The sequence below is a fragment of the Prosthecobacter algae genome (assembly GCF_039542385.1).
In the GTDB taxonomy this organism is placed as follows: Bacteria; Verrucomicrobiota; Verrucomicrobiia; order Verrucomicrobiales; family Verrucomicrobiaceae; genus Prosthecobacter; species Prosthecobacter algae.
Map to the genome: position 1 here is coordinate 57672 of NZ_BAABIA010000012.1, position 57671 is coordinate 115342.

48 protein-coding genes (2 of these 48 cut by a window edge) are annotated in these 57671 nt (G+C 59.1%); 13 read left to right on the plus strand and 35 right to left on the minus strand.

Translation table 11 applies throughout. The features are described 5' to 3' along the window. From ABEB25_RS22530 to ABEB25_RS22545, 4 genes are all read right to left on the minus strand, one after another. Positions 1 to 1205, minus strand: the 5' portion of a protein-coding gene (locus ABEB25_RS22530) for a phenylacetate--CoA ligase family protein (RefSeq protein WP_345738708.1). 61 nt of this gene lie to the left of the window's left edge; the window shows 1205 of its 1266 coding nt (coding positions 1-1205); it begins with the start codon at positions 1203 to 1205; the stop codon falls past the left edge of the window. Between the two features lie 68 nt (positions 1206 to 1273). Continuing rightward, positions 1274 to 2182, minus strand: a complete 909-nt coding sequence (locus tag ABEB25_RS22535) for an ROK family protein (protein ID WP_345738709.1) — start codon at positions 2180 to 2182, stop codon at positions 1274 to 1276. Positions 2183 to 2189: 7 nt separating this feature from the next. Then, positions 2190 to 2987 (minus strand): SDR family NAD(P)-dependent oxidoreductase, encoded by a 798-nt coding sequence (locus ABEB25_RS22540; protein WP_345738710.1) that lies wholly within the window; start codon positions 2985 to 2987, stop codon positions 2190 to 2192. 184 nt (positions 2988 to 3171) lie between these two features. Beyond that, positions 3172 to 4578 carry a DUF1501 domain-containing protein gene (locus tag ABEB25_RS22545; protein WP_345738711.1) on the minus strand — a complete coding sequence of 469 codons (1407 nt, stop codon included), beginning with the start codon at positions 4576 to 4578 and terminating at the stop codon, positions 3172 to 3174. A 105-nt stretch (positions 4579 to 4683) separates the two neighbouring features. Between ABEB25_RS22545 and ABEB25_RS22550 the strand changes: the two genes are divergently transcribed. The 6 genes from ABEB25_RS22550 (at position 4684) to ABEB25_RS22575 (ending at position 10347) form a co-directional block, all read left to right on the plus strand. Next, positions 4684 to 4917, plus strand: a complete 234-nt coding sequence (locus tag ABEB25_RS22550) for a hypothetical protein (protein WP_345738712.1) — start codon at positions 4684 to 4686, stop codon at positions 4915 to 4917. After that, positions 4917 to 5231, plus strand: a complete 315-nt coding sequence (locus ABEB25_RS22555) for a putative toxin-antitoxin system toxin component, PIN family (protein ID WP_345738713.1) — start codon at positions 4917 to 4919, stop codon at positions 5229 to 5231. The genes ABEB25_RS22550 and ABEB25_RS22555 overlap by 1 nt, the downstream gene beginning before the upstream one ends. Before the next feature lie 182 nt (positions 5232 to 5413). Next, positions 5414 to 6154, plus strand: coding sequence for a L,D-transpeptidase family protein (locus ABEB25_RS22560; protein WP_345738714.1), 741 nt, complete (start codon positions 5414 to 5416; stop codon positions 6152 to 6154). An 82-nt stretch (positions 6155 to 6236) separates the two neighbouring features. Then, a complete protein-coding gene (dprA, locus tag ABEB25_RS22565; protein ID WP_345738715.1) occupies positions 6237 to 7337 on the plus strand; it encodes a DNA-processing protein DprA in 1101 nt (366 codons plus the stop codon). Between the two features lie 70 nt (positions 7338 to 7407). Further along, a complete protein-coding gene (locus ABEB25_RS22570) occupies positions 7408 to 8694 on the plus strand; it encodes a glycosyltransferase family 4 protein (RefSeq protein WP_345738716.1) in 1287 nt (428 codons plus the stop codon). Between the two features lie 210 nt (positions 8695 to 8904). Beyond that, positions 8905 to 10347 carry an NfeD family protein gene (locus tag ABEB25_RS22575; protein WP_345738717.1) on the plus strand — a complete coding sequence of 481 codons (1443 nt, stop codon included), beginning with the start codon at positions 8905 to 8907 and terminating at the stop codon, positions 10345 to 10347. Between the two features lie 23 nt (positions 10348 to 10370). On the opposite strand, the gene ABEB25_RS22580 is transcribed toward ABEB25_RS22575, so the two are convergent. Next, positions 10371 to 11066 (minus strand): SGNH/GDSL hydrolase family protein, encoded by a 696-nt coding sequence (locus ABEB25_RS22580; protein WP_345738718.1) that lies wholly within the window; start codon positions 11064 to 11066, stop codon positions 10371 to 10373. A 69-nt stretch (positions 11067 to 11135) separates the two neighbouring features. Here ABEB25_RS22580 and ABEB25_RS22585 point away from each other — a divergent pair, with 69 nt between their 5' ends. Continuing rightward, a complete protein-coding gene (locus ABEB25_RS22585; RefSeq protein ID WP_345738719.1) occupies positions 11136 to 12629 on the plus strand; it encodes a hypothetical protein in 1494 nt (497 codons plus the stop codon). A gap of 407 nt (positions 12630 to 13036) precedes the next feature. Here the strand turns inward: ABEB25_RS22585 and ABEB25_RS22590 are convergent, their stop codons facing one another. The 29 genes from ABEB25_RS22590 to ABEB25_RS22730 form a co-directional block, all read right to left on the minus strand. Further along, positions 13037 to 14662: a hypothetical protein gene (locus tag ABEB25_RS22590; RefSeq protein WP_345738720.1), complete on the minus strand. Its 1626-nt coding sequence runs from the start codon at positions 14660 to 14662 to the stop codon at positions 13037 to 13039. Positions 14663 to 14740: 78 nt separating this feature from the next. Beyond that, the gene (mpl, locus tag ABEB25_RS22595) at positions 14741 to 16120 is read right to left on the minus strand and encodes a UDP-N-acetylmuramate:L-alanyl-gamma-D-glutamyl-meso-diaminopimelate ligase (RefSeq protein ID WP_345738721.1); all 1380 of its coding nucleotides are present in this window, start codon (positions 16118 to 16120) and stop codon (positions 14741 to 14743) included. A 132-nt stretch (positions 16121 to 16252) separates the two neighbouring features. After that, positions 16253 to 19801: a GAF domain-containing protein gene (locus ABEB25_RS22600; protein ID WP_345738722.1), complete on the minus strand. Its 3549-nt coding sequence runs from the start codon at positions 19799 to 19801 to the stop codon at positions 16253 to 16255. A 2-nt stretch (positions 19802 to 19803) separates the two neighbouring features. After that, on the minus strand, positions 19804 to 20850 hold the full coding sequence (locus tag ABEB25_RS22605; RefSeq protein WP_345738723.1) for a GAF domain-containing protein: 1047 nt from the start codon (positions 20848 to 20850) through the stop codon (positions 19804 to 19806). Beyond that, on the minus strand, positions 20847 to 21290 hold the full coding sequence (locus tag ABEB25_RS22610) for a response regulator (RefSeq protein WP_345738724.1): 444 nt from the start codon (positions 21288 to 21290) through the stop codon (positions 20847 to 20849). The genes ABEB25_RS22605 and ABEB25_RS22610 overlap by 4 nt, the downstream gene beginning before the upstream one ends. A 24-nt stretch (positions 21291 to 21314) precedes the next feature. Next, positions 21315 to 23237, minus strand: a complete 1923-nt coding sequence (locus ABEB25_RS22615) for an ATP-binding protein (RefSeq protein ID WP_345738725.1) — start codon at positions 23235 to 23237, stop codon at positions 21315 to 21317. Positions 23238 to 23397: 160 nt separating this feature from the next. After that, positions 23398 to 25140 (minus strand): response regulator, encoded by a 1743-nt coding sequence (locus tag ABEB25_RS22620; RefSeq protein WP_345738726.1) that lies wholly within the window; start codon positions 25138 to 25140, stop codon positions 23398 to 23400. A gap of 146 nt (positions 25141 to 25286) precedes the next feature. Beyond that, positions 25287 to 27254 (minus strand): alpha-1,4-glucan--maltose-1-phosphate maltosyltransferase, encoded by a 1968-nt coding sequence (locus tag ABEB25_RS22625; protein ID WP_345738727.1) that lies wholly within the window; start codon positions 27252 to 27254, stop codon positions 25287 to 25289. A 134-nt stretch (positions 27255 to 27388) separates the two neighbouring features. Next, a complete protein-coding gene (gene murG, locus ABEB25_RS22630) occupies positions 27389 to 28498 on the minus strand; it encodes an undecaprenyldiphospho-muramoylpentapeptide beta-N-acetylglucosaminyltransferase (protein WP_345738728.1) in 1110 nt (369 codons plus the stop codon). A 6-nt stretch (positions 28499 to 28504) separates the two neighbouring features. After that, positions 28505 to 29680, minus strand: a complete 1176-nt coding sequence (locus tag ABEB25_RS22635; protein WP_345738729.1) for an FtsW/RodA/SpoVE family cell cycle protein — start codon at positions 29678 to 29680, stop codon at positions 28505 to 28507. A 70-nt stretch (positions 29681 to 29750) separates the two neighbouring features. After that, positions 29751 to 30860, minus strand: a complete 1110-nt coding sequence (locus ABEB25_RS22640) for a LysM peptidoglycan-binding domain-containing protein (RefSeq protein WP_345738730.1) — start codon at positions 30858 to 30860, stop codon at positions 29751 to 29753. Positions 30861 to 30886: 26 nt separating this feature from the next. After that, on the minus strand, positions 30887 to 32218 hold the full coding sequence (murD, locus tag ABEB25_RS22645; RefSeq protein WP_345738731.1) for a UDP-N-acetylmuramoyl-L-alanine--D-glutamate ligase: 1332 nt from the start codon (positions 32216 to 32218) through the stop codon (positions 30887 to 30889). 81 nt (positions 32219 to 32299) lie between these two features. Continuing rightward, positions 32300 to 33445, minus strand: coding sequence for a phospho-N-acetylmuramoyl-pentapeptide-transferase (gene mraY / locus ABEB25_RS22650; protein WP_345738732.1), 1146 nt, complete (start codon positions 33443 to 33445; stop codon positions 32300 to 32302). Continuing rightward, positions 33442 to 34812, minus strand: coding sequence for a UDP-N-acetylmuramoyl-tripeptide--D-alanyl-D-alanine ligase (locus ABEB25_RS22655; RefSeq protein ID WP_345738733.1), 1371 nt, complete (start codon positions 34810 to 34812; stop codon positions 33442 to 33444). The genes mraY and ABEB25_RS22655 overlap by 4 nt, the downstream gene beginning before the upstream one ends. Position 34813: 1 nt before the next feature. Beyond that, entirely contained in the window at positions 34814 to 36361 is a 1548-nt protein-coding gene (locus ABEB25_RS22660) for a UDP-N-acetylmuramoyl-L-alanyl-D-glutamate--2,6-diaminopimelate ligase (protein WP_345738734.1), read from the minus strand. Then, on the minus strand, positions 36358 to 38250 hold the full coding sequence (locus ABEB25_RS22665; protein ID WP_345738735.1) for a peptidoglycan D,D-transpeptidase FtsI family protein: 1893 nt from the start codon (positions 38248 to 38250) through the stop codon (positions 36358 to 36360). Before ABEB25_RS22665 ends, ABEB25_RS22660 begins: the two co-directional genes overlap by 4 nt. Next, a complete protein-coding gene (locus tag ABEB25_RS22670; protein WP_345738736.1) occupies positions 38247 to 38603 on the minus strand; it encodes a hypothetical protein in 357 nt (118 codons plus the stop codon). Before ABEB25_RS22670 ends, ABEB25_RS22665 begins: the two co-directional genes overlap by 4 nt. After that, positions 38600 to 39622, minus strand: a complete 1023-nt coding sequence (gene rsmH, locus ABEB25_RS22675; protein ID WP_345738737.1) for a 16S rRNA (cytosine(1402)-N(4))-methyltransferase RsmH — start codon at positions 39620 to 39622, stop codon at positions 38600 to 38602. The genes ABEB25_RS22670 and rsmH overlap by 4 nt, the downstream gene beginning before the upstream one ends. Positions 39623 to 40057: 435 nt before the next feature. After that, entirely contained in the window at positions 40058 to 41128 is a 1071-nt protein-coding gene (locus tag ABEB25_RS22680) for a TFIIB-type zinc ribbon-containing protein (RefSeq protein WP_345738738.1), read from the minus strand. A 55-nt stretch (positions 41129 to 41183) separates the two neighbouring features. Beyond that, complete coding sequence (locus tag ABEB25_RS22685) at positions 41184 to 42455, minus strand: putative Na+/H+ antiporter (RefSeq protein WP_345738739.1); 1272 nt, start codon at positions 42453 to 42455, stop codon at positions 41184 to 41186. Between the two features lie 124 nt (positions 42456 to 42579). Further along, entirely contained in the window at positions 42580 to 42948 is a 369-nt protein-coding gene (locus ABEB25_RS22690) for a DUF1428 domain-containing protein (RefSeq protein ID WP_345738740.1), read from the minus strand. 44 nt (positions 42949 to 42992) lie between these two features. Continuing rightward, entirely contained in the window at positions 42993 to 43397 is a 405-nt protein-coding gene (locus ABEB25_RS22695; RefSeq protein WP_345738741.1) for a hypothetical protein, read from the minus strand. A gap of 45 nt (positions 43398 to 43442) precedes the next feature. Next, the gene (locus ABEB25_RS22700; protein WP_345738742.1) at positions 43443 to 43853 is read right to left on the minus strand and encodes a VOC family protein; all 411 of its coding nucleotides are present in this window, start codon (positions 43851 to 43853) and stop codon (positions 43443 to 43445) included. Positions 43854 to 43931: 78 nt separating this feature from the next. After that, positions 43932 to 44513: an SRPBCC domain-containing protein gene (locus ABEB25_RS22705; RefSeq protein ID WP_345738743.1), complete on the minus strand. Its 582-nt coding sequence runs from the start codon at positions 44511 to 44513 to the stop codon at positions 43932 to 43934. A 90-nt stretch (positions 44514 to 44603) separates the two neighbouring features. Then, entirely contained in the window at positions 44604 to 45041 is a 438-nt protein-coding gene (locus ABEB25_RS22710; RefSeq protein WP_345738745.1) for a VOC family protein, read from the minus strand. Positions 45042 to 45124: 83 nt separating this feature from the next. Beyond that, the gene (locus ABEB25_RS22715; protein ID WP_345738746.1) at positions 45125 to 45664 is read right to left on the minus strand and encodes an SRPBCC family protein; all 540 of its coding nucleotides are present in this window, start codon (positions 45662 to 45664) and stop codon (positions 45125 to 45127) included. 41 nt (positions 45665 to 45705) lie between these two features. Then, a complete protein-coding gene (locus ABEB25_RS22720; RefSeq protein WP_345738747.1) occupies positions 45706 to 46998 on the minus strand; it encodes an RNA polymerase sigma factor in 1293 nt (430 codons plus the stop codon). Positions 46999 to 47009: 11 nt separating this feature from the next. Next, a complete protein-coding gene (locus ABEB25_RS22725; RefSeq protein ID WP_345738748.1) occupies positions 47010 to 47417 on the minus strand; it encodes a YciI family protein in 408 nt (135 codons plus the stop codon). Between the two features lie 27 nt (positions 47418 to 47444). Beyond that, on the minus strand, positions 47445 to 48155 hold the full coding sequence (locus ABEB25_RS22730; RefSeq protein WP_345738749.1) for a TetR/AcrR family transcriptional regulator: 711 nt from the start codon (positions 48153 to 48155) through the stop codon (positions 47445 to 47447). 271 nt (positions 48156 to 48426) lie between these two features. Here ABEB25_RS22730 and kdpF point away from each other — a divergent pair, with 271 nt between their 5' ends. From kdpF to ABEB25_RS22760, 6 genes are all read left to right on the plus strand, one after another. Continuing rightward, positions 48427 to 48510 carry a K(+)-transporting ATPase subunit F gene (gene kdpF, locus ABEB25_RS22735; RefSeq protein ID WP_345738782.1) on the plus strand — a complete coding sequence of 28 codons (84 nt, stop codon included), beginning with the start codon at positions 48427 to 48429 and terminating at the stop codon, positions 48508 to 48510. Positions 48511 to 48522: 12 nt separating this feature from the next. Continuing rightward, a complete protein-coding gene (kdpA, locus tag ABEB25_RS22740; protein WP_345738750.1) occupies positions 48523 to 50235 on the plus strand; it encodes a potassium-transporting ATPase subunit KdpA in 1713 nt (570 codons plus the stop codon). A gap of 22 nt (positions 50236 to 50257) precedes the next feature. Further along, positions 50258 to 52267, plus strand: coding sequence for a potassium-transporting ATPase subunit KdpB (gene kdpB, locus ABEB25_RS22745; RefSeq protein WP_345738751.1), 2010 nt, complete (start codon positions 50258 to 50260; stop codon positions 52265 to 52267). A 13-nt stretch (positions 52268 to 52280) separates the two neighbouring features. Beyond that, entirely contained in the window at positions 52281 to 52865 is a 585-nt protein-coding gene (gene kdpC, locus ABEB25_RS22750; RefSeq protein ID WP_345738752.1) for a K(+)-transporting ATPase subunit C, read from the plus strand. 18 nt (positions 52866 to 52883) lie between these two features. Next, on the plus strand, positions 52884 to 55517 hold the full coding sequence (locus ABEB25_RS22755; protein ID WP_345738753.1) for a DUF4118 domain-containing protein: 2634 nt from the start codon (positions 52884 to 52886) through the stop codon (positions 55515 to 55517). 68 nt (positions 55518 to 55585) lie between these two features. Next, positions 55586 to 56242: a response regulator transcription factor gene (locus ABEB25_RS22760; RefSeq protein ID WP_345738754.1), complete on the plus strand. Its 657-nt coding sequence runs from the start codon at positions 55586 to 55588 to the stop codon at positions 56240 to 56242. Between the two features lie 54 nt (positions 56243 to 56296). Here the strand turns inward: ABEB25_RS22760 and ABEB25_RS22765 are convergent, their stop codons facing one another. Then, positions 56297 to 57671: the 3' portion of a sulfatase gene (locus ABEB25_RS22765; RefSeq protein ID WP_345738755.1), read on the minus strand. 59 nt of this gene lie beyond the right edge of the window; the window shows 1375 of its 1434 coding nt (coding positions 60-1434); the start codon falls outside the window, past its right edge — the gene reads right to left on this strand; it ends in the stop codon at positions 56297 to 56299.

A 57671-nucleotide genomic window follows, 5' to 3' on the forward strand; every position in this document is an offset into this window, starting at 1 on the left:
AGCCGCACGGGAATGCGCATGGAGAAAGTATCGCGCAGCTTGGCCTCCAGGCGTTTGATGAGGGCTTTGGAAACATTGCCCGGCACCTCGATGAGGAGTTCGATCTCGTCCATGGCATCCACCTTGCGCTGTTCCACCATGAATTCCGCGATCTCGCTAAACTGCCTCACCACGGCCTCGACCGCGCTGGGATAAACATTCACGCCCCGCACCACCACCATGTCGTCCACGCGGCTGAGCACGCCCCCTTCCAGCGCCAATCGGCCCTGCCACAGGCGCTTTTTCACCCAGTCGCCCGTGCGGTAGCGCAGCAGTGGCCCAGCGGTGCGATCCAGCGTAGTCAGCACCAATTCCCCACACTCACCTTCGTTCACTTCCAGGCCGGTGGCGGGATCTATGACCTCGGCCAAATAAGCCTCCTCAATGACCACGAGCTGACCGGGAACGGCAGTAGTTTCATAACTCACGGGGCCCACCTCCGTCATGCCATGGTGATCATACACGCGAGCATTCCACAGTTTTTCAATGCGGGCGCGCACCTCAGGGATGCTGCCGCCGGGCTCACCAGCGACGATGATTTTCTGCACGCGCAGGGACAGGTGTTCCACCCCGCTGGCCTCGCCGATCATCTCGCCCAAACGCAGGGCATAGGTAGGCGTACAGCACAGGACGGTGGCTCCGTAACGGGCCATCATTTCCAAACGAGCCTGACTGGAAAGACCGCCGCTAGGGAGGGTGAGGTAGTGGCCATTGGCCGCCTCATAGGCGGTCCAAAAACCCAGAAAAGGCCCGAAGGAAAATGCGAAGAAGATGCGGTCTTTCCCTGCCACCAGATCCGCGCCATCATAGACATGACGCCAGCATTTCAGCATGGCCTCCCAGCTTTCTGGGGTATCCAGCCAGGCCACGGGCTGGCCACTACTGGTGCCGCTGGTCTGGCAAAAGCGCGTGTAGGACTCCAGAGGTTGAGTCAAGTGCGTGCCAAAGGGCGGGTGGGCGAGGCGGTCTGCCAGCAGCTCCTCCTTCAGGGTGAAAGGCACCTGCTGGATAAAATCCTCCACGCCATCCATCGACGAGACGACGACCTTGGCCGCCTGAAATTTGTGGGCGTAAAATCCGCCCGCGCCATTCACGGTGACGAGAATGGAACGCAGCTTGCGCCATTGGTTGGAACGCAGGCGGTCACGATCTATGGGGGAACTCACATCAGCCACGGTGAAGGGTTGGCGAGCAGCCTGGACGGGTCAAACAGAGATGCGTTCGCGTCGGTAGATCATCCCAGGCTGCGCACGGCCCCGTAAGCTCCGGCATCATCGCCCAAAGCCGCCAGCACCAGCCGCACCTGATGGCCTCCGGGTCGCCATTCATACTGATCCAAAAAGGTGGCCAGAGGCTGCAACAGACGATCCCCTGCCCCGGTGGCGATGCCACCGCCTAGAATGATGAGCTCAGGGTCCAGCACATTGATGAGACTGGCCAACCCCGCCGCGAGATGACGCACGGACTCCAGCCAGATTTTTTCCGCCTGGGCATCCCCCGCAGTACTGGCCGCCAGCAATGCATGGGTGGTGGCATACTGGCCTTTTCCACGCGCTTGCAGGGTCTTGTTGCCGATGGCCACCTCCAGACTGCCCGGCGTGCCAAAGAGATCCACCGGCGCATTGAGATCTGTGGTGATGTGCCCCAGGTGCCCGGCGCGGCCCAGGGCCCCTTTCAGCAAACGTCCGCCGCTGTAAATCGCCCCGCCCACACCTGTTCCCAGCGTGATCATAAACACATCCTGGCAGCCCTGCGCCGCGCCCACCCACACCTCGCCTAACAGGGCGGCCTGCGCGTCATTGAGCACATTCACCCGCCGATCGAGAAAGCTGGGCCAGTCCAACTTTTCCAGCCCGTGCATCCGCCCTGGCATCCACTGGATGCAGTGCCCCTCAGGATGGGCCAACCCGGGCGCGGAGAGCCCCACGGGCAGCTTTTGCCCTCCAGCGAGGGTTTCCAACTCCGCCACGATGCCGCGCACGGTGAGGGCAAACAGCGGCAGGCCATCCGCGAATTCGCCATCCTGCGTGGGCCGAGAGAGATGCGTGATCTGCCTGCCCGTTCGGCTTTCGATGAGCGCGGCCTTGATATTGGTGCCGCCGAGGTCAATGCCGATGGCGAGATCGCTGAATGATGCATTCATGGTTAGGCTAAGATTCGCGCCCCTCCGAAACGGTCCACCCACCATCCACCGCCAGCACCTGCCCGGTGATGAACTTTGCCGCGCGCGATAGCAGGAAAAGGGCGGCCCCTTCCACATCCTCCGGGCTGCCCACACGCCCGCCATCCAGCGGCTGCTTGGCCGCGACAAAACGGACGATAGCCTCATTTCCCACGGCCCGCTGGGACATGGGAGTCTCCACCAAAGCGGGTGCGATGACATTCACCCGGATGTTTTGCTTGGCGTAGTAACTGGCGATGGATTGGCTGAAACCGACGATGCCCGCCTTCGCCGCCGCATAGGCATGGCTGGCAAAAAACTCCGGCGAGGGCGACCAGCCGAGGACGCTGCCCATGTTGAGGATGCAGCCGCCACCGCCCTGGTGGAGAAACTGCCGCACTGCCGCGCGATTCGACAGGATGAGGGAACCAAGATTGAGATCCAGCGTGTAGCTGAGGCCTGCATCCGTCAGCTCATGCAAAGGGCCATCTCCACGCGAGCGACCACTGCCGCCGGCGACATGATAGAGGGCATCCAACCGCCCGAAGTTTTCCACCGCGAGCGCCACCGCTTTCTCCGCCGTTTCAGGCAGGCTGGCATCTCCGGCGAACCCACAGGCCCCCCTGCCTAGGGTCTGCAAAGCCGACTGCACATTGGCCTCGCTGCGACTGGTGACGACCACGCGCGCCCCATTGGCCACCAAAGCCTGCGCCGCGGACAGCCCCAGCCCCGTGGTGCCGCCCATGACGACCACGGACATTCCTTCGACATCGTAGCGAGTGTTCATGACGGGTGACTATTCCGAGCGCATCCGCCCTGACAAGCCCCACAGCGGATGCTCCATGAAACAAGGCCGTTTGCACCAAGGGGTGTCTGCGAGCAGTGTCGCTACGAGTTGGGGCGAATTCATCACTCGGAGAGTGATGACTACTCTACTTGCGAGCTAAAGCTCGGGAGTACTTTGCTAGCCCTTACGCAAGGATCTCTTTCACCACATGTCCGTGGACATCGGTGAGGCGGAAGTCACGCCCGGCATAGTTGAAGGTGAGCTTCTCATGATCCAGGCCTAACAAATGAAGGACTGTCGCATGGAGATCATGCATGTGTACTTTGCCCTCCACCGCCTGGAAGCCGATGTCATCCGTGGCCCCATGGGCAAAACCTGCTTTCACGCCGCCACCTGCCAGCCAGACGGTGAATCCGGCGGGGTTGTGGTCGCGCCCAGTGCCGTTTCTTTCAGCGTAGGGGGTGCGGCCAAATTCGCCGCCCCACCAGACGAGGGTGTCTTCCAGCAGACCACGCTGCTTGAGATCGGTGAGCAGCCCGGCGATGGGCTTGTCCACCGCCGCCGCGTGATCGCCATGCTTGGGCAGATTGCTGTGCTGATCCCAGGCTGGATTGTTGGAGTTGTCGCCGTAATTGACCTGGATGTAGCGTACCCCCTGCTCAGCCATTCGGCGGGCCATCAGGCACTGGCGGCCAAAGTTATCCGTGGTCTTTTCCCCGATGCCGTAGAGGTTCAACGTAGATTCGGATTCCTGGGCGAGGTCCAGCGCATCGGGCGCTTTGTTCTGCATGCGCCAGGCGAGTTCGTAGCTCTGGATCACAGCCTCGATCTCATTATCTCCAGGGCGAAGCTGCTGAGCATTCAGAGCGCCTAACAACTCATACTGCCGCCGCTGCTGCTCCGGTGTCCAGGTGGTGTTGACGATGTTTTTGATGGTGGCCTCTTTGCTCGGCAGGCCACTGCGACCCAGGGGGGTGCCTTGATAAAGCGCAGGCAGGAAGGCATTGCCATAATTGCGCGGCCCGCCATTGCCCAGGCTAGGGCTGATGGTGACAAAACCGGGCAGATTTTCATTTTCCGTTCCCAGTCCATACATCACCCACGCGCCCATGCTGGGGCGGATGAAGCTGGTGGTTCCCGTGTGCATAAACAGCGTGGCTGGGCCATGCGCCACGCCTTCTGTATGCATGCCATGCAGGAAGCACAGGTCATCCACATGGCGATTGATGTGAGGGAAAAGATTGGAGGCCCAGCGCCCGGATTCACCATGCTGGGCAAATTCCCACAGGGGCTGCTTTAGCCGCTGGGGAGATCCCTTGCCCGTCTTCGCCACCGTGCGTGGATCGGCAATATCAATGATCTTTTGGTCATCCTTCAGCAGCCGAGGCTTGTAATCATAAGAGTCCACATGGCTGACCCCGCCCTGCATGAAGAGGAAGATGACCCGCTTGGCCCTGGGTGCATGATGCGGCTGCCTTCCCATGCCAGGAGTGCCCGCCGCCCACGCCTGCCGCTGCGCCAGCGCAGACGCGGCGAGATACCCGAAACCACACCCGGTGGTCTGGAGAAAGGAACGTCGGGAGGAGAACATGCGGTTAGAACGTAGGGAGCATGCCTTTTTTTGCGTGGCAGACCAAGATCATATTCCGCCTTCGGCATTGAATATTAAATTCAGGTGTGGCAATCTTAAATCACGATGTCAGCAGGCATTCCCACATCCGACCAACTTCTACTGGCCGAAGTGACCGAACGTTTGTCCAAAGTCGAACAAAACGAATTGGACGCGGTGAATCGTTTTCTAAAGAAGTTGGAGATGCTTAGACTGCGCCGCTCCATCGGCCAAGCAATTGACCAAGCCGATGCAGCGGGACTGATGACTCAAGTAGAAGATTCGATCCGCGAATTTCGTGAGCGTCAGCCTTACCGCTGATGATTGTCTGCATCGATACCAATGTGATCCTACCGATGCTCAGCCTTCGGCACCCTTTTAGCCGTATCCTCGATGCCTGGATGGACGGTCACTTTTCATTAGCCGTTTCCAACGAGATCCTCACCGAGTATGAAGAAATCATTCGCCCTCGTATTGGAAGTGACCGGTGGTTAGATTTCCTTTCGCTGCTTCAGTTAGGGGCAGAACTGAACGGAAATTTGGTGCGTATCCAGCCGAGCTTCAGATTTAACGTCATTCAGGTGGACCCTGACGATAACAAATTTTCTGACTGCGCAATTGCGGCTGATGCTTAATGGGTCATCACGCAGGACAAACATTTTAATGCGCTAATCAACAGTGGATACCGTCCCAGGCCTATGGCCCCAGAGGCTTTTATCGCGGTCTTGGTTTGAAAACTCGGCTGATAAGACGTCCAGATCGCATTCCAGTCTCGACAATCTCCTGCGCTCGTTTTTTGATCAGGAAACTCCCGCCTATGACTGACGCCTCCTCCTTTCTCCGCTCTGCATTTTCCCTCTTGGCCGCAGGCTTGTTGATGAGCAGTTGCAGCTCGGCCCCGAAGGAGGAGTCCGGCCAGGCCGGACCACCCAAACGGGACGATAGTTTCTGGATCGGTGATCAGGTGGCAGGCAGCCCCAAGCTGGTGATTGATCTATCTGAGCAGCGCCTCCGCTATTACAAAGGCGGCAAGCTGGTGGGCCTATCCCCCATTTCCTCCGGCCGAGACGGGCATGACACCCCCACGGGCAGTTTCAAGATCACCCAGAAAGATGTCTATCATCGCTCGTCCATCTACGGAGCCTATGTGGATGCCCAGGGAAACGTGGTGGTGGAGGATGTCGATTCGCGCATTGACCCATGCCCAGCGGGAGCCCGGTTTGTTGGGGCCAAGATGCATTACTTCATGCGCGTGGTGGGGGCAGTGGGCATGCACGAAGGTCACCTGCCAGGGTATCCCGCCTCGCATGGCTGCATCCGCCTACCCACCAAGATGGCCTCCATCTTTTATCATGCCACTCCGCACGGCACTCCCGTGCAGGTGACGGGCAATGCAGCCTTCGCCAAGTATGAACCTCCGGTGCCCCTTGCCCCTGCGACTCCCGAAAAGGTGAAGAAGCCAAAAACTAAGACTTCCAATGGCGGGATGCGCCCAGGAAGCCGCAAAAAGGCCCCTAAACGGGCGACGGTGCCACCTGGGACCACACTTTACCTCTGAGGCGTGATTTCTAAACTGCCCTGCTGAGAAGAAAGACGCGCATGCAAGCTTGAGTCCGCCTGGACTTTCGCGACCATGCTGCATGACCCGCACCGAAGCCTACCTAGCCCTAAACCTGATACCCCAAGTAGGGCCGGTGCGCATCCGGAGGCTGGTGCAGGCTTTTGGTTCACCTGAGGCAGCGCTCCGGGCCAAGGCCTCCGAAATCGCCCAAGTGGAAAGTTTTGGCCCGAAGCAGGCGGAGGCCATCGTAGCCTGGGAAAGTGAGGTGGAACTAGAGAACGAGCTGCGCAAGGTCCAAGATCGTGGCCTGACCTTGCTGACACAGGAGGATGAGCTCTACCCGCCACTGCTCAAGGGCATCTACGATGCGCCCATCCTGCTCTACGTATGGGGGGAACTGCAAAAGCGCGACCACCAAGCGATCGGCGTGGTGGGCAGTCGCCACGCGACGATCTACGGCATGAATGCGACCAAGAAACTCAGCTTTCAGATCGCCTATGCAGGCTACACCGTCATCAGCGGTCTGGCACGTGGCATCGATACCGCCGCACATGAGGCCGCCCTGGCCGCCAAAGGGCGCACCGTGGCGGTCATCGGCTCTGGGATGGGCAAGCTGTACCCGCCTGAAAACATGGCCCTGGCCCAGCGAATTGCCGAAAATGGGGCCGTCATCAGCGAATACCCCGTAGATCGAATGGCGGATAGACAGACCTTTCCCTATCGAAACCGAGTGGTGGCAGGCTGGGGCAGTGGGCTACTGGTGGTGGAGGCCCCGATCAAGAGCGGCTCCCTCATCACCGCGCAGCAGGCCACGGAGCAGGGCCGCTCCGTCTATGCGGTGCCAGGCCCCATTGACAAACCCACCTCCAGCGGCTGCAATCGCCTCATTCAGCAAGGAGCCAAGCTGGTCATGGATGCAGCAGACATCCTGGATGACCTCACCACCCTCTTCCCCACGGCCCCCATAGCTCCGAAGGTGGAGCCCGTCTCCTCCCCTGCGAACCTGACGCTGGATGAAAAAATCCTCTATCAGACCCTGAATACAGAGGAACTGCACATCGACGAGATCACTGGCCGCTCCGGTCTGGCAGCAGGCACCGTGAACGTCAATCTCATGCGACTGGAAATGAAACGCCTAGTCCGCGCGTTGCCTGGCCGGCGTTATGTTCGTGTCGGATGAATGATTCCTCGCCTCTTGCCGATGCGTATCCCTTGCGTTAAACATCGCGCCCCTTTCTGCTCCCGATCCTATGCGCATCCTCCATCTCACGCCCGGCACCGGCAACTTTCACTGCGGAAGTTGCCTCCGAGATCATGCGCTCATCAAGGCCCTGCGCTCTCGCGGGCATGATGCCATCATGGCCCCGCTCTACCTCCCCCTGGTGACGGACCGCGAGGCACCCAATCCTGAGATCGGCATCCGGGTGGGCGGGATTTCCCTGTATTTGCAGCAAAAACTGTCCTGGTTCCGTTTTGTGCCCCGATTTATCCACCGCTGGCTGGATAAACCCGAGCGACTGCGTTTTGCCTCCAAATTCATGGGCATGACTAGCCCGCGTGATCTGGGTGAAATGGCCTTGGGTGCCTTGCAAGGTGAAGGCGGCCGCCAGTGGCCGGAGTGGAAGCGCCTCATCGAATGGATCCGGACCGATGGCCGGCCTGACGTGATCTCCCTTTCCAACAGCCTTCTCATCGGCCTGTGCCCGGCCATTGAGCGCGACCTCGGCATCCCAGTCGTTGTGTCCCTACAGGGGGAAGATTCCTTTTTGGATACTTTGATCGAGCCCTACCGCAGTCAGTCGTGGGCTGCAATGCGGATGAATGCGCAGCATGTCTCGCGCTTCGTCGCCCCCAGCCAGTTTTACGCCCGCGTCATGCAGGAAAAACTGGGCGTCGGGGAAGAGAAAATGTCCGTGGTTTACAACGGTCTCGATGCCAACTCCTTCGGTGTGGCCGAGCCCGACCCCAACTGGCCCGTCATAGGCTACTTTGCCCGCATGATTCATGGCAAAGGTCTCACCACCCTGGTGGATGCCTACATTGAACTCTCCAAACGCGGCACGGTCCCACGTGTAAAACTGAAAATCGGCGGAGCCAAAACCGCTTCCGATGACAAGTACGTCGATGAGTTGAAAAAGAAACTCCAACAGGCTGGTCTGACTCAGCGCGTGGAGTGGCACCCCAACCTGAATTTTTCCGACAAGGTGAAGTTCTTCCGCAATCTCACCGTCATGTCCGTACCTGCGACTTATGGCGAGGCCTTTGGCCTTTACATCGTCGAGGCCATGGCCAGCGGCGTGCCCGTGGTGCAGCCAGATCACGGGGCCTTCCCTGAACTCATCGCCGCCTCGGGTGGTGGCGTATTGTGCGCACCCGATGACGTCAATGCACTGGCGGATGCGTTGGAAACCTTGCTGCAGGATGACCACCAGCGCGAGCAGATCACCAACCGTGGCCTGCAAGGTGTGCGCAACGAATTCAGCGCCGCCCGCATGGCCGAACGCTTCGACGAAGTCCTCACCGCAGCACGTGGTTAGGCCTGCCATTGGAGCGCAGGGACAGTATTCATCACTCTCCGAGTGATGCGTTCGCCCCAACCCGTAGCTGCCTGCGCCAGCAGGTGGGTTTGGGAGCGAGCGAGGACATGGGAGTATCTTGAAAAGCCTGGAAGCCCTCACACTTTGAGCGTCTCACCAAAGCCTCACCTCCTGCATTGCCACGAGGCGTAGGCCCGCTATGCTGGGGATATGAAGTCTGCCCTGCTCCTGCCGCTGTTGGTTTGCCTCAGTCTGCTGGCCTTTCTCGGCCATGGCCAGGCGCAGACAGGCAGTTATAAAGGGAAAGTAGTCATCATCCCCGTGGGTGAGGAGGATCTCATCGCCCGCGCCCGGTTTGAATTCATGTCCCGCACGCTGGAACGCTGCACGAATGAAGGGGCCGAAGCCGTCATCTTCGATCTGGATACCCCCGGTGGACTCCTCTGGGACACGGTGGACCTCATGATGAATGACCTGCAAAAGCTGAAGCCGCGCAGCTTTGCCTTCGTCAACAAACGCGCCCTTTCTGCCGGGGCCATGATCGCGGTGGCTACCGATGGCATCTACATGGCCCCCACCAGCACCGCCGGGGCTGCCACCCCCATCTATGGCAATGCCCAGGAAATGGGCGATGCCGAACGTGCCAAGATGAACTCCGCCACCATGGGCATGGCCCGCGCTGTGGCCAAACGCAAAGGTCATGATCCGCGAGTCATTGAGGCCATGATTGACATGAGCCGCGAGCTGAAAGTGGGCGACCTTGTGCTGGATACGAAGGACTCCATCCTCACTCTGGATGCCCAGGAAGCGACGATGCAACTGGATGGCAAACCCGTCTTTGCCAAAGGCATTGTGGACAGCCTGGATGACATCAAAAAGGCCGAGGGGCTGAAAGGTGCCACGATCATTGCCGAACCCACCCTGTTCGAGGTCATCGCCATCTGGGTCACCAAATATGCAGCCATCCTCATCCTCATCGGCGTGGCGGGCGGCTATCTGGAAATGCAGACCCCAGGTTTTGGCATCCCTGGATTTGTCTCCATCGCCGCTTTCAGCCTGTTCTTCTTTGGTCACTATGTGGCAGGCAGCCTCGTGGGCCAGGAGACGGCAGTGGTCGCTGCACTGTTTGTCATCGGCGTGTTTCTGCTCATCATTGAGCTGGCGATCTTCCCCGGCCTGCTGGTACCGGGCATCCTCGGCTTCATCCTCATCATGGTGGCCCTGGTTTACACCATGTCTGCCTGGGAGGTGCCGCTGCCCGCCCCACTGCCCGGCGACAGCAAGGAAGTCCCGCAGGAAGTGGGCTTCAACCTCCAAGTCTATGCCCTCGGTCTGCGCAACTTTGCGTTAGGCATCTTGGGTGCAGGCGTGCTCATTCTGGCCATATTCCGCTTTCTGCCAGAGACCGGTCCCTTTAAGAAACTGGTGCTCACCTCCGCCATTGATGGAGGCGAGGCGAAGACGATCCCCGCAGCGACCGTGACCGTGGGCGATGAAGGCCATGCCTGCAGCGCCCTGCGCCCCTACGGCACCGTACAGTTTGGCGAGCGTCGAGTCGAAGCCATGGTGGAAGGCGGTTACCTGGCCAATGGCACCCCCGTCCGCATTCGTGAAATCCAGGGGCCAAAGATCATCGTGGAGCCCTTTGCGTAACTTGTCAGAGCTGGGGATGAAACCTACTTCGCCCCCGCCAACGCTGCCTTGATCTCCTGCGCGACTTTCTGCGCGAGGTAGTCGGAGCCTGCCTCATGATAATGCACATCCTGCTTCTTCTGCATCTCGGCTAGCTTGGGGGTGATCCAGGCATTGAGATCATTGATAGTCACCCCATTTTCCTGCATCACCTTGGCAGCGATGGCGTTGTATTCACTCACTTCACCAAACTCGCGCGGCGGGATGAGCGGGCCTTTGGGAATGGGGGTCGTGGTGGCCCAGATCAGCTTGGCTCCAGTCTTCTTCAGCCGTGTCACCAGCGTGCGCAGATTCGCCTCATAGTCCGCCGCTTCCACTTGGCGTTTGCCATCCGGCATGAACTTCAAATCATGGATGCCCCAGTTAAAATGGATGACCGCCCATGGGCCGTAACCTAGCCATTTGTCCAGGTTCGCCACGCCATTTTTGGTCGGCCCGCCGTTTTGAGGGATGCGATGCACATTGGCCACACCTTCCAGCAACTTTCGGGTCGGCAGGGTGTAGCCCATGGAGATCGAATCCCCGATCAAAAGCACTCGAGGCAGGCCAGCCACATCCTGCACAGGCACGATGGACGGATTTGGCGCGGCCTTCTTGGTGGGAACCTTGGTTTCTTGGGACCAAGCAGGTGCCACGAGGGCCAGTGAGAGCAACGACAGCAGCAGAGGACGAAGTTTCATGAGAAGGATGGACGACGAATCACCGTCCTTCACCGCCCCGGCAAATCCTGCGCCGCCTGCGGAAAGAACGTGAAATCTGAACGCATCTGCATTCCCATGTCCTTCATGCGATTTCAGATTCACGACCTCCGCTTTCATGTGCTGCCCATGCGCACGCGCTTTCCATTTCGTTATGGCATCGCCAGCATGAGCGCCCTTCCCCACTTACTGGTGCGCGTGGAGATGAGCGTGAATGGCAAGACCGTTCAGGGCACTGCCAGCGAGGGCTTGCCACCGAAGTGGTTTACCAAAGATCCGCACACCTACTTCGAGCAGGACTTGGCCGAAATGCTGGCAGTGATCCAGAACGCCTCCCGACTCGCCCGTTTGGCCTCGGCCACGCCCGTCACCTTTTTTGCCTGGTGGCAGACCCTGTATCAGGAGCAGGCGCGCTGGGCCGGAGTGAAACAGGTACCCTCCCTGCTGGCCAACCTGGGTGTGAGCCTCATGGAACGTGCTGTGCTGGATGCCCTCACCAAAGCGGCAGGCACGTATCTGCATTCCTTGTTAGGCTCTGAGAGCCTGGGCATCCATCTCGGAGAGATCCACGAGGAGTTGCACGGTCTTTCGGTGGCTCAGGTCTTGGCCCCAAAGCCTCTGCCGCAGATAAACGTGCGCCACACTGTGGGCCTGGGAGATCCGCTTTTCGCCCAGGACATCCCCGAGGACGAACAACTGCACGATGGCCTGCCGCACGCGCTGGATGAATCCATCCGCGCTTATGGGCTGCGTTATTTCAAAATCAAGGTCTGTGGCCAGCCCGAAACCGACCTGCAGCGGCTGCGTGAGATCACCACCGTCCTCACGCGCGAATGCCACTCCGGTTTTCACGCCACCCTGGATGGCAACGAGCAGTTCCTCGACCTCGCCTCCTTTCGCGACTTTTACGAAACGCTGCGGGCCGAGGCTGCCCTGGCCCCGCTGTTCCAGAACCTCCTGCTCATCGAGCAACCGCTGCACCGCACCCATGCGCTGAAAGAGGATGTCGCCCCTGCTCTCGCTGCCTGGCAGGACGGGCCCGGCCTCATCATTGATGAATCCGATAGCGCATTGACTGACCTGCCCCGCGCACTGGCACTGGGCTACATCGGCACCAGTCACAAGAACTGCAAAGGCATCGTCAAAGGCCTAGCGAATGCAGCCTTGCTGAAGGTGCGCGGGGCCACCTCTTCACGCCCGCTCATCCTTAGCGGCGAAGATTTGGCCAACGTCGGCCCGGTGGCCCTGCTGCAAGATCTGGCCATGATGGCGGCCCTGGGAGTGACCCATGTGGAGCGCAATGGCCACCACTATTTTAAAGGCCTGTCCATGCACCCCGAAGCTGTGCAAAGCGCCGCCCTCCAGCATCACGGCGATCTCTATCGCCAGCACGAAAGCGGCTTCCCCACGCTGAACATCCGCCAAGGTTTGCTGGATCTTCAAAGCGTCAACGCCGCCCCCTTCGGCTGCGCGTTCGAGCTGGATCTGGAAAGCTACGAACCCCTCAACACCTGGATCAAACGCGGCGGCATGACGGAGCTGTAACCTCTCGCCGCCGCCCGTAGCTGCCTGCGCCAGCAGGTGGTTCCCTGAAGGTACAAAGGGTCTTTGTTACGCGAAGGCCTAACCACATCCCTCCACGCCGCGCTTACTGAAAAGGGGATCTTTTGGCGAACGAGATTGTGCCTGCTGCACCCCCTCACCTTGGCCTCTCCCAAAGGGAGAGGGAACGCGCTTTTTGAAGCTCGGGATGGAAGAGCGAACGAGACGATTGATCTTTTGTAAACGAAGGCCAAAACAACGTTCCCCTCGCCCCGCTTGCGGGGAGCAGGGCTGGTGTGAGGGGCGGTCGAAGCTCAAGCAATCCACAACTCAAACTCTCTGGTGTAAACCCCCAGTCGAGCAAACGATGATGGAAGGAAGCGTGAGAAAAACCGTCAAAAGAGCCCAGCCTACCCCACTCGCACATCCAGATACTCCAAAGTCACAGGCTTGCCGCCCAGATGGCGAAACTCAAAGACGTTTTTTCCATTTCGCAAAAGCTCAGCGGGCAGACTCCAGGCACGAAGGGCTTCAGGCAGGCCTAACAAAGAAGGATAAGGGTTTTCAAAAGGCTCGCTGACATCGCTCACACTCTCCAAAAGCGTGCCATTGCAGCGTGCTTCGAGCGTGCGCCCCTCCAGCGTCGCATCGGCCTGGAGGCGCAGTCTTCCCTGCCCTTTCCAGCCTCCAGAGGGCGGGGCCATGTCCAGCTCAAAACTCGTCTTGGCCTTTTCCTTCAATCCACGCGGCAGCACGGGCGGCCTAACATAAGGGTTGTTCCATCCCGTAGCGAGGAACCAATGCTGCGGCGGGGAGGCAAGATCCCCACGTTTTGCCAAAGAGGGCAGCACCGCAAACGGAGGTTCCGCAAAGGGTCCGCGCCCTGGCCCACCGTGCTCACGGTAGTAGGCAAAGTTAAAGAGGCTCACGCCATCCGCCCCACGGGCATAGGCCAGGTGTGCCGTGGTCTCATACTGCTGCGTCGTGGTGCGGCGAAAGGTGAAGGTGTCATACCCCGGCACCAGCTTGCCCCCATTGGCAATCGAGTGGCACATCTCCACATACAGGGCCGCCGATTCCGGCACTTGTTCGCGGATGGTCGCCAGATCCATCTGCTGGGTGGTGAAGTAACTGGCCGAAAGGTTCACCATGTCCAGCCCAGCCGCCACCAGTGCCCGCAGATCAAGCCCCAGGGCATCCAGCCCTTTCATCAGGCATGGCACACGCGCACACAGCCATCGGCGACGCCCATCTCGCTGGGTACGATCCAGCACCACTCGCACTTGCTGGACAAATCCGGTCATGATCTCCTGGCGCTCTTCCAGCGTGGTTTTCTCAGTATCAAAGAAGCTGTAAAAGCGCATGTAATCCAGCTCCAGCCCATCCAGATCGTAGTTCTCGCACAGCTCCGTGATCAGCGCCAGCTTCTGCGCCCGCACCTCGTCATGCAGCCAGTTTTGCACAAGGTCAGCGCCGCGTTTGGAGTCTTTGTTAAACACATACTCCGGATGCTCCACATAATGCCGCGTCACACTCATGCCGATGCTGGTGCCCGGCTTGTCCCCAGGCTTCGGGTCCGTGTACTCCTTGTGATGCGCATCATTGAGCCGAAAGGAAATGAAGGCCGCCTGCTTCGTCTGGCGGCAGCGGTCCACAAAGACCTTCACCACATCGCCACCTTTCAGGACATAGTTGCCAAATGAATCCGGCGCCACGCCGTAGCGCTCTTTGATCCAGGCGTAATGCTCCGCCAATGGCAGCACTTGGCTTGGCCACATGGGCACCATCCCCAGACCCGGCTGGAGAAAATGCGCATCCACCTTCCCCGCCACCTCATCCACCGTGGCCTCCAGCATCGCTGCACGAAACGGTTCGCGTGCCTGGCGAAAGGGACTCACGCAACTCGTGATGTTCGTCGTGTCGTTGCTATACAGCACACGAAACGGGGCTTTCGCCCGAGGGGCCTGGGCATAGGCAAAGGGAGCCGTGGCCAGCGCTGCGGTGGTGGTTTTGAGGAAGTGGCGGCGATGCAGCATGATCCATGAATGCAACGCCTAGAGCGGCTTGTCCATTGCAGCTCATCCCCAGCCTGTTGATCCATTCAGGAGTGGATCTCAGGCCAGCGCCTCCAGCAGCTTGCCATGGATGCCGTCGAAGCCGCCATTGCTGAAAATGACAATCACGTCTCCCGGCTTCGTTTCCGCTTTCAACCGGGCTACGATGGCATCCGTATCGGGTTCATGGAAACAGGCTCTTCCGGCGGCGCTGACGCTCTTCGCCACGATTTCAGGGTCCAGCCGTTCCGTAGCAGCCACCTTTTCAGGATTGGCCACGGCAGCGATGATGGAGCCATCGGCCTCCTTCAGCGCCTCGATGAGTTCATTCTGCAGCACATTGCGGCGGCTCGTGTTCGAGCGCGGTTCAAAGACAGCCCACAGGCGCTGGCCCGGGTACTTTTGACGCAGCCCGCGCAGAGTTTCCCGCAGAGCAGTCGGGTGATGACCAAAGTCATCCATCACCGTCACTCCCCCGGCTACACCGCGCACCTGCTGGCGGCGGCGGATGCCTTTGAAGGTCTCCAACCCAGCCCGGATTTCATCATCGGTTAGGCCAGCATGACGGGCGGCACACACACACATGGCGGCATTGCGCACATTGAATTCACCGATCATCGGCACGCTGAAGGGCACGCCGTTGATCTCAAAGGCCGTGCCCTCGGGACTCGCCTCCGTGATGTGGATGCGCTCGCTACAGCCCTCTCCCGTGCCCACCGTTTTCACCGGGGCATAGCTTTTCAGGGACAGGCAGTTTTTGTCATCGCCATTCAGCAGCACCAGGCCATTGCGCGGCACGCTATTGAGCAGCCGCTGGAACGTCAGCAAGATCGCTGCGAGGTCCGCAAAGATGTCCGCATGATCGAACTCGATGTTGTTTACAATCGCGCACTCCGGCAGGTAGTGGAGGAACTTCGAGCGCTTGTCGAAGTAGGCCGTGTCATACTCGTCCCCTTCGATGACAAACAGGTCACTGTGATTGAAGCGAGCACCGCTGGTGAAGTTCTCCGGCACGCCACCGATCATGAAACCTGGGTTCTTCCCTGCCTGCTCAAAGATCCAGGCCAGCATCGTCGTCGTCGTCGTCTTGCCATGAGTACCGCTGACCACAAAGCTACGCTTCCCCTGGATGACTTCCTGTTTCAGCAGCTCCGCCATGGAGATGTACGGCAGCTTCCGCTCCAGCAGCGTCTCCAGTTCCTCATTGCCACGAGAGATCGCATTGCCCACAATGTAAAGGTCTGCTGAAGGCGGCAGATTCTCCGCCAGATAGCCTTCCGTCAGCGTGATGCCCGCCTGCCGCAATACATCCGACATGGGGGGATAGACCTTTTCGTCCGAGCCCGAGATGGTATAACCGAGAGCGCGGAGAGCTGCGGCGGTGGACCCCATGGCGGTGCCACAGATGCCGATGAAATGGAGATGCTTGGAAGAGGACATGTCAAAAGCCGCACCCGGTCCGGGTACAGAAGTCTCCTCAAGTAGGGCAAGACGGACACCGGGCAAGAAGATTCCGGTAGATTTCCACCCTGGAGCCGACCGCCCTCGCCTGGGGGCGGCCGCATATCCTCCCTAGTTTTGTTCGTCCAGGCATCTTCGCAGCACCTTCAGCAGAGACTCAGCCGTGTATGGCTTGGAAACGAAATGCTTCACCCCCTGCCCGGCCGCCTTGTTCACCGCCTCATTGGTGGAAATGCCGCTGGCAGCGATGATCTTCACCGCCGGGTTCATGTTGCGCAGCACCTTGATGGTGGCCGGCCCATCCATCACCGGCATCATCATGTCCGTCAGCACGATGGCGATGGTAGCTCGATACTGGGCATACAGCGTCACCGCCTCCGCCCCGTCCGCCGCCAGCAGCGCCTTGTAGCCAAAGGCAATCAAAGTCTGCTGGGTGATCTCGCGGATGGTCAGCTCATCATCCACCACCAGCACCGTTTCGCCCTGGCCACGGGGGAACTCTTCCGTCCGCATCTCCATCTCATGCTGGCCGGTGCCTTCACGGGCTGGCAAGTAGAGCCTGAAACTGCTGCCAAGCCCCGGCTGGCTATCTACCCGGATGAAGCCCCCATGGCTTTTCACGATGGCCAGGGAGGTGGACAGGCCCAGACCCGTGCCCTTGCCCAGCTCCTTGGTGGTGAAAAAGGGGTCGAAGATCTGCTCAATGATCCCCTGGGGGATTCCCACCCCAGTATCCGCCACCTCAATCCTGAGATAGGGACCCGGCAACGCATCCAGATTCATGGCCGCGTAATTTTCATCCAGCCTCACATTCTTGGCCTTCACCAGGATGCGCCCGCCCTCCGGCAGGGCATCCCGCGCATTCACACAAAAATTCAGCAGCACCTGATGCAACTGGGTCGGGTCCCCCACCACCGCCCACAGGTCCTCACGGTATTCCGTGATGATCTGGATGTTTTTGGGGAAGGTGTCGCGGGCGATTTTTTCAATGTCGCGGATCAGCATGTGCGCGTGCACATCCATGCGCCGTCCCTCCATGCCTCGGGCAAAGGACAGCACCTGGTTCACCATCTCGGCCCCGCGCTGCGCGCTTTGCGATATCGTCGAAAGGATCTCCTGCCCACTGCGGTCCGTGACCGTCATCTTCAGCAGGTCTATCGCCATCATGATCGGGGCCAGGACGTTGTTCAGGTCGTGCGCAATGCCGCCCGCCAGCGTGCCGATGCTCTCCATGCGCTGGGCACGCAGGAACTGCTGCTCCAGCTTCTTCTTTTCCGTGATGTCCGTATTGATGCACAGCACGGACTTGGGTCGGCCTTCTGTATCCTTCACCATCGTCCAGCGGCATTCGATCACCAGCTTCTTGCCATCCTTGGCCACCTGGTCCAGTTCCCCCACCCATTCCCCCTCCTCGAAGAGCTGTTTGATTGCCCCGATAAAGGCATTCGTCTCATGGTAAAAAACTTCCGTGACCCGCTTGCCCAGCACCTCCTCCGCACTCCACCCATACAGGGCTTCGGCGCTCTTGTTCCAGTAGGTGATCCGATGGTCCAGGTCTCGCACCAGAATGGCGTCCTGCGCCTTGTCCAGCAGCGAGGCCTGTTCCCGGATGCGGGCATCCGCCTCCTGCCGTTCCAGCTCATCCGCCACCCGCGCGGCAAAGATCTTCAGCGTTGAAAGCACCAGCGATGCCTGATCCAGCGGCCTCCGGTAAAAGACGGCCATGATGCCGCTCACCTGCCGCTTCGTGTCCATCAGCGGGATGCCCGCATAGGCTTCGATGCCGTGATCCGCCAGCCAGACATCGTCTGGAAACTCCGCCCGCACATTCTTTTCCAAAATGCAGTTATACCCCAGGCTCACCCCCTCGCAGGGCGTGCCATGCAAGGGATAGGAGATGTTCGGCTCGAACTGCCCGTTCAAGAACACCGCGCGTGTTTCGATCCGCTGCCGGTCGCCGGGCTGCAGGCGCCCCACAAAGCCACCATCCGCATCCAGGGCCTCCACCATGTGGCGGGTGAGGGACTGAAAAAATCCCTCGCCATGCCCGGCCGAAACCGCCTGGGAAACCTTCAGCACCACGTCTTGCATCCGCTGCTTTTCCTGTCGGCTGCGCAGATGGCGGATGCCAAAGGCAAGATCCTCCGCCATCTCCTGCAGCAGCTTGATCTCATCCGCCCCCACCTGCTGGACGTCCGAGGCATACAGCGCCAGGAGGCCAAAGGTTCGCTTTTCATCATGCAAGGGCAGGCAGACGATACCCCTGTAGCCACGGCCGAGAGCTTCCTCCTTCCAGAAAAACCCCGAAGACTCCGTGGCCAGGTCCTCGCAGACCACCGTCTGGCCAGTGCGGATGCAGCGTGCCGCCGGCCCCTGGCCTGAAGGCGCGGTCTCAGACCAACTCAGCCGGATCACATCCAGATAGCCCGCTTCATGCCCTGCATGCGCCATGGGCCGGATGCTTTTCTCCTCATCATGCTGGGCATAGCCCACCCAGGCCAGCCTGTAACCGCCGATTTCCACCGCCAAGCGCGCCACCTCAGCCAGCAGATGCGGCTCATCCGTGGCCCGTACGACGGCTTCATTGCACGCAGACATCATTTGCAGCGCTCGGTTCGTGCGGGCCAACATCAGGTCTGCCAACTTACGCTCCGTGATATCCTGAATGGTCACCACCCAATAGACCGGATCTCCATCTGGGCCTTGGACAATCACCAAATCCACCTGTGCCTCAAAGCTGGCTCCGTCGGTCTTCAGCATGGGCACTTCAAACTTCGCCTGCCCTTCCTCCTGAGCCTGGGTGATCGCTGCCTTCACCCTTTCATGCTGAGACGGCGCGTAAAGATCCATCAGACAAAGCCTCGTGACTTCGGAGGCTTCGCAACCGCGCAGAAGCGCCAGCGCGCGGTTGCACGCAAAGATGCTGAGATCTCCCGGCATGCCGATGAGAATTCCCTGCGCGCAATTTTCAAACGCATCTGCCCACCGCCGCAGCTCAAGCCCCAGCCGCTGCTCATCCTCCAGCACACTCAGCAACGCATTGCGCGATTTCTCCCCCAGTTCCAGCAGTCGACCCGTCTCCTGTTCACTGCGGAGGAGCTGGGCATTCTGTTCCCGCAATTGATCGGCGATGCGTTCCTTTTCAGCCACCTCCAGGGCAAGTTGTCGCGCCTGCATCCGCAGTTCCAGCCTCGCCACCACATTCCGGCTCAAGGTCTGCAAGGCATCCAACTGGGCATCCGTCAGCTTGCGCGGCACACGGTCAATCACACACAGCGTCCCCAGCGGCTGATTGCCCCGGGCCACCAGTGGGGAGCCCGCGTAAAAGCGGATGTCCGGACTGCCCGTCACCAGCGGATTGTCCGCAAACCGGGGATCCTCAGAGGCATCCCGAACTTCCATCACCTGGTCCTTGTGCAAGATCGCATGGGCACAGAAGGCAATGTCGCGGGAGGTCTCATTCCCCGGCATGCCGATCTGGGACTTGAACCACTGACGGCCTTCATCAACCAGCGAAATCACGGCCATCGGCGTGCCGCAAATATGCGCGGCAAGCTGGGTCAGTCCGTCAAAGGCCTCCTCCGGAGGCGTGTCCAGAATCTCATACTCGCGCAAAACGGCGAGGCGCTGATCTTCATCTTCAGGAATGTGGGCTTTCATGGTCAGACCTGACTGAGATAACGGACCGGTTCACCCAGGCGCAGGAGCAGTTCATTTACCTCAGCTTTCAGTTGCTGCACGCGGTCTTCGCGATTCAGCATCGCATTTTGCCAGCGCAGCAGTTCCTCCAATTGCTCCCGAAGACGCACTTCCGACCGGCATCTTTCGATGGCCACCCCCACCAGTTTCGCAGCAGACTCCACCCAGCTCAGTTCATCCTCGGACGGCGCACGCGGCGTGCGGTGGTAGATCGCCATGCTGCCCACCACCTCCCGCCCCGAAGAAAAAACCGGCACGGACCAGCAGGCCAGCAATCCATGTTTCAGGGCCACCTCACGCATAGACTCCCAGATCGGATGCGTGGCCACATCCTCGACGATCACCGTCTCCTTCAGGGCCGCAGCCCGACCGCAGGAGCCCACCTCCGCACCGATCTTCAGCGGCGTAATGGCCCGTGTGTACTCCTCCGGCAGGCTCGGCGCAGATCCCGGCAGCAGCAGGGTTCCCGTCTCATCCGCCAGCAGCACAGAGCAAAGAGCCTCACCCTGGCTGAGTTTTTCAATGCGCCGGGCAATGAGATCGAGAATGGGCGTCAGCGCAGATCCGTTCAAGATCATCTCCAGCACTTCCGAGTGGCTGACGGCGATTGCCTCCAACAGCCGGCTGTAACGCCCCGCCGAGGCTGCCTCCAGTTCGCTTTCCACCGCCGGCCCCAGGCGGGTCATATTCTGCTTCAGGATGTAATCCTGCGCCCCATGTTTCAGCGAGGCCACCGCCACATCCTCCCCAACCGTGCCAGAGACGATGATGACGGGAATCTCCACCTTCTGTTGCCGAACGATTTCCAGGGCTGCCAGTGCATCGAATCCCGGCATCACATAGTCACACAGGATGATGTCCCAGTGTTCTTCCGTCAGGGCCTCCGTCAGTCCCGTCGCCGTCATCACCTGCCGCGTCACACAGTCATAGCCATGGCGCGCCAGGCACTGCAGGATCAGCAGCGCATCATCGTCTGAGTCTTCTACCAGTAGCAGTCGCAGGGGTTTCATGGCTTGACAGGGGGGCATTCATTCAGAAGCAGCCAGTAGAGTCCCAGTTGGCGCGTCGCCTCCACGAACTGGGCAAAGTCCACCGGCTTGCGCACATAGCTGTTGCAGCCCAGCGCGTAGCTCTCCATGAGATCACTGTCTTCTCTGGAGGAGGTCAGCACCACCACAGGCAGCGTGCGCGTGCGGTCATCCGCGCGGATGTGTTTCAAAACTTCCAGCCCGTCCACACGCGGCAGTTTCAGATCCAGCAAAATCAGAGTCGGCAATACACGCCTCTGCATAAAGGAATTGGCCCCGTCCCCAAAGAGGTAGTCCAGCGCCTCCACCCCGTCACGCGCCACCACCACCTCATTCAGAATGTTGTTTTTCTGTAAGGCCATGAGCGTCAGCTCTTCGTCGTCTGGATTGTCCTCGACCAATAGGATGACTTTTGAATTCATGAGGCAGCTTAGGTGGCAGGATGATTATACAACAAAAAAGAAAGTCGAACCCACATTCAGTTCAGAATCGGCCCAGACCCGCCCGCCATGGCGGCGGACCACCCGCTGCACCGTCGCCAGGCCGATGCCGGTGCCAGGAAATTCCACCATCGAATGCAGCCGCTGAAAGGCCCCGAACAGCTTCGTCGCATAGCGCATGTCAAATCCCACTCCGTTGTCCCGAACGTGGCAGATCTTTTCCCCCGCAGGTCCAGGCGACTGGCCCACCTCAATGCGCGCCTTCGGATTTTTCGATGTGAACTTCCAGGCATTCTCCAGCAGATTTTCCAGCAGCACATGCATCAGCGCCGAATCTGCCGTCACCACGATTTCCGGCTGCACCACCCACTCCACCAGGCGTTCTGGCTCACGCTGCTTCAACTGCGCCAGGATGGATTCCGCCTGCAGGCTGAGGTTCACCTGTTCCAGATGCATCTCCGCCCGGGTCAGGCGGGAAAGCTTTAGCAGATCGTCGATGAGGTACCCCATCCGGTCAGCCGCCCGGCGTACCCTCAGCAGGTAGCTCTGCGCCGTCTCGTCCAGCACCGCCTTGGAATGCTCCTCCAGCGCTTGGGCAAAACCTGATATGCCCCGCAAGGGTGCCCGCAGATCATGCGAGACCGAGTAACTAAAGGCCTCCAGTTCCTGGTTGGTCGCATCCAGTTGAGTGGCACGCTCCAGCAGCGTCTCATTCAGTTGGCGGATCTCCACCTGCACCCGCTTCTGCTCTGTCACATCCCGGGCCGTCGCATAAATGAGGCCCGTCTCAGCCAGGTAGTGAGACTTCCACCACAACCAACGGTAGGAACCATCTTTGCTCAGATACCGATTTTCAAAATGCAAGGAAGGCTCCCCCGAATGGATCTTCTCCACCTCCTTCAAGGTGCGTTCCTTATCCTCAGGATGGACATACTCCATGAAGCCATTTTGCATCAGTTCCTCGACCGGATGCCCCAAGATGTCACTGAAGGCCTGATTGATTCTTTTGAAGCGGCCATCCTTGCCTGAAATGCACAGCAGATCCACGGACAGGCTGAAAAAGCGTTCCAATTCATCCTCCATCCTGCGCCGCGCCTTGTCAGCGCGATGCAGCGAACGCGCGCTCCACCAGATAAGCCCCCAGACGATCAAAATCGCCATGACAGTGTAAAGCGTCGTGCCCATTTCCGCCTCGAAAAGACCATGCCGCTCGCCCGCCAGCCGCAGCCAGCCCAGCAACACCAGCGCCGGCAGCAGAATGGGCAGCATGAGCCGCACCAGTGCCCCGCCGGGGCTTTCGCTCAAGATCAGCCGCACCCATCCCCGGTCACGCCGCGCCATCAGCAGACCGATGGCCAACAGATGAAACACCACCGCCGTCGGCAACGCCATGGGAACGAAAGACACCACACCATAGAGCCAAGACGCCTGATAAAGGTAGCCTAGCAACGCCAGCATCGAAATGAAGCCGATCAGTAGGGCAAATACCTCCGTCAGCCGTAGGCCGCGCCGTGAAGTACGGTTCATCAGCAGCAGACCACAGCCCAGAAAAACAAAATTCAGCGCCGCATTGGGCGACATCCGGTTGGGCTGTCCAGCCAGATCCGTCGCCAGCTTGTCTGCAAACAGCCATTGATCGATCCCCACTTCCCACTCGAACACATACCCCATCAGTCGCCAAAAGCCGATCAGCAGAATCACCAAAGCCAGGGCTTTAGGCCAAAATCTTGGCTGCGGCGCGGCCTCCGTGCCATGCAGCCAGAGAGAGCCTCCGCCCAGCACGAAGGCAAGGGCCGTTACCGGATTCATCGAAATAGTTCCAGGCAAAATGCGCCTGATCGTATCCAGATCCCAGATCCAGCCCACCAGCGTCAGGACCCCGGCCAGGATCGCCACCCAACTCACCATGGGTGCGACCTTGCTAGGCAACGAATGAAATGATCCTCTTAACCCACTGGCCATGGGTAACAGCAGCAGGGTATTTGATGGAGGTCAAGTCCATACAAGTCGTCGACCGACGTATTTCCCAAAGATTAAATCTAGGAATAAAGTGTAATTCAAAATTCCCGTAACGACTCCAGTTTCCGTCTCAGCTCAGACCATGATGGCCGTGAGAGGCCAGCGCACGATTGGCCACAGCCAGCAAATCATTCATCCCAAAAGGTTTTGGCAGGTAATTCGTGCCGATCTCCAGCTCTGCAAACTGATGCACAGCACGATGGCCGCTGGTGTAAATCACCGGCACCGAACCATCCTGCTCCTGAATCGCATGGCCCAAGGCTACCCCATTGGCACCGCCCGGCATGTTGATGTCCGTAATCAGAAGCTTGATGCTGCTGCGATACTGGCACCATTGCTGCCAGGCTTCATCCGCACTTTTGGCGACTAGCACACGATGTTTTTCAGTGGCCAGCACCTGGCTCATGATCATGCAGATCGTATCATCATCATCCACCACCAGCACGGTGGAAGGCTGCACCGCCGGCAGTGGCTCCGCCGGGGCCAGCACAGGGACCACCAACTCTGGCACAGCCAGTGTTTCCTTCTGGCTCTGGGCCAAGGGAAAGATCATTTGATAACTGCGGATCATTCCTGGCAGCAGGGTCACATTCAGGGCACCGCCAGCCGCCTGCAACGTGCGCTGGATCCAGGCCAGGCGATTGTCTGCGGCACGTTGCACCGTCGAGGGCAGTTCCACCACCACACGACGAGGGTCGGGCCCTGCCACCGTTTCATCGGCCGGGTTCGGATCCTCAATGGTCAGCATCACATATTCGCCATGTTTGGCATCTGGGAAGAGACGGGCATACTTGCTTCCCGTCTGGTGCTGTACCTTGCTGGTCGAGAGCTGCAAAACACCGCCATTTGGCATCAGGTTCCGGGCATGCAATGCCACATTGATAATGAGCTGGCTCACCTCCGCCGGAGAGGCCCAGACAGGGGGCAGCACCGCAGCATGGTTGACTTCCAAGGCAATGTGCTCGCCCAAGGTCTTGCTGAGCAACATCACTTCATCATCCACCGCAAGGGCCAGATCAAGGGCCACAGGGGCACTTTCTTCTTCCGGAGTAAAAGAGACGAGTTTCTTCGAGAGGGCCGATGCATTGCGCGCCGTCTCCATCACCTGCGTCAGCAAGTCCACCACCGCAGGCAGATCTCCCGCCTGCTGCATGGCCATGTCCATCTGGCTCTGGATAACGGTGAGCACGTTGTTAAACTCGTGGGAAATGCCCGCTGCCAGACTGCCCACCACCTCCAGGTGCATGGAACTCCCACCTTCGATCCCGACATCGGGCACAGGAGCCGTATTCGGAGCCGCCTCCGGCCTTGCCTTAGCGGCCTCCATTTCAGCCACCTTTTGCCCAGACTGCCAGACGGCCAGCATGAGCTTCATCGTCTGGTAAACCTGCGCCAGTGAGGCTGGCATCTGCAAAAAGGTCAGCCGAGGGCTGTGCGTGATCAAGTCCAGCAGCGGCTTTGACAGGGACGCTCCATCCGCAAGCAGCACAATGATGCCAATCGTCGGCTCGGCATAATAGAGGGCATTGAGGATCTGCTCTGCCTTGGACTCCGTACCGGGCTGCAAATCCACGATCACAGTCGCGATGGGGCGGTCTCCGAGGCGGCTGCGCACCACCGTATCCACCACTTGATAATCCAGTGCCTGAAACACCAGCCGCTGCTGTGGACGAAAAAGACCTCCGCTTTCAGCCACCCCTTCACTCTGGGTCACATGCTGAAGAGGCTGTAGCAACCGAAGTGTTGCCTCAGAAGCTGTGGCAATCAGCACCTGATATTTGGCAGCGCTTGGATTCGGCTGGGATATTTGCATATCAAAAGAATAATTTCGTTATTATTTGATACAAATAGAATTTTCATAACACTACACAATACATCCCTGAGATTCTTCAGGATGCTAGCCGAGCTCCTTACGCGTCATTTTAGCCGACACCCCCTCATCCTTTCACCTAACCGCCTTTATGAAATCGGCTCCACCTTAAAAATGTGCAAGCTGGTGCCATCGGGATTTAGCGAAACGAAGTTGTCCCCTCCACGCCATTCATAGACGCCGCCATACATCAGGTCGCGCACCCGGTAGGGCTGATCGTGGTTGAGGCCCAGGCCAGCCAAATTCAGGCGTACCATGGACGACACCGGGGAATGGCCGTTCAAGCTCACCACACAGAGGATGCGATTGCTGAAGTCTGGCGTTGCCTTGCTGTAGCAGATCACCTGATCATGATCCGCCCCGTGAAAGACGAGGTTGTCGTACAGATGCATGGCTGGGTTATCCCGGCGGATCGCATTCAGACGGGCAATGAAGCCTTTGATGTTGCCTGGAGCATTGTAATCACGCTGGCGGAGCTGGAACTTTTCTGAATCCAGATACTCCTCTTTGCCGGGCAGGGCTTCGTTTTCGCAGAGCTCATAGCCCGCGTACATCCCCCACGTACTGGAAAGCGTGGCCGCCAGGGCAGCGCGCAGACGGAACATGCTGGCAGGTGCATTTTGCAGGTAGAAGGGGTGAATGTCCGGTGTATTGGGCCAGAAATTCCCTCGGTAGTACCAGCGCATCTCCCCCTGCATCAGCTCCTGGGCGTACTCGGTAAGGCCCGCCTTGTCCTCGCGCCAAGTGAAATAGGTGTAGCTTTGCGTGAAGCCGATCTTGCCCAGCACCTGCATCATCCTCGGTTTAGTAAAGGCCTCCGCCAGGAAGATCACGCTCGGGTCTTTACGATGAACGGTGCTGATCAGTTCTTCCCAAAATGACACGGGCTTGGTGTGCGGATTGTCCACACGGAAGATTTTCACCCCTTTGTCCACCCAGAAAAGCACCACGTCGATGAGCTCACGCCACAGGTTCTTCCAGTCCGCGCAATGGAAATTGATCGGGTAAATGTCCTGGTACTTTTTCGGCGGATTCTCCGCATAGCGGATGCTGCCATCGGGCCGCTGGTAGAACCAATCTGGGTGATCTTTCACGTACGGATGATCGGGGGAGCAGTTGATGGCAAAATCCAGTGCGATCTCCAGGCCACGTTTGTTAGCCTCGCCAACCAGCCAGACAAAGTCCTCCACCGTGCCAAGCTGGGGCTCCACATCGCGGTGCCCTCCGGCTGGCCCGCCAATGGCCCAGGGGCTGCCCACATCGCCCTCATAGGCGATGAGGGTGTTATTTTTCCCCTTCCTGGCCGTGATGCCAATGGGGTGGATGGGCGGGAAGTAAAGAGTATCAAAACCCATCGCCTTAGCATCCTCTAGGCGCGGCAGGCAGTCACGGAACTTGCTGTGCTTGTCCGCCCGGCCCTCAGCCCCACGCGGGAAAAACTCGTACCAGGCGGAAAAGCGTGCCCGCTCCCGCTCCACGATGACACGCAGCGGCTCGGAGACCGTCGAAAGCTCCCGGTCCGGGTAGCAGTCCACCAGGGCCTGCAAGTCTTCAGAAAGCAGCACCTCCATGACTTCCTGCGGCGGCAGTTGAGTCAGCAGCTCCGCCACCTCATCCATCTGCGCGCCGACATTGGCAGCACCACCTGCCCGTGCACGCAGAGCGGCCTCGCGCAGCAACCGCGCACCTTCCAGCGCCTCCACCGGCACATCCGGATCCCCGGCCTGCACGCGGATGGCGAAGGTCTTTTTCCAGCCCCGGAAAGTGTCCGACCAAGCCTCCACCACATACTCCCAGCGGCCCATGGATTCAAACTGGCACCGGCCCTGCCAGCGATCATTCGCCAGGGCTTGCATGGGGGCCTCGGCCCAGCGGCGCGATCCGGCGAGGCGCCATTTCACCACCGCAGACATCACCACATGCCCGTCAGTAAAAATATCGCACCAGAGGTCCAGCGGTTCGCCAACGATGCGTTTGATCGCATGGCGGCCCCCTTCGATGCAGGGATAAAAGTTCTCGATGACAACGGTGGGAGCGTGGGCGGCGGGAGCAGGCATGAATGGATGCAACATGGCCAGGAAGCCTCTTGATGCAAATGTGGCCTGCACGTCCCCCGCAGGTCTCTCGCGGGGCTCTGCCGCCATCTTAAAAGAACCGCCTGCTGGCGCAGGCAGCTACAGCCGATCCAACTTCACGAGCCTTTGACGATGAGATCCGCGATCTTTTCCGCCGAATTGCGCACGGCGATCTTATTCGCCGCGCGTTTCATTTCGTCGGATTTCTTCGGGTTCATCAGGATGTCGCGCACGGCATCGGCCAGGACATCTGCATTGATTTCTTTTTCCGTCAGCAGGCGGGCAGCCCCTTCCTTGGCAAAGACTTCGGCATTGCGGGTTTGGTGGTCATCCGCTGCAAAGGGATAGGGCACCAGCAGGCTGGGCACGCCAAAGTAGGCTAGCTCAGACATGGAGGAGGCCCCGCTGCGGGCGATGGCCAGATCCGCCACCCGGTAGGCCATGTCCATGCGATGGCAAAAAGCGGCCACATGCTGGGGCAGTGTAGGATGCTTGGCATACACATCCCGCACCTCTTCATAATCCGTCGGTCCGGCGATGTGCAGGACTTGGATGCCCATGCGCTCAAACTGTTCCAGCGTCATGCCCACCACACGGTTCACGCCACGGGCTCCCTGGCTGCCGCCCATGATGAGCAGGGTCTTCTTGGTCTTGTCCAGCTTGAAGAACTCGTAGGGATCATCCTTCGAAGTCGTGCGCATGGAACTGCGCACGGGCGTGCCCACCACGCGGACGTCGCCATGCTTCGGGAAGAACTCTTGGCAGGCATCCAACCCGCATAATACCGTGTCGGCATAGCGGGCGTTCAGCTTGTTGGCCTTGCCGGGGATGGCGTTGCTTTCATGGATCAGCGTGCGGCACTCTTCTTTTTTCCCCGCATACAGGGGGGCAAAGGAGGTGAAGCCACCCATGCCCAGCACCACGCTGACATCTTTTTCCCGGATGATTTTCCGGCACTGGCTCATGCCTTTCCACAGCCCGGTGAGGAAGCCGATCATCTTCGGTGACCAGGGCTTGGGCATGGCCAAAAACGGCATCTTTTCAAAGCGCAGGTCCTTGTGACCGGAGGCGGCGATGGAATCAATCTTCTTTTCGCTGATGAGGAGGGTCACCTCATGGCCGCGAGCCGAGAGCACTTCACCGACGGCAATGCCGGGAAACAGGTGGCCGCCCGTGCCTCCACAGGCGATCAGCACGTGGATGGACTTCTTGGATTTGGATTTCACAGAGATTCAAAGCTGGGGTGTCCAGCGGCGTTTTCTGCGGATCACAGGAAGCTGATCCCAGGTCAAATGGACGCCCTGGCGGTGGATGTTGATGAGGACCCCGACGGCCATCATGGCAGCCAGGAGGCTCGACCCTCCATACGAGACGAAGGGGAGCGGCAATCCCTTATTGGGCAGCAAAGCAGTGGTTACGCCCATGTTCAAGAGCGCTTCGAGGGCGAGGAGAAAAGTCAGCCCGAAACCCAGCAGCTTGCCAAAGCGGTTCGGCGCATACGATGCGATGCACATGCCCGCAAAGGTGAGAAGGATGAAGGCCAGAACGGCCCCGCCCACGCCCCAGAAGCCCAGTTCCTCCCCCACCATGGGAAAGATGAAGTCCGTGTGCGCCTCGGGCAGATAAGAAAGCTTCATGCGCCCCTCTCCCAGGCCACGCCCCTCCAGGCCGCCGGAGCCAAAGGCCAGCTTGGAAATCCACTGCTGCAGGCCGAGGGTTTCCTTGTGCTTCTCCAGGTCAAAAATGATCATCACGCGCTCAAAGCGGTTCGGGGCCAGCTTGATCCCCGTCCACAGGGCTGCCAATGCCGTGCCGCCGATGACGGCCAGATAACGGAAACGAGTGCCTGCCACAAACATGATGCCAGCGCCGACAGCGGCGGAAACGGAGGCATTTCCCAGATCCACCTCCCCCCCGATAAGCCCGACGACGCCACCCAGAATCAGTCCCGGGAGGATGAGGCCGTGCTTCAGCGTGCGCTCCAAATTTTCGTGGGAGGCAAACCACCCCGCCATGGCGACAATGAGCACCAGCTTGGCAAATTCCGAAGGCTGCACGCGCATGCTGCCATAGCCGATCCAGCGCGCAGCGCCGTTCACACGCGCGGCAATGACTGGCTTGTAACCGAGGATCTGGGCCAGATGCCATTCATAACAGAGCAGCAGGCTGAAGGCGGCCCCGCCCAGCAGCCACCAACGCCAGCGAAACAACAGGTTATAATCCACCATGGCCATGACCACACAGCCGCCCATCGCCACGCCCAGCCAGATGCCCTGACGCCACAAGGTGACATATTCTTCGCCCCCGCCTTCCTTGGTGAAAAAGCTTGTGCTGGCCAGCATGGTGATGCCCAGGCCAGTCAGCAGCGCGACGGCCAGCAGAAGAAGGAGGATGGATCGTTTGGCCATGGGAGAAGAACCAAGTTCGAAGTGCAGACGATGACAAAGATGGCTGCCGCTGCGCAGCCCCGGGCAAGCTCTACTTGCGTGGGATCACCAACTTCATGCCGATCTTCAGCGCTTCAGGGCGGGAGATCTTGTTGGCATCCTGGAGGGCCTTCACGGAAATGCCGTGCTTGCTCGCAATTCGGTAAAGAGTCTCACCCGACTGAACGGTGTGGCTACCGGCCACAGCCTTGGCAGGCTCCTTTTTGGCGGGGGCGGGAGGTGGTGCATCCACGATCTTTTTCACCGGGGCCTTTTCCACCACAGGGGCGGGCTTGGGCTCGGGCTGGCGAGGCACAGGGATGGCCTTGGGCACTTCCTTCTCCACCTCTTTTTCCACCACTGGCCGAGGGGCCGGGGCGGGAGGGGCAGGCGGAGCTTCTTCGACTTTAGGGGCCGATGTCTGAGGCAGTTCCACGATGACAGGCATGCCGGAGGCTTCCTTCGTCACGGCAGGCGGCGGAGTGTCTTGCACCTGCATGCCAGGGGCCGCGCTGGGTGCCACGGTGGGGGCTGGCGTCAGTTCGTTTTCGATGGTGGGGCTGAAGCTGAATCCGCTTTCGCCCGGCAGGGTCAGATTGATCGGCACCTCCGCAGCAGCGATGGAGGCCGCAGGGACCGCCGGCTGAGGAATTTCGCCGTTGGCACCGGCCACGCTGATGCCGACGGCTTTCACGATCGGGCGCTTCGGATACAGGATGACATCGTTGATCTTGATCTGGCGGCCCTGGTCCAGCTTGTTCAGCTTGATCAGCACCTCTTCGGACACTTCCAGGTTTTTAGCCACGCTGGGGATGGAGTCGCCGGACTTCCACTCGTAAGTGGAATATTCCTCGAGAGATTTGTCAGGAGCGATGTCCACATCCAGCCGGGTTTCGGGCAGGACATTGGCGGCGGCAGGCTGGTTATAATTCTGCACCAGCGTCGTTGCCGGAGCTTCCTCACCGTTCATGAAATCGTAAATGATGATGCCGCCAATGACGACGACATGGATCAGCAGCATGACCACGAACATGCGCGCCATGTTGGAGTTCGGCTCATGCTGGTTGAAGGCACCTTCATCGGTGACCATGGCCACACGGTGTTTGTATCTCTCACCTTCCAGGAGGTTGAGCAGGAGCTTGTCTTTCTTCTTTTTGCTCATGATGTTCGGGATGTTGAGGTGATGATTCAGCTAAGGGATTGCACGGCCGTACGGAAGGCTTCGCCGCGCTGGGCGTAGCCGGTGTACATGTCAAAGGAGGAGGTTCCAGGACTGAGGATGATGCTGTCCCCTGCCCTGGAAAGATCGGTGGCCAATTGCACGGCCTCGGCCATGTCTGCGGCGGTCTGGCATGGCACAAGGTCCTCAAAGGTGGCCTTTAGCGAGCGGGCGATTTCGCCGATGCACACCATGGCGCGGACCTGCCCTTTCAAGGAGTCGCGGAGGGGGGTGTAATCAAGCTGCTTGTCCTTGCCGCCCACAATCAAAACGATGGGACTTTCCATCGCACCGATGCAGGCCTCCAGGGCGTGCAGGTTGGTGGCTTTGGAGTCATTGATGTACTCGCGCCCATGAAGTTCGCGAACGAGTTCACAGCGGTGGGCGGGAGCTTCGTAGCCCGCCAACGCGCCCTGCATTTCGTCCAGGCTCAGGCCATGCACCCGGCAGGCCATCATGGCGGCCATCACGTTTTCCATGTTGTGACGTCCACGCAGGGTGGAGTTCACCTCAAAGGTGATGTTTTCAGGCCCTGCATGGATGCGACCGGCCTCGTAGGTCCAGTCGGCCTCTGCCCCATAGGCAGAAAAGGTCAGACGCTGGGCAGCGCCCGTATCCACCGTTTCACCGGCGCGGACGATGGCGACATCGCTGGCAGTGACGTTTTCAAAAATGCGTGCCTTGGCCGCGTAGTAGGACGCCATGTCCGGGTAACGGTCGAGGTGATCCGCAGCGAAGTTAAGCCACAGGCTCGCTTTGGCCCGATAGTTCTGGATCGTCTCCAGCTGGAAACTGCTGATCTCCAGTGACAGCACATCGTAAGAAACGCCGCTAGCGACGACTTCACTCAACGACATGCCGTGATTCCCACAAGGGACGGATTTTTTCCCGCAGGCATTGAAGAGATGCGCGATGAGTTCCGTGCAGGTGCTCTTGCCATTGGTCCCCGTGATGCCGACCAAAGGCAGGTCCGTGAGATTAAAAGCGAACTCCATTTCCCCAGTGAGGGGAATGCCTGCATCGGTGAATTTCTTTGGCAACGGCCAGCCTGCGTCAAACCCAGGGCTGGTGATGACGAGGTCAAAGTCGCCTGGTTTCACCACCAGATCCCGTGCGGCCTGACCACTGAGGGTGCGAAAGCCTTCGGCATGCTGCTTTTCCAGGGCCGCCTTGATCTTTGCAGGCTCGCCCTCATCCACCACCGTCACTTCCGCCCCATGCAGGCGTGCGAGACGCGCAGCCCCAAGGCCGCTGCGTCCTGCGCCCAGGATGGCAAAGTGTTTTCCGGTGAAATCTGACATGGAAACGATGGTGATTTTTGAAACTCTAAGCGAATACCCATAATTCGGCTTCGATTATTAGCATCCATTAATATTTTAGAATTAGCGAAGTTTCAAGGTCGCTAAACCAAGAAGTGCAAAAAATAATGACAAGGCCCAGAATCTCACAATGACCTGATTCTCATGCCAGCCGCCCAATTCAAAATGGTGGTGAATGGGAGACATGCGGAAGACACGCTTGCCGCGGGTTTTAAAGCTGATCACCTGGATGATGACGCTCATGGCCTCCATGACGAACACACCGCCCACCAGCGCCAGGACGATCTCCTGCTTGCAGCCGATGGCCAGGGTGGCGATGCAGCCGCCGAGCGCTAGGGATCCTGTATCCCCCATGAACATGCGGGCCGGGTGGGCATTGAACCATAGGAAACCGACACAGGCCCCGGCCAAGGCCATGGCCACGATGGGCAGCTCATTGGCCAAAGTGTGATGGGCGACGCCCAGATAGCTAGAGTAGTTAGCATTTCCACAAACATACCCAAAGCCTGCATAGGCCAGCGCGGTGGTGAGCGAGCAGCCGGTGGCGAGGCCGTCGAGGCCGTCCGTCAGGTTCACGGCATTCGATGCCCCCACAATGATCAGGGTGAATAGGGCGACGGAAAAAATGCCCATGTCCGTGATAACGGCGTCTTTGAAGAAAGGCACATACAGCGCCCGGAGGGTGATGCCCTCATCTGCGGGAACTGCATAGGCCATCAGGGCCCCAGCAATGACGGCCACGCCCCCCTGCCAGACCAGCTTGGTCCTGGCGGAGACCCCTTTGGAATTTTTTTTGCTGATCTTCAGATAGTCATCGTAAAAGCCCAGCGCACCCAGACCGATGGTGGCGAAAAGAATGGTCCAGACCATGACATTGTCCCACTTGGCCCAGAGCAGGGTGGAAATCACGATGCAGCCCAGGATGAGGATGCCCCCCATGGTGGGAGTGCCGGCCTTTTTGCCGTGGAGTTCATAGAGCTTATGAACTTCATCGGCGGTGCGGATGGGCTGGCCAATCTTCAAGGAAATGAGTTTCCGGATCAGCCGCTCTCCGAAGAGCAGGGACAGCACAAAAGCCGTGATGAAAGCACCACCTGCCCGGAAGGTGTGATAACGAAAGATGTTGAGCAGCTTGTACAGCGCGGAGTCGTCGCTGATCCAGTCAGCGGCTTCGAGCCAGTTGCGGAGTTCGTAGAGCCAGTAAATCATGCCGTCTGAAAGTGAGAGAGGATTTTCTCCATGCCCGCCGAGCGGCTGCCTTTCAAGAGGACTGCGTCTCCTGGTTGCAACATTTTCTTCAAATGCGCAGCACAGGCTTCGTGGGTGGGGAAATTGAGCGTTTCGGCCAAGCCCGCTGACTTGGCTGCTGAGGAGATCTGGGCGGCTTCATCACCGACGGTGAACAGGGCCGTGAGATCCAGGCTGGCGGCAAACTGCCCCACGCCCTGATGCTCCGCTACGGCATGGGGCCCCAGTTCGCCCATGCGACCAAGCACGGCGATCTTTTGGCCTGCGGAAGTCAGGGTGGCCAGGGTGCCCAGCCCGGCCTTCATGGAGTCCGGGTTGGCATTGTAGGAGTCATCAATGAACAGGATGCCCTGCACGAGCTTGGTCTCCATGCGGCCACCGGTGAGCTTGGCGCTGCTGAAGGCGGCGGCGATGTCCGCCGGGGCGATGCCATGAGCCCACCCCATACAAGCGGCCAGGGCGGCATTGCCGACCATGTGATCTCCCAGGATGGGCAAAAAGGTCTCCACCACCTCACCAGCAAAATCCAGTTTGAAGTGGGTGCCTTCGCCGCTGGGGCGCAGGTCCAAAGCCCGCACATCCCCTGCTCCGGTGCCTGCTGTGTAAACAGTGGCCTGGCAATGGCGTGAAATCAGCGGTGTGTAGGGATCGTTTGCATTCAGGACCACGACGCCCTCGGCATGGACATTAGCGGGCACGGTGGCCTTTTCCCAGCCGATGGCATCTCGGCTGCCCATGTACTCAATGTGCGCCAGGCCCACATTCGTCACGATGGCGGCATCGGGTAGGGCGATGTCGGCCAGCACCTTCAGCTCGCCGGGATGGTTCATGCCCATCTCCACCACACCGCATTCATCGCCTTCTTCCAGGCTCAGCAGGGTCAGCGGCACGCCGATGTGGTTGTTCAGATTGGCAAAGGTCGCGCGAGTCTGCACCTGCAGCCCCATGATGAGGGCGGTCAAATCCTTGGTAGAAGTCTTCCCATTGCTTCCAGTCAGCCCGATGATCATCGGCTGATGCCAGGCCCGGTAACCACGGGCCATGTCTTGCAAGCCCCGGAGGGTGTCCTTCACTTCGATCACCGCACAGCCGGTGGCGGGCCAAGTGCTGTCGAGGCGGCTGACCACCACGGCGGCAGCGCCCGAGGCCATGACCTGGGGAATGAAGTCGTGCGCATCAAAGCGATCGCCCACCAAAGCCACAAAGACCTCCCCTGCCCCCACTCTGCGAGAGTCGGTGGTCACTTTTGTCACCAGTCGCGAGCCCTCCCCCTGACGGATCACTCCATCAGCGAAGTCTGCCAGCATCTGAATGGCAATGGGCTTCATCTTAGCGGTCGTAAGGACGGCGGTTCATCTTTTCCTGCTCACGCAGCATCTGACGTTCGGCACGCTCCACATCGCGGTTGCCGGCGATCTGGACCATGAGCTGACGGACGACGCGGCGGTCATCGAAAGGATGCTTCTTGCCCTGGATTTCCTGATAGTCTTCGTGGCCTTTGCCAGCGATCAGGACGATGTCCCCACCGCGTGCGTTTTCGAGCGCGATCTGGATGGCCTCACGACGATCCACAACGGTCAGGTGGTTCTTGGGCCGGGCGAAGCCCTTGACGGCATCGGCGATGATGACCTGCGGATCGTCATTGCGCGGGTTGTCGCTCGTCAGCACACAGATGTCGCTGCCGGCTTCTGCGGCAGCGGCCATGAGCGGGCGCTTGGAGCGGTCGCGGCCACCGCCACAGCCAAAGACCGTGATGATGCGGCGCGGGCGCAAAGAACGCACGGTGCGCAGGGCATTTTCGATGGCATCCGGCGTGTGGGCATAGTCCACAAAGACCTGGAACTTGATCGTCGCTTCCGTCACGCGCTCCAGACGGCCAGGCACCTGCGGGGCGTTTTTCAGATGGCTCACGGTCTCCCGCAGATTCAGGCCCATGGCACTGGCGGCGGCGAGTGCGCCTAACGAATTGTACACATTGAAGTCACCGATCAAAGGCGTGCGCACCAGGAAGGTGCGACCCTTGGCCTCCAGCTCAAAGCTAGTGCCCGTGAGATCGAAGCGCACGTTGGTGGCACGGTAGTCAAAACCGACGCCATAACCAAACTTGATGATCCGGCCCGTGTTTTCATAACGGGTGATCAGCTTGCGGCCCCAGGCGTCATCCGCATTGATGATCATGGCCCCTTTGGGCTGTGCGGCGATGGTTTCAAACAGACGCGCCTTGGCCACAAAGTACTCTTCCATGGTGCCATGGTAGTCCAGGTGGTCCTGGGTAAGGTTGGTGAAGATACCGGCGGCGATGGGCAGGCCGTACGTGCGCTGCTGATCCAGGGCGTGGGAGCTGGCCTCCATGGAGACGGCGCGGCAGCCGTTGTTCAGCATTTGGGAAAGCAGGCTCTGGATCTCCAGTGACTCTGGCGTGGTGTGGGTGGAGGGGAGTTGTTCGCCACCCAGATCGTAGAGAATGGTGCTCAGCAGACCACAGCGCTTTTGCCCTGCATTCAGAAGGTGATGGGTGAGGAAGGCGGTGGTGGTCTTGCCATTGGTGCCAGTGACGGCGGCGATGGCCAGCTTTTGCGCCGGGAAACCGTGCAGGAAAGCCGCAGCCTGGGCAAGGGCCACGCGGCTGAACTTCACATGCACCCACGGCACTTTGACGTCATCAGGGGGGGCCTGCTCGGAAATGATCACCGCTGCGCCGGCTGTGATGGCCTTGGGGATGAAGTCATGACCATCCACCGAATTTCCCCGGAGGGCGACAAAGGCGATGCCAGGACCCGCCGTGCGGGAATCATAGCTCAACCCGGTGATTTCAGTATCGAGGCTGCCGGAGACGACCGGGTTGTCCAGATGGGGAATCAGATCGCGCAAGATCATTCGGCACCTCCTTCGAGAGCGAGGGGACGTTGAGGGCGGATGGAGAGTTGTTTGAGAGTTTCGGCCACGATTTCAGCAAAGATAGGAGCGGCAACCTTTCCACCACCGATGTCGGCGGGGTCGGGTGCCTGAGGATTGTCCAGCACGACCACGCACACGATTTTTGGGTCGTTCGCTGGTGCGAACCCCGCAAAGGAAGTGATCCACTGGTCTTTTCGATAGCCTCCCTTTCGCAGACTTCCATCTTTATTCTTTCCAACAATCAACTCGTGGTCATAGCGCTGCGACGTCCCGGTTTTCCCGGCGACCTCGATGCCCTCGATCTGGGCGCGGCTGCCCGTGCCGTGGTCCACCACGCCTTTGAGCAGATCCCTCATCAGAGCGGCCGTTTTGCCTGTGCAAACCTGGCCCACGGCCTGCGGCGGCATCTGGGTGACCTGACGACCGCCGTCCGCAACAATGCGGTCCACCAGACGGGGCTTCATGAGAATGCCGCCGTTGGCGATCGCCCCGTAGGCCATGGCCATCTGCAGAGGGGTGACATTGACCTCGTAGCCCATAGGAAAGCGGGAGTAGGTGGTGTTCGACCAACGACCGTCATTGATGTAGCCACGGCTTTCTCCTGAAAGGGAGATCCCGGTCTTTTGGCCAAAGCCGAAGCGCTTGACGTAATCGAGGTAGGTATCCTGACCCACACGCTTGAAAACCTTGTAGGTGGCGATGTTGCTGGACTTCGCAAAGGCTTCGCGAGCGGGGACCGTGCCCATTTTGGAAACGTCCCGCAGGGTCGCCTTCAGCACCGGGTCCGTATAGAGGCCCCAATGACAGTCAAAAGACTCATCGGGACCCATTTTGCGCTGGTCCAGGGCAGCCGTGAAGGCCACGACTTTGAAGGTGGAACCAGGTTCGTAAGGTTCGTTGATGGTCAGGTTTTTCCAGTTGGTGCTGTCGGGCTCCAGGCGGTCGTGGCCGGGCAGAAAGCTCATGGCCAGGATGGAACCGGTGGTGACCTCGGTAACGATGGCCATCATCTTGTTAGGCCGATAAGTCGCCTGAGCCTGAGCAACGATGGCATCCACGGCATCCTGCATCTGCAGATCAATGGTCAGGTGCACGTCCTTGCCATGCACGGGCTCCTTGATTTCGCCCCGGTAGAGCAGCAGTTCGCGGCCATACTTGTCATGCTCCACACAGACGGAGCCGGGCACGCCACGCAGGGTGTCTTCAAAGGTTTTTTCAATGCCCTGGACGCCCCCTTTGCCCTCCTCGACTCCACCGATGATCAGGGCCAGACGGTTGTCGGTCGGGTAATGGCGGCGCACGGCGGGCTTCACATAGATGCCTTTGACAAAAAGGTTCTCCAGGTGCTGGCGCCAGTCTTTCGCCTGCTCGTCATTCATGTTCTGGGTCAGCACCTCGATGGGGCGGCTGGACGTCACCTTCTCCAGCATGGTCTCCGCTGGCACGCCCATCTTGGCCCCGAGGCTTTCCGCCACGTGGACATGGTAGGCTTTCAGGATTTGTTCAGATGTGAGGGTGCGGGTCAGCTCCTTCTGGCTCACGCCACGGATGCGCGCTAGATTCGGCAGTACGGAGCGAACATCGTGCAGATGCACGCGGTCGGTGCGCAGCTCATAGACTTCCTCATCATAGGCCAAATAACGGTCCGAATGATCCTTGATGGAGCCGCGCTGGGCGGGCAGCGTGCGGTCTTCGCGAAACTTTTTCGCGGCTTCTTCGGCCAGCATGGGGCCTTTTTTCAAATGCAGATCATAGAGCCGCCACATCACGCCGGAAAAGCACAGGGTGAGGAAGCAGGTGACGAACATCATCCGATGACAGAGCGGACGGTCGCGGCGCAGTTGCGCCTGATTGGGGGTGGGCATCATGGCAGTTCGGCCTCAGCAGATTGGACCACCGCCTTGGCAGTGGGGATGGGTTTCAAATGGATGATCGCTCGGGCATCCGGGCTCAGCTTTTGCAGCCAGGTGCCTTTGGACTGAAGGATGGGCTGCACGCGCGCCCCATCCAGCAGCAAGTCCACCTTGCGGCCCAGGCTGACGATCTCAAAATTCAGCAGCTTCATCTCCTGCTCCACCTGCCGCTGCTGCTCTGCCAGTGCCGTGATGCGGTTCTTGTTCACCACCACGCTCAGCGCCGCCAGCAGCACCGCTCCGCACAGGATCAGTACCGCCGTCAGTACCGGCAGGCCGATGGCATTGCGATAACGGTTGTTTTTCATTGAGGCAGGCGCTCCACACCGCGCAGACGGGCACTGCGGGCGCGTGGATTGAGGCTGAGTTCGTTTTCCGTGGCTTCCAAAGGTTTGCGGGAGAGAAGGCGATACACGCAGTCCGGATTTGGCCGTGGAGCGGGCCATTCGGGACGATCCAGCCAAACTTGGCTCTGATGCTGGAAGGTGTGTTTCACCACCCGATCCTCCAACGAGTGAAAGCTGATGACGGCCAGCCGTCCACCGGGCTTCAGCCATTTCGGAGCTGCCGCCAGGAAGTCTTCCAGAGCGGCCAGTTCCTGGTTCGTTTCGATCCGCAGGGCCTGGAAGGTCAGCGTAGCCGGATGGCGCTTGCTGAATTTCGGGCACACTTTGGAGATCAGCTCCGCTAGTTGCAGCGTGGTCTTGATCGGTGCCTTGACTCTCTCGGCCAGGATCGCTTTCACGATCTTCCGAGCCTGCGGCTCTTCACCATATTTCCACAGGATCTGCTCCAGCGCGCCCTGGTCATAGGTGTTTACGATGTCCGCAGCCGTCATCGGGCCGCTGGTGTCCATGCGCATGTCCAGAGGACCGTCCTTATTAAAGGAGAAACCACGCTCAGCAGCGTCCAGGTGGCGACTGCTCACGCCGATGTCGATCAGCATGCCATCCAGCCCGGTCACCCCAGCTTCCCCCAGCACCGTGGGGAAATCGCGAAAGTTCCCCTTCAGTGCGCAAAAACGATCCGCATAGCCCTTCAGCCGCTCGCCAGCGTGGCGCAGTGCTTCATCATCCTGGTCCATGGCCACCACGCGGGCACCTTTTTGCAGGAGAGCCTCCGTGTGCCCGCCACCGCCAAGGGTGCCATCAAAAATGAGTTTTCCTGGGGCGGGTTGCAGCATTTCGAGCACCTCAGCCATGAGCACAGGCAAGTGATAAAACGGCAGATCCCGGGCACCGCCAGGCTCGGGTGCAGCCCCCCCGCTGGAACCCGCTTCCCCCTCTGTGGCACGCGTCGTCAGCGTGCCTCGTCCCCAAGGCATCATGTCATCCATTCCGTCTTCAGAAGTTCCGAACCACGGCCAGACACCGACTTGGAACGTTTGTACAATTCTAGAAAGCCATCCTTTTTCCCCTTCGCGGCACGCCTTTCCCTCAGCCGAAAAGACATCGGCATTCCAGGGATTCGAGAAAATACTGGCGGTTGAGGCAAACATGCGCGTTGATCACGGGAGCAGTGACATTCTCGATCACTAGCAATTGATATTCCACAATTGCTGGTAATTAAGATGAGCTTAGTAACGAGAAAGGCCACAAAAGGCAATCTCAGATTTGCTGAAAGTGTGGCACAAGTGAGTCGCACGAATGCGTTCAATTGAACACTTAATTCTAAAAACACCTTTCTTAAGGACTTGCGCGCCTGGTCTTTTTTCCCAGGGATGGAAGCTACATAATGAGGCTGATCTTGCCCAAGATCGGGCTCAATTTCCCATCTGCATCATGATGAATAGCAGGATGAGCCCCAGCACCACGGCGATGGTGATCTTCACCCAGCTCAGCGGGTACTCGCCGGTGATCTTTCCAGTCACCCCGTTCACGGCCACTTGATACGTTTTGGTTCCGTAGGTGTAAGTCAGCAACCAGACGGGCAGCAAGACGTGCTTGAAGGTTTGGGCGCTGTATTCCGGGGAGATTTGCAAATTCCGGTAGGTATCTCCGGGAATCTGCTGGGCACAGGTGCTGCGCAGCAGGTCATCCATGCGGGATCGGGAAGCCTGGGCCGACTGGATGAGGTCGATCTGATACTGCTCCACCACCCAGCCGGAAAGGTAACCGGCATCGTACGGCACTAGGCTGTCCACCGTTGGGAATGGCTCGAGCGCAGAAAGCAGCGCCGGATGCACGCCCTTGGAGGCAGGCACTAGCACGTCATCGAAGTCTTGGCTGACATGCCCGCTGGCATATTCCCAGCGGGTTTGCCGCTGCTGGCGGCCCTGGCTGTCGCGAGTGTAATAGTGGTGCCCGGCCTCTGCCTCCCAGGGGCACTCGGCATGGGCATCGAAAGTCCAGTAGGGCAAATACAGGCCATGGAGGGTGTCCGTCATCGCCTTGTCATTCAGATTGCTACGCGCCCAAAAGTGGCTGCCATACCATTTCCGGATCTCCTCCCGGACATGGGTATCGGCGATCTTGAACGGCAGCAGGCTGCCGGGCCGGATGGGGGCCTGGATGTCATCCACGCTCAACAGCGATGAAGAGCCGCAGAAGTCGCAGCGCTGGGCCACACGCTTTTCATCAAAGACCGAAATGGCCTGGCAGCTCTGGCAACGCACCGTTTTCCGCTTGGCCGCCCAGCCCCGCTGATCTTCTGGGATGGAGCGCAGGGCCGTGGCCAGATCACTTTCTTCAATCAACGATCCATCTGCCTTCAACTCCGCCGGTGAAACCGTGCCGCAATAGGGGCAAACGAGGGCCTTTTTGGCTGGGGTCCACACAGCCTCGCCCCCACAACCGGGGCAGGCAAACTTGCTGATGGCGGTGACTTCAGACATGCGCCGCACAGTGGGATGGACCAGCACGGGGATGCAAGAAAAATGACATCCCACCTCACAGCCACCAGAAAAACACGATGGCCACGAGAGTGGGCAAAAGCGCCCCCAGCAGCAGGCGCAGTGGGCTGATCCCCTCGGTACCAAACACCTTCGCACTCTGCAAAATGCCCACGCCTGCCGGGTTTGGCGCATTGGCGATGACCGTCAGCCCGCCACCTGTCACCGCACCCGCCACCAGCGCATATTTCAAATCGAGGCTGATGCCATCCACCAAGGACCCTAGATAGGTCAGCGCCGCGTTGTCCGTCAGCGCCGTCAGCCCTGTGGCCCCATAAAACAAGGCATGGCCACTGAGACTGCTGATCAGCGGCTTTAACCAATAAGCCTGCAAGGATCCCAGTGTGACCAATCCAGCGAGGAAGAAACCCACCAACAGCCCTTCCTTCAGCTTGAGCGGATCCTGGTATTCACGCGTGGCGGAAACCAGCCCCAAGAACAGCATGAACACGCCAAAAAAAACATCCGGGTGATGTGCAAATCCCACAACGGCGGCCAGGAACAGCACATGCAACAACGTCAGCCACACAGGCACGGCACCGCTGCGATTTTCAGCCACCTTCAGCCCGCGCAGTTCCTGACGGAATAGGAAGGTGACAATCGTCGTCGCCGTCAGGCAGCTCAGAGCTGCACGCCAGCCAAAGTGAGTCAGCATGAACATCGTGTCCCACTCCCATTTTGCAGCCACCATGAGCACGGGCGGTGCGGCAAAGTGAGTCAGAGTGCCGCCGATGGAGACATTCACAAACAGCAGACCCAAGGTGGCATACGCTAGTTTCAAACTAATGCCCTGGTCGAAATATCGACGCTTCAGCACCAGTGCCAGCAGGGTCATGGCCGCAGGCTCCGTGATGAAAGACCCCAGCAATGGCCCTACCACCAGCGCAGCCGCGTAAAAGGCCATGGCCTCCTGCATCGGCAGCAGGCGTGCAATGCCGCTGATGAGGCTTTCCGCCATCTTCACCACAGGCCGGGTGGCGGCCACCACCATCACCACCAGCACAAATTTGGGCTCCGTGTAATTCAAACTCTCAATGTAAACGACGGCATCATGGACGGAGCCTTTTAGCACCACAATGCCTGCGAACAGTGCAGCCGCCCAGAGACCAAACACCACCTCCGTTTCAGCCAGGAAGTGAAGCAGATTTTCCTGAATGGAACCGCGAGGGAACTGATGCGCCCAATGAGCAAAACGTTTCACCGCAAAGGTGTGCAACACCGCCAGGGCGAACAGTACCGTGGCCAGAATTTCCATGGGGGCAGGATCCATCCGACTACCCTAGGGAGCTAGATCCAAGAGGCAACCCAAGAATCCTCTGCTCATTTCACACCTCTTGTTAGTCCCAAAAAAAACGGTGCAGAATTCTCTGCACCGTTCGCCCTTCCACGCTGGCTCAAACGCTCACGATCGTCTTGAAACCACCGTAGGCCATGCGCTTGCAGTCGAAGGGCGGTACGCCGCCATGATCAGGGCAAAATTCATGCATGCGAGGATCGGCCATGACTTTGGCATTCACCTCATCGCGATGCTCACGCGATTTGTAAACGATGTAAGCAAAGACCACCGTCTCACCCTCCTTCGCCCCTGCGAGGGAAGGAAAAGAAACCATGTCCTTAGCATCGGTGTCTTCGGCCACGCATTCGCGATAGTCGAGGGCACCATGATCCATCCAGATCTTGCTCGCCTTTTCAGCGATGCTTTGATACTCGGAAATTTTATCTGCCGCGATCGGCAGGACGAATCCATCAATGTAGTGTGACATAATGTTAGGCTAGGTTTGTGGTTTATACAGAAAGCGAGAAAGCTTTAGCGTCGGATAAGCCCAGCCCAGGCCCGACGCTCCACCCACAGCAGGTAAAGAGGTGCCAGACTGATGAAGGCCAGCATCCCGATGGTACCGCCGCTGTTGGTGACATCTCTGGCAATCAGCGCATGGTAGGCCAGGATATTGACAATGATCGGCCCTAGGAACAGTAGCCCGATGTTACGTGTGCGCGGAATGATGACCAGGAGGCCGCCCACCAGTTCGCATAGCTTGATCAACGTGAGCATACCGGTCGGAGCGAGGGCGGCCATGAAAAGCGCTGCGGGCGAACCTTCCGGCGGCATGTCTTCCGGTTTCGGCTGGGCCAAATTAAAGAGCACCATGACAGATGCGAAAATGAATAAGAAGCCCAGAAGGGCACTGACGAAGGCGGGTATGTATTTCATGGAAGGGAGATTGGGTTAACGATTGAAAATCTGAGGGCTCAGATTTTAAGCTTGCGCGATGGCAGAAGGGTCCATCCAAAAGACCTCCCAGATGTGGCCGTCCAGATCCTGGAAACCGTGGCTGTACATAAAGCCGTGGTCCTGCGGGTCATTGTAAGTCGCTCCCCCCGCAGCGACCGCCTTGGCCACCTGCGCATCCACTTCTTCGCGACTCTCACAGGACAGGGCGATCAGCACCTCTGTGCTCTGCTTCGCATCCACCAAGGGTTTAGATGTGAAGCTCTGAAATTTCGGCTCGGTCAGCAGCATCGCAAAGATGCTCTCGCTGATCACCAAACAGGCGGCCGTTTCATCACAGAACTGCTCATTGAAACTGTAGCCCAATGCGCCAAAAAACGCCCGTGATTTGGGCAGGTCTTTGACGGCAATGTTGACGAAGATCATTTTGTTAGTCATTCCAGGAATGGGTTCTGAGAGGATTCGCAGCCGGATGTTTGAGCGGCTGTTCAAAGAGATGACGAACGAGCGTCTTCGTTAAGGACAGGAAGACGAAATATTTTTTCCCGATTTGTCAGGCCCTAGGATAACCAGCAGTGCAGCCAGACTTTCAAAACTTTCCACCCAGCACTTGTGCAGCCCATGACGCAGAAAGACATCACAGAGGGCGGGAGAATCGAAATGCAGGTGCAGTCTCAGGAGTGTCCCTTCGTCCACCTCGCTCAATCTCACGGTCAGCCGCAAAGGTCGTGGTTGATTCACATCCTCAGGCGCACCCGCTGGTTTCACCAGCTCCAGCCAAGCAGCGGGGAATCCAGAACAATCCATCGTCATCACCAGTCGCCGGGACTCTACCACCTCCACCCACTTCCCGTGCAATGGGTAGTCTGTGCCGTCTGGACTGTGCATGGTCAGGCTGTAGCGTCCTTCTGGCCGCACATCTATCTCACACACCGGATTGGTAAAGGCATGCGGCCCCCACCACTGCGCTAAGATTTCCGCCTCCGTCCAGGCTTTAAAAACATCTTCGCGCGGAGCCGAGAAAACGCAGTCCATGCCCCATTCCGACGCACCCATCAGCGCCACCGATTCATGAGTGGAAGGAAGCGAAGGAATCATGCGAGGGGAAAGAAATTTTCAAAACTAAGCTCTGCGCATCCTGTCATCCATGACACCGTTTATCTGGCAGCATTTTTGTCACCTTCCTCATCAGTGACTCGGGGGTGCATCCTCAAGGATCGTGACCATCCAACCCATCCCGAAGCGATCCTTCAGCATGCCAAAACAGGGGGACCAAAAGGTCTTCCCCATGGGCATAGTCACTTCACCTCCCTCAGCCAAAGCGGCAAATTTGGCTTCCGCCTCCTCCACCGTAGCCACGCTCAAGGACAGTGAAAACCCCGCAAAAGATTCCGGGCCTTCACAACCATCGGAGGCCATCAAAACCGTCTCGCCGACCGTGAACGAGGCGTGCATCACTTTATCTGCAAAACCAGGGGCCAGCATGTCTGGCGGCGGAGGCTCAGGGCTTTCGCTGAAGCGCATCACCATGCCCACTTGGGCACCGATGGCCTTGCGATAAAACTCAAGTGCTTCCTCACAGCGCCCGCCGAAAAAGAGATAAGGCTGAACCAGGGATGTCTTCATAAATTTAAACAAATGAATTGGTTAGGTTACTTTTAATGTGGATTGGATAAACTGATCCCGTGCAGATAAAATTCGGCCCGTGTTCAGGCCTTGGGCGCGACTTCGACGATGCTTTTCAAGCTGGCCAATCCCTGCACGAAGAAGTCTCCGCACATCTTGTCGCAGTCCATCACCAGCCCCACGGCCTTGCTCATGAAGTTGTTTTTTCCAGACATGGTCCACGTCACCAATGTGCCTGTGCCTTCCGGTTTGAAGCTAAACTCCACATCATTCGTACCTGCAAAAGGGCGGATGAATTCCAGCTTCATGCCTACCCGTTCTCCTGGGCGACTTTCGACGATGGTCTGCTTTCCCTCACCCACGTCATTGTTGCCCGACCATTGAACGGAAGAACCCACACCTGCTGGAGGCCCCTCAAAGGTGTATTTGCAAGTGGGGTCCAGCTTGACCCAGGGAGACCAGTCCTGGCCTTTGCGCAGATCATTCACCTGCTCAAAAATGGCTTGAGGTGTGGCCTGCATCGTCGCAGAACGGGACACTCGAAAGTCATCTGGGCGCATGGAAATGACGACGGCAAGACCGGCGAGGAGAACGGCAAGACCGATGAGAATTTTAGCGATCATAGTTTATCTTTTGGTTAGGCTGGGTTCGTGTGAAGTTTGGTTCAATTTGATTGTTCGATTTCTTGCAGCCGCTTGCTCAGCAAGCTTTGCTCAGATGCCATCTCGGTGAGTTTCAAAGCCGCCCGCAAATGCGCCGCCGCTGACTGGTAATGCTGCTGCTGTGCCTCCAGCTCACCCATGACAGCATGGAAAAGGTGGTAGGAGTCCAGCGGTTGGCGATCCAAGATGGCCTCCACAGCCGCCAGTCCTTGGGCAGGCCCCTCTACTTTGGCCAGTGCCACCGCGCGGTTCAGAGCGATGATGGGGGAATCATTCATTTGCAGGAGATGATCGTAAAGCCGGAGGATCTGAGGCCAGTCCGTAGAGGCCGCCTCTGGAGCCAATGAATGACAGGCAGCAATGCCTGCCTGAAGATGATACTCGCTGGCCTGATCTCCCTGCGTGGACAATCCCAGATGAAAAATGCCCCGTTGGATCATGCCCTTATCCCAACGCCGACGGTCCTGCTCCTCCAGTCGCAGGATGTCGCCCCCCGCATCCAGCCTCGCGGCGAAACGCGCACCATTCAGCAGCATGAGCGCCAGCAGAGCATGCGTGCGCGGCTTATTCCCCGCAGGATGCGCAGCCAACAAAGAGGTCAGACGTATCGCCTCATGACACAGATCTTCGCGGATCAATCGCAAGCCGCTGGAGGCTTTGTAGCCTTCATTAAATAGCAGGTACAAAATCTGCAGCACCACCTCCAATCGAACGGGCAACTCAACCCCGGAAGGGATCTCAAAGGCCACCGCTTCCTCCTGCAGCTTTTGCCGGGCGCGTGTCAGTCTTTTAGCAATGGCCGCCTCCGAGGTAAGGAAAGCACGCGCAATTTCCAGCGGGCTGAAACCACACATCACTTTCAGGGCCAATGCCGTCTGCGCCTCTTGCGGGAGCTGAGGGTGACAGCAGGCAAACATCAGCCGCAGACGATCATCCTTGATCTCGCCATCAAAACGCGGCTCCTCGCCTGTCTCCGTTTCCGCCATCCGTTGCTCAATGAAATGGACGATGTGCGGCTGCTTCTGCTGAAAGCTGGATTCTCGGCGGATGAGGTCCAGCGCTAGATTTTTCGCCGTCTGCATCAGCCAGGCAGCAGGGTTCACCGGCACGCCATAAAAGGGCCACGTTTGCAGCGCCCGTGCCAGTGCCTCCTGCACCACATCTTCCGCCATCTGGAGGCGATGGATGCCAAAAATACCCGTGAGGATGGACACCAACTTTCCCGATTCATGACGGAAAAGGTGGTCAGCCAACTGACTGATACCGGACTCGGCACTGGAGGCTGAAGCAGACATGACACTTGATGTTAGGCAGCCGCCATTTGTGCTTCCTTCACTCGATTGAAGCTAGGGCACTCAGGGGCCACGGGCCTTACCTCCGCCGTGGCTCCACAGTCCAGCATGGGCCACTCTTGGGCGATGCTTACGGCCTCCTCCATCGTCCTCACATTCAGCATCAGATACCCGCCGATGGTCTCTTTGGACTCGGCAAAAGGTCCATCCGCTACCTGACGCACTTTTCTTCCTGAGATCACTTTTCCCTCTTCAAACAGAGGCTGTGCGCCTTTCATCTTACCCTGCTGCTGCAATCGCTCAAACCACGCCATGGTGCGCGCCATGACCTGTTGCATTTCTTCGGGCGACAGATCCTGCTGCCAGCCCGTGGCTCGGAAGAGGACCATGTATTCAGTGGAATCAGAGGAGGAAAGGCTCATAAAAATTGAGGGTTTGATGGACGGTATTCAAAGGCATGACGAATGGCCGGGACTGGTCAGGACATCAGGACAGACTTTTTTCTTTTTTATTCTGCCCTTCCGAATCCCCAGGCGTGGCGGGGGAGATTCAAACAAGGAATCCACAAAATCTCGCGCCAGTTCGATGTTCTGGATCACCATCTCGGGGCTCTGGCGCGTCTTACCCACAAGCATCGAGCCCTGCCATAGACTGTTGAGAAAATGCGCCACCTGTGCGGGCTCAAAAGCACGCCGCACCCGGTGGATCTTTTTTGCATCCGTCAGCATGCGCGTCACCCGATCCTCCCAGTCTTGCAGGTGCCCATCGCAGGCGACCCGCATCTCGGCATTCACCTGGGAAAGCTCCTGCGACATCATGCCCACCATGCACACGCACAGCTCATCAGGCCGTTGATTGAAACTGACCATGATGTCCAGCAGCCGATGCAGTTGCTCCAACGGGTCCACCCCAGGCTCAGACCAGGCGGGGGTGTATAAATCCGTGCCCATTTGCGCAAACGCATCCAGGGCCGCACGGGCGATGGCTTCCTTGTTAGCAAAGTAATGAAAAAAGCTGCCCTTTGTCAGCCCTGCCTCCGCACAGATCTGGTCCACCGTCGTCGCGGCATAGCCCTGCTTCAGCATCAGACGCAGCGTCGCCCCCACCAGCCTTTGGCGGGTTTCAGCCGGATTGCGAACATGTTTAGGGGCATTAGCCATACATACTATTTAGTATGTAACTGAAAGTGTCGCAAAAACACAAGAAAAATTTCCCCACCTTTCAGATCCCTGCCTCTGGCAGTGTTAACACCTTCTTAACACCTTTTTGCCTGCCCTTAACTACGCAGAACCGGAAACACGGGAATCCTATCCGTGAGCCGCAAGCTCTCCGCCCATGATTGACCTCCTCTACCTCGGCCTCTCCGTCGCCTTCATCGTCCTCTGCGTTCTCTACGCTCGCGTCATCGAAACCCTCTGATCACTGCCCGCCATGGAAACCTTCCTCATCGCACTCATCGCCACGGCTCTGCTGGCCTACCTCCTGGTAGCCATGCTGCGCCCCGAAAAATTTTAATCATCCACGACCATGCATACGAACGACTGGCTGCAACTTGCCCTATTCCTGGGCCTCCTCGCGCTCATCACCAAGCCCCTCGGCCTCTACCTCATGCAGGTGCTGGATGCCCAGGGCCGCACCTGGCTGGACCCCATCCTGAAACCCATCGAAAAACTGACCTATCGCCTCCTGGGCACCGATCCCCAGCGCGAGCAGAATTGGAAACAATACACGCTCTCCATGCTCGCCTTCAGCCTCATCGGGATCGTCTTCACCTACCTCATCCTGCGCTGCCAGCACCTGCTGCCGTGGAATCCCCAGGGCCTGCCTGCCCTAAGCCCGCACCTGGCCTTTAACACCGCTGTCAGCTTCACCACCAATACCAACTGGCAGAGCTATGGTGGCGAGGCCACCCTCTCCTACTTCAGCCAGATGGTGGGGCTGACGTTTCATAACTTCGTCTCGGCTGCCACCGGCATCGCCATCGCCGCCGCCCTCGTGCGTGGCATTGCACGCAGTTCAGGGAAGACGTTGGGCAACTTCTGGGCCGACCTCGTGCGTGTCACCTATTACCTACTGCTGCCCCTGTGCGGCGCCTTCGCCCTCTTCTTGGTTTCCCAAGGCATGATTCAGAACTTCGAATCCTACACCAAGGCCACCACGCTGGAAGGTACAGAACAAGTCATCGCTCAAGGCCCCATGGCCTCTCAGGTCGCCATCAAGATGCTGGGCACCAATGGCGGCGGTTTTGTGAATGCGAACGCAGCGCACCCTTTTGAAAACCCCACCCCGCTTTCCAATCTCGTGCAGATGCTTGCCATCTTCGCCATCGGCAGTGGCCTAACGTATTATTTAGGGCGCATGGTGAAAAACCAAGCGCACGGCTGGGCTGTCTGGGCCGCGATGATGGTGCTGTTTACCAGCGGTGTGTTGGTTTGCGCCCATGCTGAGGCCCAGGGCAACCCCATCCACCAGCAGCTCGGTGTCGCCGCAACGGATGGGAACATGGAGGGCAAGGAGGTGCGCTTTGGCATCTTCAATTCCTCCCTCTTCGCCACCGTCACGACGGCCGCCTCCTGCGGCGCGGTGAATTCCATGCACGACTCCTTCACCGCCATCGGGGGTTTTGTGCCCCTATTCATGATGGAGCTGGGCGAGGTGGTCATCGGCGGTGTCGGGGCCGGTCTTTACGGCATGCTTGTGTTTGTCATCCTGGCCGTCTTCATCGCTGGCCTCATGGTGGGCCGCACGCCGGAATACCTCGGCAAAAAGATTCAGGCGAAGGAGGTCAAGCTGGCCATGCTCACCCTGCTCATCCTCACGCTCAGCATCCTCGGTTTCACCGCCTGGGCCAGCGTCAGCGCTTGGGGTCTGGCAGGTCTGAACAACGCAGGCCCGCATGGCTTTAGCGAGATGCTGTATGCCTACTCCTCCGCCACAGCCAACAACGGCAGCGCCTTTGCCGGCCTGACGGCGAACACCCCCTGGTACAATACCACGTTAGGCGTCGCCATGCTCATCGGTCGGTTTCTCATGATTGTGCCCATCATGGCTCTGGCTGGATCTTTGGTGCAGAAGCAGGCCGCACCGCCCACCGCCGGCACCTTCCCTGCCCATGGGGCCACCTTTACCCTGCTGCTCATCGGCACGGTCCTCCTCGTCGGCGCGCTGAATTTCCTCCCTGCCCTGGCCTTAGGTCCCGTCGTTGAGCACTTCCTCACGCTCCAGGGCCGCTTGTTCTAATCAACCTTTCACCTCGACTCTTATGTCACACACACCCAGTTCCCTTTTCGACGCCTCCATTGTCGTCCCCGCCCTCGGCGAGTCGTTCAAAAAACTCGACCCGCGCCTGATGGTGAAAAACCCCGTCATGTTCGTGACGCTCGTCGGCGCACTGCTCACCACCTTCAGCATCTTTACGGCTGGGGAAGATCGTGCCTTCATCATCCAGCTCAGTGTCTGGCTGTGGTTCACCGTTTTGTTTGCCAACTTCGCTGAAGCCGTCGCTGAAGGCCGTGGCAAAGCTCAGGCGGACAGCCTGCGCCGTGCCCGCAAAGACACCATGGCCCGTCGCCTCATCGGCAACGATGAAAAACTGGTGCCCGCCGCCGCTCTGGAAAAAGGTGAACTCGTCGTCTGTGAAGCCGGCGATGTCATCCCTGCCGATGGAGAAGTGATACAGGGCATCGCCAGCGTGGATGAGGCCGCTATCACGGGTGAGTCCGCGCCCGTCATCCGCGAAAGCGGGGGTGATCGCAGCGCTGTCACAGGTGGCACACGGGTCATCAGCGACCGCATCGTCATCCGCATCACTTCGGAGAAAGGCCAGACATTCTTGGATCGCATGATCTCCATGGTGGAAGGCGCACAGCGTCAAAAAACGCCGAACGAAATCGCTCTCACCATCCTGCTTTCAGCCATGACGCTGATCTTCCTGCTGGTGTGCATCACGCTCATGCCCTTCGGGGTTTATGCCGGGGCAAATTTCTCCATCCCCGTGCTCATCGCCCTGCTGGTGTGTTTGATTCCCACCACCATCGGCGGGTTGCTCAGCGCTATCGGCATCAGCGGGATTGATCGCCTCATCCGCCGCAATGTCATGGCCACCAGTGGGCGTGCGGTGGAGGCTGCGGGTGACATTGACGTGCTGCTGCTGGACAAAACAGGCACCATCACCATCGGCAATCGCATGGCCTCAGACTTCCGCCCTGCCCCGGGCATCACCGAGCAGCAACTCGCCGATGCCGCCCAGCTCGCCTCCTTGGCCGATGAAACCCCCGAAGGCCGCAGCATCGTGGTGCTGGCGAAGGAGAAGTTTAACATTCGTGGTCGCGAACTCGCCGCACCGCATGCCACCTTCATCCCCTTCACTGCCCAGACACGCATGAGCGGCGTGGACCTGGATGGACGCAGCATTCGCAAAGGTGCAGCCGATTCCATCAAAGCTTACATCATCAACCAAGGCGGCACTTATCCGGCTGAAGTGGCCAAGGCCGTGGAAGCAGCCTCCCGCGCTGGGCGCACGCCCCTCGTCGTTTCCGAAGGCAACCAGGTCCTCGGCATTGTCGAACTGAAGGACGTGGTCAAAGGCGGCATCAAAGAACGTTTCGCACAGCTCCGCAAAATGGGCATCCGCACCGTCATGATCACCGGAGACAACCCCATGACCGCCGCCGCCATCGCCGCCGAGGCGGGGGTGGATGACTTCATGGCCCAGGCCACTCCAGAAGATAAACTGAAGCGCATCCGCGATGAGCAGGCCGCAGGCCATCTGGTGGCTATGACCGGGGACGGCACCAATGATGCCCCCGCCCTGGCCCAGGCCGATGTGGGCGTGGCCATGAATACAGGCACCCAGGCCGCCCGTGAAGCGGGCAACATGGTGGACCTGGACAGCAACCCCACGAAGCTCATCGAGATCGTCGAAATCGGCAAGCAACTGCTCATGACCCGTGGCAGCCTAACCACCTTTAGCATCTCCAATGATGTCGCGAAATACTTTGCCATCATCCCCGCCATGATCATGGCCACTTTCCCTGAAGTGGCCCCGCTGAATATCATGGGCCTCGTAAGCCCGCAAAGCGCCATCCTCAGCGCCGTCATCTTCAATGCCCTCATCATCGTGGCCCTCATCCCCCTAGCGCTGAAAGGCGTGCCTTATCGGGCCATGGGCGCGGTGGCTGTGCTGCGGCGGAACCTCCTCGTCTATGGCCTTGGCGGCCTCATCGTCCCCTTCATCGGCATCAAGATCATTGACCTGATCATCAATCTCTAATCACCCACCTCTTATGAAACTGCTTCTCCAAGAAATCCGCCCCGCCATCGTCGCCACCTTTGTTCTGGCTGGCATCACCTGCGGTGTTTACCCCCTGCTCGTTACCACAGTGGCGCAGGCAGCGTTTAAAGATCAGGCCCAGGGCAGCCTCATCGTCGGGGCCGATGGCAAAGTACGCGGCTCCAGCCTGCTGGGGCAAAACTTCACCTCTGAGCGCTACTTCCACACACGTCCCAGCGCGGCGGGTAGCGGTTACGACGGTGCCAGCTCCAGCGGCAGCAACCTCGGGCCCACCTCTCAAAAACTGCGGGATCAGATCCAGGAACGTCTCACCGCCTACCGGACTCTGAATGGCCTAGCTGCCGATGCCGAAGTCCCTGCCGATGCCGTCACCGCCTCCGGCTCCGGTTTGGACCCACACATCAGCGTCAAAAACGCCACGATTCAGGCTGCCCGTGTGGCTAAGGCGAGAAACCTGCCCTTGCCAAAGGTCGAAAGCCTCATCACCGCCCACACCAGCACGCCCACGTTTGGGCTGCTAGGTGAGGCACGGGTGAATGTCGTCTCGCTCAATCTGGCACTCGACGCCGCCAAGTAACTCGTCTCAAGATACGCCATGCACCCGGAATCTCCACACCCCAACCCCGATGCTCTGCTGGCGCAGATGCAGAAGGAGCACTCCCAGGCGCAGCCAGGGCGGCTGCATATCTTCCTGGGCATGTGCCCCGGGGTGGGAAAAACCTACGCCATGCTGCAGGCGGCCCGACAGAGGGCCAAAGAGGGAGTGGAGGTGCTTGTGGGCGTGGTGGAAACACATGGTCGCCATGAGACCTCCGCCTTGCTGGAGGGCCTGCATGTTTTACCACGCAAGCTGTTAGACCATCGTGGCTACTCGTTGGAAGAATTCGATGTGGATGAGGTACTGCGCCTGCGCCCGCAGCTTGTGCTGGTGGATGAACTGGCCCACACCAATGCCCCCGGCTCACGCCATGCCAAACGTTACCAGGATGTGCTGGAGCTGATGGATGCCGGGCTGGATGTGTACACCACCCTGAACGTCCAGCACATCGAGAGCCAGGTGGACATCGTCCAGCAAATCAGCGGTGTGGCCATTCAGGAAAAAGTACCGGACTCGCTGCTGGATCGTGCGCATGAGATCCAGCTCATTGACCTCAGTGCCGAAAAGCTACTGGAGCGCATGGCGGAGGGCAAAGTGTACATGGGTGAAAGGGCCGAACACGCCGTCTCGAATTTCTTCAAAGAAGGCACCCTCACCGCCCTGCGCGAACTCGCCCTCCGTTTCACTGCCGAGCGCGTGGATCGTGACCTCGATGACATCCGCCGGACACGGCGCGTGACCAGCGCCTGGAAGACCAATGCGCGTCTCCTGGTCGGCATCGGTCCCAGCCCTTATGCGGAAAGTCTCATCCGCTGGACCCGCCGCGCGGCCGCAAGACTGGACGGCAACTGGATCGTCGCTTGGGTGGAAAGATCCGCCCCGCTCACCCCTGCCGAACAAGAAGTGCTGACACGCGCTCTCGGGCTGGCACGTCGCCTAGGTGCCGAGGTGGTCACCCTCACCGGGGATGATGTGGCGGAGGCCCTACTGCAGTTCGCTAGCGAACGCAACGTCTCCCAGATCGTTGTGGGTAAGCCTGACAAACGCACTTGGGGCGGCTCGCTGGCAGATCGCCTCATCGCCGAAAGTGGTGACATTGACGTCTGTGTGGTTCGCCCCGTAGCTGGGCGGCAGCTCACAGCCCCTGCCGCGCCACCTGCCAGCACGCCCATCTCCCAGGTGGGAGAGTATAGCTGGGCTGTGGCCCTCACCTTCGTGCTAACGAGCCTCTGCTGGGCTTTACTTCCAGTTACTGGGTACACCTTTGTCGCCCTCGTTTTGTTGCTCGGCGTCATGGCCGCAGGCATGCGTTTTAGTCGAGGCCCGGTACTGGCCATGGCTTCTGTCAGTGCTCTCGCTTGGAACTACTTTTTCATCCCGCCTCAGTTCACCCTGCACATTGACCAGCCCGAGGACATGCTCATGTTTGGCATGTTCTTTCTCGTGGCGCTCAGCATGGGCCATCTCACCACACGCCTGCGCCAGCGTGAGGCCGCCGAGCGCCGCCGCCAGCGCCAGACCGCAGCCCTCCTGCGCGTCACCCAAAGCGCCGCCCTTGCAGCAGAGCCGGACAAAGGGTTGCATGAAGCTCTGCGAGTGATCACCGATCTCTTGCAGTCTGGAGTCTCCCTGGTCCTGCGTCAAAGTGACCATACCCTCAGCCCCACGGCACATCCCTCCAGCAGCTTTCAGCCTAACTCCAAGGAGTGGGGCGTGGTGGCCTGGAGCTTTGATCACAAACAAGTCGCCGGTCGTTTCACCGATACCCTGCCCGAGTCCGACGCCACCTGGTTTCCGCTGCAAACCGCCACCTCCACCATGGGCGTGCTGGGCATCCGCCTGGAGCGCGATGGCAGGCTGGATTTCACCACCCGGCAGACCATTGAGGCGCTGGCCCTGCAACTCGCACTGGTCTTGGAAAAGGAACATTTCATCCAGGCTGCCAGCCGGGCCGAGGTGCTGGAGCAATCTGAAAAGCTGCGCCAAACCCTGCTGGACAGCGTTTCCCACGAGCTCAAAACTCCCCTCGCTGTCATCAAAGCCAGCCTGGAAGGCCTAAGCGAACACCCGGCTGCCAGCAACCCCTACACCGGAGAAATCGCCACCGCCACCGAGCGTCTCCAGCGTGTGGTGGATCACCTCCTGCACATGACACGCATCGAGTCTGCCGTAATGCAGCCGCACCTCGATTGGTGCGACATACGCGATGTCATCCAGGCAGCCCGCTCTGCCGCAGGACCCGCTTTGACGGCCCATCCGCTGAGCGTCTTCATTCCAGATACCATGCCTCTGGTTAGGCTAGATCATAGCCTCATGGCGCAAGCTCTGGCCAATATCCTGCACAACGCCACTGCCTACACACCGGCGGGCACCGCGATTGACATTCGTGTCACCGTGCAGGGAGATCGTCTGCATCTCACCGTTCGAGATCATGGCCCAGGCTTCGCAGGTGAAAGTGCGCTGCGGGTGTTTGAAAAATTTTATCGCTCCCCAGGCAGTCCCGCAGGAGGCACAGGCCTCGGTTTGGCCATTACCCGAGGTTTCGTGCGAGCCCAGGGCGGAGAGATCACCGCCCGCAACCACCCCGATGGCGGTGCCGAGGTGGCCATCGAAATGAAACGTGTTTTTTAAGCGGTTGTCTTTGCCAGAATCATCCCGCTCGCTGACGTGTGGTTCTTCCACCAAGTCACCGCCCCTGCATGACCTGCCTGATCATAGATGATGAACCCCAGATCCGCCGCCTGTTGCGGCTGGCCCTGGAATCACGCGGCTACACCGTGCGCGAGGCGGAGGCCGGTCAGTTAGGCCTGCAAGAAGCGGCCTTTCATAAACCGAATGCCATCCTGCTGGATTTGGGCCTGCCAGACATGGACGGACTGGAAGTGCTGAAACGCCTGCGTGAATGGAGCGATGTCCCCGTGCTGATCCTCAGTGTGCGCGATCAAGAAAGCATCAAAGTCGCCGCTCTGGAAAATGGCGCAGATGACTACGTGACGAAACCCTTTGGCACCGCCGAGCTCATGGCCCGCCTCACCGCCATCACCCGGCGGCAACGAAGCGTGGAGGTGGCCGAGGTCACTCTCGGCCCCTTGCATATCAGCCTGGTAGATCACGCCGTCACGCTCGCTGGGCAGGAGGTGAAGCTCACGCCAACCGAGTACGCCCTGCTGAAGGCCCTCGCCCGGCATCCAGGGAAAATCATCACCCAGCAGCAGCTCCTCAAAGCCGTGTGGCCTGGCATGAACGTGGACCAAACTGCCGCTCTGCGCGTGCACGTGAACCACCTCCGCAGCAAAGTTGGCAGCAGTGTGGAGATCCGCAATGAGCCGGGCATCGGCTACCGTATCCTTGGTTAGGCATTCGAGGCGGCTTCCACCGCCCTCAGAAAACCCTTCTTTTCAGGAGAAAGCTCACTCCTCCTTGGCCTTTCCCTTCGCCTTTTTCTTCCCCTTCCCTTTGGCACTGCCGTTGCTTTGGCTGCCGGACGTGGAGGGCACTTCTTCACCAGCCGCCGGGAGTGCTGCCGCCAGCCGTGCCTTGGTTTTGCTCATGTCAGCCTCAGTGGCCAGGTTCGTCCACTCGTTCGGGTCCTTGGAGTGGTCATACAGTTCCTCGCTTCCATCGGCGTAGCGGATGTAGCGCCAGCGGGCATCCTTCACCGCGTGATTGCCACGGCCATGCGTGCAGATGGCCACCTGCCCCCACGTGCTGGTGGGGTCCTTCAGCAGAGGCATCAGGCTGGCACCCTTGACATGCACCGGCAAAGGAAGCCCTGTCAGTTCACACAGCGTGGGGTAAATGTTCAAGTAGTCCACAGGTGCTTTGCAAACACTGTTAGGCTTGGTGATGCCAGGGGCCACGATGGCGCAGGAGGTGCGCGTGGTTTCTTCCCAGAGGGCAAATTTGCGCCAATGCTGTTTCTCCCCCAGAGCCCAGCCATGGTCCGTCCACCAGACGATGATCGTCTTGTCCTTACGTGGACTCGCATCCAGTCCATCCAGCAGGCGGCCCACCTGATCATCCAAAAAGGAAATGGTGGCCAGATACGCCTGCACCGCCTTTTTCCACTGGTCACCTTTCAGCACCGCTGCGTGATCCCCCTGTGGTTTGGCCATCTGCACGCCTGCTGCAGGAATGTCCGCGAGGTCATCGTCCTTCGTCACCGGAAGCTGGATGCCTTCCAACGGAAACCGGTCGTAATACTCCTGCGGCACATACCACGGCAGGTGCGGCTTCACATAACCCACACCGAGGAAAAGCGGTTTGTCCAGCGGGGCCGTCTTGAGTTGATTCACGGCCCAGTCGGTGAGCTTGTAATCGCCCATCTCCTGCGGTTTCGAATTCACGGCACCCCAGTCAAAGTGGCCGCTTTTCAGCCCGTTCATGTTTTCTTCATGCTCGTTGATGCTAGGGAAAAGCCCCTCCCATTTCGTCCAGCCATCCTCACGCCCCTCTGCATTGAAGTTGTGATAAATCTTGCCGCCACCAAGAGTGTTGTAGCCCTGGGCCAGGAAGTGGCGGTTGATCGTCAGCGTGTCCTTCATCACGCCCTGAGCCGGATCGCCATTCGTGTAAATACCCGTCTGCCAGGGACGCAGGCCGCTCATCAGCGCCGCCCGCGAGGGATTGCACGCCGGGGCTGCACAGTGGCTATTGGTGAAGGCCATGCCACGCGCGACCAGTCGGTCGATGTTCGGTGTCTTTGTCTGCGGATGCCCACCCAGGTGGGTGACCCAGTCGTTCAAATCATCCACGGCGATGAAGAGGACATCCGGCTTTTCAGCC

Excerpts from the sequence above, each read along its gene's own strand:
- ABEB25_RS22535 (WP_345738709.1), bottom strand. The coding sequence starts at position 2,182 with ATGAATGCATCATTCAGCGATCTCGCCATCGGCATTGACCTCGGCGGC.
- ABEB25_RS22540 (WP_345738710.1), bottom strand. The coding sequence starts at position 2,987 with ATGAACACTCGCTACGATGTCGAAGGAATGTCCGTGGTCGTCATGGGC.
- ABEB25_RS22545 (WP_345738711.1), bottom strand. The coding sequence starts at position 4,578 with ATGTTCTCCTCCCGACGTTCCTTTCTCCAGACCACCGGGTGTGGTTTC.
- ABEB25_RS22550 (WP_345738712.1), top strand. The coding sequence starts at position 4,684 with ATGTCAGCAGGCATTCCCACATCCGACCAACTTCTACTGGCCGAAGTG.
- ABEB25_RS22555 (WP_345738713.1), top strand. The coding sequence starts at position 4,917 with ATGATTGTCTGCATCGATACCAATGTGATCCTACCGATGCTCAGCCTT.
- ABEB25_RS22560 (WP_345738714.1), top strand. The coding sequence starts at position 5,414 with ATGACTGACGCCTCCTCCTTTCTCCGCTCTGCATTTTCCCTCTTGGCC.
- dprA (WP_345738715.1), top strand. The coding sequence starts at position 6,237 with ATGACCCGCACCGAAGCCTACCTAGCCCTAAACCTGATACCCCAAGTA.
- ABEB25_RS22570 (WP_345738716.1), top strand. The coding sequence starts at position 7,408 with ATGCGCATCCTCCATCTCACGCCCGGCACCGGCAACTTTCACTGCGGA.
- ABEB25_RS22575 (WP_345738717.1), top strand. The coding sequence starts at position 8,905 with ATGAAGTCTGCCCTGCTCCTGCCGCTGTTGGTTTGCCTCAGTCTGCTG.
- ABEB25_RS22580 (WP_345738718.1), bottom strand. The coding sequence starts at position 11,066 with ATGAAACTTCGTCCTCTGCTGCTGTCGTTGCTCTCACTGGCCCTCGTG.
- ABEB25_RS22590 (WP_345738720.1), bottom strand. The coding sequence starts at position 14,662 with ATGCTGCATCGCCGCCACTTCCTCAAAACCACCACCGCAGCGCTGGCC.
- mpl (WP_345738721.1), bottom strand. The coding sequence starts at position 16,120 with ATGTCCTCTTCCAAGCATCTCCATTTCATCGGCATCTGTGGCACCGCC.
- ABEB25_RS22600 (WP_345738722.1), bottom strand. The coding sequence starts at position 19,801 with ATGAAAGCCCACATTCCTGAAGATGAAGATCAGCGCCTCGCCGTTTTG.
- ABEB25_RS22605 (WP_345738723.1), bottom strand. The coding sequence starts at position 20,850 with ATGAAACCCCTGCGACTGCTACTGGTAGAAGACTCAGACGATGATGCG.
- ABEB25_RS22610 (WP_345738724.1), bottom strand. The coding sequence starts at position 21,290 with ATGAATTCAAAAGTCATCCTATTGGTCGAGGACAATCCAGACGACGAA.
- ABEB25_RS22620 (WP_345738726.1), bottom strand. The coding sequence starts at position 25,140 with ATGCAAATATCCCAGCCGAATCCAAGCGCTGCCAAATATCAGGTGCTG.
- ABEB25_RS22625 (WP_345738727.1), bottom strand. The coding sequence starts at position 27,254 with ATGCCTGCTCCCGCCGCCCACGCTCCCACCGTTGTCATCGAGAACTTT.
- ABEB25_RS22635 (WP_345738729.1), bottom strand. The coding sequence starts at position 29,680 with ATGGCCAAACGATCCATCCTCCTTCTTCTGCTGGCCGTCGCGCTGCTG.
- ABEB25_RS22640 (WP_345738730.1), bottom strand. The coding sequence starts at position 30,860 with ATGAGCAAAAAGAAGAAAGACAAGCTCCTGCTCAACCTCCTGGAAGGT.
- murD (WP_345738731.1), bottom strand. The coding sequence starts at position 32,218 with ATGTCAGATTTCACCGGAAAACACTTTGCCATCCTGGGCGCAGGACGC.
- mraY (WP_345738732.1), bottom strand. The coding sequence starts at position 33,445 with ATGATTTACTGGCTCTACGAACTCCGCAACTGGCTCGAAGCCGCTGAC.
- ABEB25_RS22655 (WP_345738733.1), bottom strand. The coding sequence starts at position 34,812 with ATGAAGCCCATTGCCATTCAGATGCTGGCAGACTTCGCTGATGGAGTG.
- ABEB25_RS22660 (WP_345738734.1), bottom strand. The coding sequence starts at position 36,361 with ATGATCTTGCGCGATCTGATTCCCCATCTGGACAACCCGGTCGTCTCC.
- ABEB25_RS22665 (WP_345738735.1), bottom strand. The coding sequence starts at position 38,250 with ATGATGCCCACCCCCAATCAGGCGCAACTGCGCCGCGACCGTCCGCTC.
- ABEB25_RS22670 (WP_345738736.1), bottom strand. The coding sequence starts at position 38,603 with ATGAAAAACAACCGTTATCGCAATGCCATCGGCCTGCCGGTACTGACG.
- rsmH (WP_345738737.1), bottom strand. The coding sequence starts at position 39,622 with ATGATGCCTTGGGGACGAGGCACGCTGACGACGCGTGCCACAGAGGGG.
- ABEB25_RS22680 (WP_345738738.1), bottom strand. The coding sequence starts at position 41,128 with ATGTCTGAAGTCACCGCCATCAGCAAGTTTGCCTGCCCCGGTTGTGGG.
- ABEB25_RS22685 (WP_345738739.1), bottom strand. The coding sequence starts at position 42,455 with ATGGATCCTGCCCCCATGGAAATTCTGGCCACGGTACTGTTCGCCCTG.
- ABEB25_RS22690 (WP_345738740.1), bottom strand. The coding sequence starts at position 42,948 with ATGTCACACTACATTGATGGATTCGTCCTGCCGATCGCGGCAGATAAA.
- ABEB25_RS22695 (WP_345738741.1), bottom strand. The coding sequence starts at position 43,397 with ATGAAATACATACCCGCCTTCGTCAGTGCCCTTCTGGGCTTCTTATTC.
- ABEB25_RS22700 (WP_345738742.1), bottom strand. The coding sequence starts at position 43,853 with ATGACTAACAAAATGATCTTCGTCAACATTGCCGTCAAAGACCTGCCC.
- ABEB25_RS22705 (WP_345738743.1), bottom strand. The coding sequence starts at position 44,513 with ATGATTCCTTCGCTTCCTTCCACTCATGAATCGGTGGCGCTGATGGGT.
- ABEB25_RS22710 (WP_345738745.1), bottom strand. The coding sequence starts at position 45,041 with ATGAAGACATCCCTGGTTCAGCCTTATCTCTTTTTCGGCGGGCGCTGT.
- ABEB25_RS22715 (WP_345738746.1), bottom strand. The coding sequence starts at position 45,664 with ATGATCGCTAAAATTCTCATCGGTCTTGCCGTTCTCCTCGCCGGTCTT.
- ABEB25_RS22720 (WP_345738747.1), bottom strand. The coding sequence starts at position 46,998 with ATGTCTGCTTCAGCCTCCAGTGCCGAGTCCGGTATCAGTCAGTTGGCT.
- ABEB25_RS22725 (WP_345738748.1), bottom strand. The coding sequence starts at position 47,417 with ATGAGCCTTTCCTCCTCTGATTCCACTGAATACATGGTCCTCTTCCGA.
- ABEB25_RS22730 (WP_345738749.1), bottom strand. The coding sequence starts at position 48,155 with ATGGCTAATGCCCCTAAACATGTTCGCAATCCGGCTGAAACCCGCCAA.
- kdpF (WP_345738782.1), top strand. The coding sequence starts at position 48,427 with ATGGAAACCTTCCTCATCGCACTCATCGCCACGGCTCTGCTGGCCTAC.
- kdpA (WP_345738750.1), top strand. The coding sequence starts at position 48,523 with ATGCATACGAACGACTGGCTGCAACTTGCCCTATTCCTGGGCCTCCTC.
- kdpB (WP_345738751.1), top strand. The coding sequence starts at position 50,258 with ATGTCACACACACCCAGTTCCCTTTTCGACGCCTCCATTGTCGTCCCC.
- kdpC (WP_345738752.1), top strand. The coding sequence starts at position 52,281 with ATGAAACTGCTTCTCCAAGAAATCCGCCCCGCCATCGTCGCCACCTTT.
- ABEB25_RS22755 (WP_345738753.1), top strand. The coding sequence starts at position 52,884 with ATGCACCCGGAATCTCCACACCCCAACCCCGATGCTCTGCTGGCGCAG.
- ABEB25_RS22760 (WP_345738754.1), top strand. The coding sequence starts at position 55,586 with ATGACCTGCCTGATCATAGATGATGAACCCCAGATCCGCCGCCTGTTG.